We start from the raw sequence: 41,075 nt of genomic DNA, 5'->3' as shown, positions 1-41,075 counted from the left end.
TGGACCTGACAAGATTCGAACTTGTGACCTCCCGGTTATCAGCCGGACGCTCTAACCAACTGAGCTACAGGTCCATCATGGTGGAGGTTAGGGGGATCGAACCCCTGACCTCAGGCTTGCAAAGCCCGCGCTCTCCCAGCTGAGCTAAACCCCCACGGAGAAAGTAATAAACACCCCAGCGGCGACTCGGCTCTCGCTGGGGTGTTTATTGCGAAAGAAAGTGGTGGACCTGACAAGATTCGAACTTGTGACCTCCCGGTTATCAGCCGGACGCTCTAACCAACTGAGCTACAGGTCCATCGCGCAAGGGATATATTAGACGAGTCGTTACGCGCGCGTCAACAACTTTTTTGAAAAACTTTGGAGTGTGCCCGCCGAGCGGGCGAGATGGGTTAGGTTTGCTGCTCGGACAGTCCTGCGCAAGACGAAGGCCACATTAAGTGGCCTTCTTTGCGTGCGGAACTCGCGACAAACCTAACCCATCTCGCCCGCTCGGCGGGCACGGGGTCCAAGGTTGTCAAAAAAGCGGTCGGCGCGCAGTGCGCCGACCGCCGATATATGGGGTCTGATATTTTCTACCAGCTAGTTCCTCTTACTCGTCGAGGAGATCTTCTGGCATGTCGTTGCCGTCGCCTAGGTCGACTGGGGCCTCTTCGGCGTCGGCTGCGGCCTCGGCACCTTCGCCTTCGGGCTTCTCTTTGGCGGCCGTCATGCGCGCTACGGCGCAGATGCGGTCGTTGTCGTCGACAGTCATCATCTTGACGCCCTGAGTGGCGCGACCGGTTTGGCTGATCTCGTCGGTCTTGACGCGAATGACCGTCGCGCCCTCCGTCACGATGAACAGCTCATGCTGCGGGCCCACCGTCTTCATGGCTGCGAGGTTACCCTTGCGCTCGGTCATCTGGATGGTGTAGACACCCTGACCGCCGCGGTTCTGCTCCGGATAATCCGAGACCGGCGTGCGTTTGCCGTAGCCGCGCTCGGTAATGACGAACAGGTCGCCGTTACCGTTGGTAATCTCCATACCAAGAACGCTCACGCCATCCTTCATGCTAATGCCGCGGACGCCGCTGGTATCGCGACCGGTAGCGCGCACCTGGTCCTCGGGGAACATAATCGCCTTGCCCGCGGTGGTTGCCATGATGATCTTGTCACCCTCACGCACGCGGCGTACAGCGAGCAGCGCGTCGTCGTCCCTCAGGTTGATGGCGATCAGGCCGTCGCGGCGGCTACGGTCGTAGGCGCTCATCACGGTCTTCTTGACCATGCCGCTCTTGGTGGCAAACATCAGATACTCGTCGGCGGGGAACTCGCGGCAGCTGATGACGCTCGCGATCTTCTCGCCCTCCTCGAAAGGCAGCAGGTTGACGATCGCGGTACCGCGCGCCTGGCGCGTACCCACCGGCAGCTCGTGCACCTTCAGGCGATAGACCTTGCCCTTGCTCGAGAAGAACAGCACGTACTCGTGCGTGGACGCGATAAACATCTCGTCGATAACGTCGTCCTCTTTAAGGTTGACGCCCGACACGCCCTTGCCGCCGCGCTTCTGGGCGCGATAGGCGGCCACCGGGATGCGCTTGACGTAGCCGGTGTGGGTGATGGTCACGACCATGTCCTCGTCGGCAATCAGATCTTCGACGTCCAGATCCTTCTCGACGTGGCTGATCTCGGTGCGGCGCTTGTCGCCGAACTTCTTGGAAATCTCGCGCATCTCTTCCTTGATGACGCCCAGAATCTTCTCCTCGTGCGCCAAGAGGTCCTCGTAGTAGGCGATGGCGCGGCGCAAGCCGTCCAGCTCTTCCTGAATCTTGTCGCGCTCGAGGCCGGTCAGGCGGCGCAGCTTCATCTCGAGGATGGCCGTAGTCTGCTCGGGCGTAAAGCCAAAGCGCTCGATCAGGCGACTGCTGGCCTCGGAATCGGTCTGCGAGGAGCGGATGATGCTGATGACCTCGTCGATATGGTCGAGAGCCATCAGGTAGCCCTCGAGGATATGGGCACGCGCCTGGGCCTTCTTGAGGTCAAAGCGGGTGCGGCGGGTGACGACGTCGACCTGGTGGTCGATGTAGTGCTGCAGCATCTCGCGCAGGCTCAGGCATTTGGGCACGCCGTTGACGAGTGCCAGGTTGTTGGCGCCAAAGGTCGTCTGCAGCGAGGTGTACTTATACAGATTGTTGAGCACGACCTGCGGAATGACGCCCTTCTTGAGCTCGATGACCAGACGGATGCCCTTCTGGTTTGACTCATCACGCATATCCGAGATGCCCTCGATGCGCTTGTCGTTGACGAGTTGGGCGATCTTCTCCTGCAGGGTGCCCTTGTTGACCATGTAGGGAATCTCGGTAAAGACCAGGCGGCTGCGGCCGGTCTTGGTGGACTCCACATGTGCCTTGGCACGCACGGTAATGGAGCCGCGGCCGGTCTCGTAGCCCTGCTTAATGCCGGCGCTGCCCATGATGATGGCGCCGGTGGGGAAGTCCGGACCGGGCATGATCTGCATGAGCTCGTCGACGGTGGCGTCGGGGTTGTCGATCAGGTAGCAGGTGGCCTCGATCGCCTCGGTGAGGTTATGCGGGGCGATGTTGGTGGCCATGCCGACGGCGATGCCCTGGCTGCCGTTGACCAGCAGGTTGGGGAAGCGCGCAGGCAGCGCCACGGGCTCGGCGAGCGATTCGTCGTAGTTGGGCTGCCAGTCGACGGTATCCTTCTGCAAGTCACGCAACAGTTCCATGGCGGGCTTTGCCAGGCGGCTCTCGGTGTAACGCATGGCCGCCGCGCCGTCGCCGTCGATGTTGCCGAAGTTGCCGTGACCGTCGATGAGCGGCGTGCGCATGGAGAACCACTGCGCCAGGCGGACCATGGCCTCATAGACCGCGAAGTCGCCATGCGGGTGGTACTTACCGATAACTTCGCCGACCGTCCAAGCTGACTTCTTGTGCGGGCGGTTGGGGTAGATGCCGCTCTCGTTCATCGCGTACAGGATGCGGCGGTGCACCGGCTTTAAGCCGTCGCGCACGTCCGGCAGGGCGCGCGCCGTGATGACCGACATCGAATACTCGATGAACGACTGCTTCATCTCGCGGCCGAACTCCGAAATCTGGAGCTGACCGCCGTTGATATCCTCGCCGGCCGAGGCGCCACGGTCGACTTCGCCAAAGCTCTCCTCGAGCTCGGCGTCGTCTTCTTCCTCATCATCATCATCGGCATCGGGGTTATAGGCGTCCGGGTCGCCGTCCTCGCCCTGCTCAGCACGGGCAAGCAGGCGCTTCAGATCATCGGGCATACCGGCATCGCCGGCCTCGTCCATACCCTCGTTATTGTTGATATCGTCTGCCACGTTACCTCCTCTTAAGCGTCAAGGAAGCGCGCATCATGGGCGTGCTTCTCGATGTACTCGCGGCGATAGCCGACCTCGGAACCCATCAGCTCGCGCACGGCGCGGTCCGCCACCACGGCGTCCTCGATCGACACACGCTGCAGAATGCGGGTCTTTGGGTCCATCGTCGTCGAGGCAAGCTGTTTGGGGTCCATCTCGCCCAGGCCCTTGTAGCGCTGGACGGTATAGCCCTTGCGCTTTTTGGTGATCTTGCCGTCCTTGGCCTTGCCGTCCTCGTCGTTATCGTCGGGGTTCAGGCCCAGGCTCTGGATGGTGTCGCGCAAAATCTCGTCTTCGGGCTGGCGGCCGTTGGGATACACGTAGTGGATCTTGTTGCGCACCTTAATGCCAAAGATGGGCGGGCAGGCAACATAGACGTAGCCGGCATCGATCAGCGGACGCATGTACTTGTAGAAGAACGTCAGCAGCAGGATGCGGATATGCGCACCGTCGACGTCTGCATCGGTCATGATGATGATCTTGTGGTAGCGCGCCTTGGTGATATCAAAGTCGCCGCCGTCGCCGGCACTCGTCGTGACGCCGCAGCCGATCGCGGTAATCAGCGACTGGATGGTGTCACTCGAGAATGCGCGATGGTCACCAACGCGTTCGACGTTCAAAATCTTGCCTCGCAGGGGCAGAATCGCCTGGATGTCTCGGCGACGGCCGTCCTTGGCCGAACCGCCTGCCGAGTCGCCCTCTACGATGAAGAGCTCGGTGAGCTCGGCATCGCGTACCGAGCAGTCGGCGAGCTTGCCGGGCAGAGACGCCGTCTCGAGCAGGCTCTTGCGACGCGTCGCCTCACGCGCCTTGCGGGCGGCGTTGCGGGCCTTGCAGGCTTGCTGGGCCTTCTTGACAATCTCGCGGGCGGGCTTAGGATGCTCCTCCAAGTAATCGGCGAGGCCGTCGGTCACGATCTTGAGCGTCAGCGCTCGCATATAGGAGCTACCGAGCTTGGCCTTGGTCTGGCCCTCAAACTGCGGGTCGGGCAGTTTGACCGAGATGACAGCCGAAAGGCCCTCTCGCACATCGTCGCCGGTCAGGTTGGCGTCCTTTTCCTTGAGCAGGTTCTGCTTGCGAGCGTAATCGTTGATCACGCGGGTGAGCGCCGTGCGGAAGCCCTCGAGGTGCATGCCGCCCTCGGGGGTGTAGATGTCGTTGGCAAACGACATGACGTTCTCGCCGTAGCCGCTATTCCACTGCAGGGAAACCTCGACCTCGCCCATCTTGGTCACAGGCGCGTCCGGGTCCGATTTGCCCTCGATGTAGATGGGCTCCTTAAAGGCCTCGGGGACGTCCTTGCCCTCGTTGAGGAACTTGACGAAGTCGATGATGCCGCCCTCGTAGCAAAACTCCTCCACATGGGGAGTCGTCTCGCGCTCGTCGGTCAACACGATCTTGAGGTTCTTATTGAGGAACGCCGTCTCCTGCAGACGGTTATGCAGCGTATCGAAATCGTAGATGCAGGTCTCGAAGATCTCATCGTCGGGCCAGAAGGTGACGGTGGTGCCCGTCGAATCCGAGGTGCCCACGACCTCCATCTTCTTGACGGTCTTGCCGCGCGAGAACTCCATCTCGTAGGTGTTGCCATCGCGACGAACCTGAACGACCACGCGCTTGGACAGTGCGTTGACGACGGAGATGCCCACGCCGTGCAGGCCGCCCGAGACCTTATAGGCCGAGTTATCGAACTTACCGCCGGCGTGCAAGATCGTCATGACGACCTCGAGCGTCGGGATCTTTTTAACAGGGTGCTCGTCGACGGGGATACCGCGCCCGTTGTCGACGACCGTGATGGAGTTGTCGGCGTGGACCGTCACCTGGATCTCGGTGCAGAAACCGGCCATGGCCTCGTCGACGGAGTTGTCAACGATCTCCCACACCAGGTGATGCAGACCGCTGGCGCTCGTCGAGCCGATATACATGCCCGGGCGCTTACGAACGGCCTCGAGACCTTCGAGAATCTTAATCTCGCCGCCATCGTAATCGTTTTCGTTTGCCACACGTCCTCCTTCAGTCAAGAAAATGTGTACAGCCTTACTAGTTTATCGTAAAAAAATACCCTCGGGAACGAGGGTATTTGGCTCTACAAGGCCACCAGATGCGATTTAAGGCTCTTTTTTGCTTTGCACGCCCTTGGCCCACTCGGCACTGGCTCTCATGGCATTCTCGAGGGCCTCGCGCAGTTTTTGGTCTTCGATGGGCGCCACTTGGCGCTCAATCTCGGTGCGCTCGGCCTCACTTAGGTCGGCGTGCGGGGCCGGCGGGCGCTCGGTCGTCGCCGGGCGCAGGCGCTCCTTGGCGGCGGGCGGCATGTGGCCGGGTGCGGTGGTTTTGAACACCAGGCCGTCCACATGCGCACCGGCGCGCTCCATGCGCGCGCGGATGATCTCGCGCAACAGCGTCATTTCCTGCGTCCACGAGGGCGAATCGAGATATACCAGCAGCTCATTGGACTCGGGCAGGTAGCGCAGCCCCGTCACATGCCGTCCCTCGCGCGTGCCCGAGCACACCGCGTTCCACGCGCGATAGACCGCGCGCGACTCCTCGGCAGCCTCCATCTGCGCACGGCGCTCAGGCGTCGCCGACGCCAGGATGCGCTGGCGCTCTGCGTTCAAAAACCCACTGAAGGCGACCGTCTCGCTCTCGCGCTCGTAATTAGCACGCCTCACCCATGCTCACCACCTTGGCTCGATCAAGCAGGTCATCGGTAAAGTATCCCAGGTTGGTCGTGGTTATGACCGTTTGGATATCATCGCCGATCAGCCGCAGAAAAGCACCGCGGCGCTCGCCGTCGAGCTCGCTCATCACGTCGTCCAGAAGCAACAGCGGAGCAGTACCCAGAACATCGCGAGCCACGGCCACCTCGGCCACCTTCCAGGACAGTACCAACGTTCGCTGCTGTCCTTGGCTGGCAAATGAACGAGCGGAGCGACCCGCCACGGTAAATTCAATCTCGTCGCGATGCGGTCCCACCAACGTCACGCCGCGGCGAATTTCCTCGTCGGCGTGCTCATCAAGGGCGGCCAGCATGCGCTCGTACGCCCAGCCCTTCAGCTCTTCGCGATCCTCGACCTGGGGCAAATCCCCCAGCGTGGACGCATAGGACACGTTGGCGGCTTCACCGGACGCCACTTGCCCGTAGGCAGTACGCACATGGCCCGCCAGCCGGTCGAGCAGGGCCAACCGGTGCACGAGCAGAGCCGCGCCCGCGCGGGCAATCGAATCGTTCCACGCGCCGAGCATCTCACGGCAGCACCAGGTCTCCTTGAGCAAGGCGTTACGCTGGGTCACGCAGCGCCCATAGGTGCTCGCAAGATCGGCATAGCGTGCGCTCAGTTGCATGCCAAAGTCATCGAGGGCGGCGCGGCGCACGCTGGCGCCTCGCTTAACCATGTCCAGATGGTCAGGGCAAAACAGCACGCTCGGCAGAACCCCGCGCACACCGGCGGCAGAGCATCTCTTGCCGTTGCGGCTAAACGAGCGCTTACCGTCCTCCGCGCTCAATCCCATATCAAGCACGCGGCCGTCGCCCTCGAGCCTCAGCTCGACCTTGCACGAGCCCACGCCGTCATGGACGAGCTCGGCTGCGGTCGGATGCCTAAACGAGGCGCCGCTCGTCAGCAGCTGCAGCGCCTCTATGAGATTGGTCTTTCCCGCCGCGTTGGGTCCCGCAAGTATCGTCACGCCCTCGTCCAGGGCAAGACGATAGTTATCGAAGCTGCGGTAGTGCGCGACGGAAAGATCGCGGGCGAACATGGTCATGGCGCAACGCTAGATGCGGACCGGCATGACCAGGTACAGGTAGTTGATCTTGTCGTAGGACTTGAAGATGCCCGCCTGCGAGTAGCTCTTGAGCTCCAGCGTGATCTCCTTCTCCTTGGACAGGGCATTGAGGCAGCCGAAGATGTAGTGGTAGTTGAAGGCGATGGTACCCGACTCGCCCTCGGCCTCGACATCGATCGTCTCCTGTGCAAGGTCCTGGTCATTGGAAATGGAGGACAGGCCCATCTGCCCGTTCTCGACATCGATCTCGAACTTGACGGCGGGATTGGCGCTCGCGATAACGGCCACGCGCTTGAGGGCGGCGTTAAAGGCGGCGACGTCGATCTTGACGCTCGTCACGCACGAATCGGGGATGAGCTGCTTGTAGTTGGGGTACACGCCCTCGATGCGGCGCGACACGTAGGTGGTGTTGCCGGCCTCGAAGACGACCTGGGTGTCGGTAGCCCCGATCATGATGGTCGCCTGGCTGGCCATGATGTTCAGTGCGTCGTTAAAGGCGTCAGCCGGAACGTTGAGTTCAAAGGAACCCTCGAGGGTCGAGGTCTCGACCTGCGTATCGCACACGGCCAAGCGGAAGGAATCGGTCGCCACCAGGCGTACGGTGTTGTTCTCGACCTTCATGTGCACGCCGCCCAGGATGGGACGAGCCTTGTCAGTCGAGGTTACGCGCCATACGCGGCCGACCATTTCGGACAAGATATCGGTCGGCAGCTCCACGGCACTCTCGATGGCGTATGCCGGAAACTCGGGGAAGTCATTGGCATCGAGCGTGTTCAGGCGGAAAGAGCTCTTCTCGCAACCAATCAGCACCTGGCGCTCGGACAGCTCAAAGGTGACCGGGGCATCGGGGAGGGTCTTGGTGATATTGGAGAGCATCTTACAGGGGATAACCATCTCGCCCTCTTCTTCGACATGCGCCGCGATGCGATGACGGATCGAGATGGTGTAGTTAGAGGTCTGGAATTCCAAGATGCCGTCTTGCGCCTTGACGAGCACGCCCGACAGGATGGGAAGGGTGGATGCCGAAGCGACGCCCTTCATAACGACGCCGATGGCTTGTGTAAGCGAGCTCTGGCTGACGGTGAACTTCATCTTTTAATACCTTTCTATAGATATAAATATCTTAATAATAGTAATAGCACTGACGAAACTGTTGATTACTCCCAAAGACGCAGGTCAGACCCAAAAAGAGAATCGACAGCAACCTGTGTGCAACAGGGGTGGTTTTCCACGTTCAAAACCTGCGCAAAACTTTTCATCACCGCGGGTTGGGTTTTAGACACCTTATGCCCGTGGTTTCGACAAGTTTTCAACAGGTGTCTCTATTTCCCTACGAGCGCAGTGTAATTTTATCGCGCAGCGACTTGAGGTCTTCGGTGACGGTGCGGTCTTCCTGGATCATCTTCTGGACCTTTTTGTAGCTCGTACTGACGGTCGAGTGGTTGCGGTTGCCAAATTCGGCGCCCACCGCCGTGGTCGTCATCTCGCACATCTCGATGGCCAGGTAGATAGCGATATGGCGTGCTTTTGCGATATTGGCGTTGCGACGCGGGCCGATGAGCTCCTCGTGCGTCACGCCGTACTGCTCTTCGATGACGGACTGAACCGTCTGGACGTTGATCTTTTTGGCCGATGTGTCGAAGTACTGGCTGGCGATGGCGTCGATATCGTCAAAGGTGAGCTCCCCGCCCTCGCGCTCGCGGTCGCCCGCCTCGCCGGCGCAGCGCTCGCAGAAGCTCTCGAGTTCGCGGATGTTGGTGCCCGACACCTCTGCCATGTGCTTAAAGTGCTCATCGGTCAGGTGCCCGCCGTCGCCCCCATAGGCCGCCAGCAGTGAGTCGTCGCCTGCCTCGGGAGCGGCGACGATGGTGTTCTCGTAATAGCGCTGCAAGATCTTGTATTTCATCTCGTAGCTGGGCTCTGCGACCAGGCAGAGCATGCCGGCGTTAAAGCGGCTGGTCAGACGCTCGTCCATGCTCAGGTCCTTGGGGGCGCGGTCTGCCGCGATGACGACCTTCTTGTTGTTGCGGATGAACTCGTCCATGAGCTGGAAAAAGTAGTCCACGCTCGCGCGCTTGCCGATGATGTTTTGGATGTCATCGATGATGAGCACGTCCACGCCGTGGTACGCCTGCATGATGGGGGCGTTGCTCTTCTTTTGGCGGTCGAACTCAGTCATCAGGTCGTCCAGATATGCCTGGGAGTTGGCATACTTGACCTTGATCTCGGGCGACTTCTCGGCGAGCTCGTTTTTGATGGCAAGCAGCAGGTGCGTCTTGCCCAGGCCCGATTTGCCGTAGATGAACAGTGAAGTGCATGTGCCGCGCTCGTCCGCGAGGGCGGCAAACTTGAGTGCCGAGCGATAGGCATGGCTGTTCTCGGGGCCGTAGACAAAGTTTTCAAAGGTAAATTTTGAGTTCGCGGCGAGCGGGGCTCCATCCGTATTCTGCTCGGCCGGCACGGTCGGTGCTGGCATGGGCGAAGTGGGGGTCGCAGCTTGCGTGGATTTAGTCGGCGCTCCGCCCTTCATCTGGTTCATCATGCGACGAAAATCATCGGCCGAGAGCGTGTTCTTGATTGCAATGCCCGAATCCGCGCCCGCCGCTGCGTCGTGAGCGATGGGCATGTGCGTGACGGGTGCGTTCGTTGACGTCGCCGCCGCGGTCGGCAACGGTGTCATGGTTTCACGGGAAACATCGCCGTGCTGGTGCTCGATTGTCGGCACGTCGCCTGCGGAGGCCGGCACCGCCGGGGAAGCAGCAGGAGCCGTGGCGGGCGCCGTCGCGGCAGCGGATTCCGTCGCGGCGCCTTGCGGTGCCACGATGTCGAGCGCAATCGGTGCAAAGGCGATTTCTTCCAGATAGGCCTCAATAGTCGGCTGATGCTTTTTGAGCTGCGCGATGGCAAAGCGCGAGGGGGCCTCGATCGTGAGCGTATCTTCGGTCAGGCTTATGGCGCGCGATTGCCCCAGCATGTTGATGAGGCGTGCATCTTGGCCGTCGCGCTGGCAAAAGGCGATGGCATCCCCCAGGATGATGCTTGCTTCCTCGTCCACTGTCTCTCCCGTTCTTTAGCTCTGAGCTCGCACGCGAGCGGCGCCGAGTTCGGTCAGATGGTATTTCTGGCCATGCTTGATGACCAAGCCGGCCTGCGCCAAGTCATTGAGCGTGCGTGACCAAGTGGGGGCCGAGTTTCCAAACGCCCTCGCCAGATCGGTTGCACCGCACGCTTGATTTTGCGCCAGATAGCCCAGCGCGGCGTTGCCGCGATCGCTTACGAACACGTCCGGTTGTGGCTGCGCATACTGATTTGCTGCATTAGGATACATCATTTGAGCTGCTGGTTGTTGAGAACTCTGCACCGGCGGCATTTGCTGTTGAAAACTTTGAGGCCACTGTTGGTAAGGCTGCGGAGGCACCTGCTGAGCCCAGGGGTTGTACTGCTGCTGCGGCATCTGCTGGTACGGCTGCTGATATCCCTGCTGGTACTGCTGCAGGAACTGCTGGCCATACCCCAGTGGTGGCATCTGCTGATATGGATATCCCTGTTGGTACGGCTGATAGCCCATTTGCTGGCCACCCGGTGCCCCCGTCGCCTGCTGCATTGCTGCTGCTTCCTGATCCGCCAGCGGCATGGCCTCTGGCGTGTTTGGCGGCATCGACATCGATGCCGCCTGGGGCTCTTGTGTAGGAAACATTCCGGGCTGCTGCATCTGCCCCACGGGGGGCTGCATCTGCTGCGTTGCCATGGGCTGCTGTGCAAAAGCTCCCGGCAGGGGATATGTTGGCTGCTCCGTCTCGGGCCGCACGGCAGCACCGCGTCCGCCGGCACGCTCGATTTCCTGCACGCGCTTGGGGTTCAGACTTACCGTAACCACGGTGCCGTTGCCCATGTTGTCCTCGATGGATACGGCACCGCCGGCGTTTTCCAAATACTCCTGCACCATGGGAAACCCTGCTCCGGTTCCACGGATATAGCGCTTCATCTTGCTGTTTGCACTGGTAACGCCAAAGTCGAAAGCGCGTTCCTTGTCGTCGATGCCGGGTCCCTGATCGGCAAAGCGGATGGTGTCTCCGCCGTCCAGAATCGAGATGATGGGCTCGGCAAAGTGCGCGTGGATAAAGTTTTCGACAATCTCGCGGATGACCATGAGCGAGATATGGCCGCCTTGTTCTTTCATGCACTGGTAGACGGTGTTGGTCGTCTCTTCCAAATACGTGCGGACATCTTGCGGATCAATGACGATCACACGCGGTGTCGACAGCATGTCGTCATAGACGGCGATGCGCGCGGCGTACATGGCTTTTGGCGCCTGCGTTGTCGTCTGTTCACCTTCGTCACGCTCTTCGCGCACGCCGGTGATGTGCTCGTTGTCGGGTGCCGGGTCTCCGGAATCGACCATGGTGTAAAAGTCGTCAGACATGCCGCTCGCAATCTTCCAAAAGGTTTCGAACAAATAGTAGCTCACCGTGCAATGTTTCTCATCTTTCGACAAACTTTCAAAACCTGTTGAAAACTTTGGAAAACGGACGAAAAGTTCTCAACATTGCCAACATGACCTGTTGAAAACTCGATGAAATATCGTGAAAAGTTGCCATGCACCGCTAAATCGAACTCGGCTTATGGGGGAACCGTGTGAACTGCGCGACCTTTTACCTTTGATTTCTTGACATTTGAACATTGATTTCCCTACAATCTTCAAGCTCACGTGTCTATATCTGCGTCCGCGCTCCCGCGGACACTCGAAATGCAGCAGGAGGAACTTAAGATGAAGCGTACGTATCAGCCTAATAAGCGTAAGCGTGCCAAGACCCATGGCTTCCGTGCCCGTATGGCCACCAAGGGTGGTCGTGCCGTGCTCGCCCGTCGCCGCGCCAAGGGCCGCAAGCGTCTCACTGTCTAGCAGCGATACACACATCTCGCATGAAGACTATTAAGTCTCGGCAAGATTTCGAGCATGTGTTCAGTCAGGGGCGTCGTTTCAATCACCCTCTGATTCGAATGACCATATGTGAATCGGTTGGCGAAGGCGACTCCGGAAGGGTCGCCTTCGTTGGTGCTAAACGGCTCGGTTGTGCAGTTGTGCGCAACCGTTCTAAGCGTGTGATGCGCGAGGCCGCCCGCAGCTGCGGATTTCCCGTTGCGGGTTATGACATCATCTTGTTCGCAACTCCCAAGACGAGGGTTTCCTCGCCGCAGGAGATGGACAAGGCATTGCGTTCGCTTGTGAAACGCGCCGGCGTTGCCGGGGAGGAGCGATGAGCAATCACGTTTTGCGACGTGTTGCCATCGCTCCTATTCGCATATATCAACAGGTTATTTCGCCCTTATTGCCTGACGCCTGCATTTATTACCCAACGTGCTCGCAATACGCCGTCCAGGCGATTGAGAAGTACGGTGTTTTGAGAGGCTGCTGGCTTGCCGTGAGGCGCATCGCTCGCTGCAATCCCCTGCACGTCGGCGGTTATGACCCTGTGCCCTAGCGGGCACTCGCTATCGGAGGAAAACTTACATGTGGGATTGGATCGTTAACATCCTTTTCGAGCTGCTCAAGCTCATCCAGACCTTTGCGGTCGACTGGGGCCTGTCCATCATCATCCTGGTGGTCATCATCCGTCTGCTGCTGACGCCGCTTATGCTCAAGTCGACCAAGTCGACGGCTCGCATGCAGGTGCTGCAGCCCAAGATGCTCGAGATCCAGGAGCGCTATGCCGACGATCCTCAGCGTCAGGCCGAGGAGATGCAGAAGTTCTACAGCGAGAACAAGTTCAACCCCATGGCTGGTTGTCTGCCGCTGTTGATCCAGATGCCTGTCCTGTTTGCCCTGTTTACGCTGCTGCGTAACCTGCCGCAGTACTTTAACGACGGCACGTTCTCGTTCTTCAACATCCTGCCCGACCTGACCACCACGCCGAGCGCTTCCTTTGCCGATGGCTTTATGGTTGCGCTGCCTGCGCTGGTCTGCCTGATTCTGTTCGCCGTCCTGACCCTGATTCCGCAGCTCTATATGTCGCGCAACCAGACCGGCCAGCAGGCTCAGAGCATGCGTATGATGGCTGTTGTCATGACGGTCATGATGCTTTGGATGGGCTGGAGCCTTCCCGTTGGTGTTCTGCTGTACTACGACGTCTCGTCTGCTTGGCAGGTTATCCAGCAGATTTTTGTGACGCAGAAGGTTATCGAGAAGGCCAAGGCCGATGAGGAGGAGCGTCTTAAGAACGCGCCGCTGCAGGTTGAGGTCACTCGTCGAGAGAAGAAGCCGCGCCCGCACAAGAAGAAGTAGTGGGATATCAATCTTATTTAGGTACCTAACTTTTGGAGTACGTTATGTCTGAAGAGATCATCGAGGATATGCTTGAGGAGGTTGCCCCGCAGGTCGCGGGCGATTATCCCGAGATTGCACAGCGCTACAAGGCTGGTGAAGAGCTGACCGATGAGGAGCTCGACACCATTGCCGATGTTGCGATTTCCATCCTGCGTTCCATCCTTTCGCACTTCGATGCCGCCAACTCTCCTATCGATGAGTATGAGGGTGACGAGGATGAGCTGATTCTGGATGTTACGGCTCCCGATCTTGCTGTTCTCATTGGCCGTCATGGTCGCACCCTTGATGCCCTTCAGGTTATGTTCTCTTTGCTGGTGAGCCGCAAGCTTGGCTTTAGGTATCCGGTTGTAGTGGACGTCGAGGGATACAAGAGCCGCCGTCAGGACAAGGTTGCCTCCATGGCTCAGTCTGCTGCCGAGCGTGCTATTCGCACTCATAAGAGTGTTTCCCTGCCGCCCATGAATGCTTATGAGCGTCGACTGGTTCATATTGCTCTTCGTGGTAACGATGCTGTCGACACGCATTCTGAGGGCTCTGATCCTGATCGCCATGTTGTGATTGTTGCTCGATAAGATTTTCGAGCCTATGCTAAGGGGACGTGGTTTCCACGTCCCCTTTTTTTGTCAAAAGTTCTCGATACACTGATTTTTGTCAGAAAGGAGCTTCTGTTGTTTGTACTTACAGATCAGCAGGCTGACGAGATGCTGAGTCGTCTATCTTCCTATTGCAAAGAGTATTCCTTGAGCGTAACTGATACTGAGCTAAGGAAATGTATTCAGCATTTGGATTTGGTTCTGGAAACAAATAAGACAACCAATCTCACACGCATTCTTAACGTAGAAGATGCTGCCGTACTACATATCCTCGACTCACTTGTTTTGCTCCCTTATATCAATAAGGCTCCTGAGGGAGCTTTGCTCGATATGGGAACAGGCGCAGGCTTTCCTGGTATTCCATTATCGATAACCACGCATCGTAAAGCTACTTATATTGACTCTGTCGGCAAGAAGGTTGATGCTGTCAATTCTTTTGTTCATGCCCTTGGATTGAAATATGGACATGCAGTCCATGATCGCCTTGAAGAATATGCTCGAAGCCATAAGAAGCAGTTTTCTGTCGTAACCGCCCGTGCACTGGCTCCGCTACCTATTCTTGTTGAGTATGCGGCTCCGTTCCTCAAGGATGGAGGGTTATTTGTTATCACGAAGGGCAATCCATCGGATGAGGAGCTTGCTTCCGGCATGTCAGCAGCTAAGATTTGCGGCTTCACTTTGCTTCTGAATGACTCAATCGATTTGCCTGAGGGCCTGGGCCATAGGGAGTTCATTGTTCTTAAGAAGAGCCATCCAGCTTCCGTTTCACTGCCTCGTGCAAATGGCATGGCTAAGAAGAATCCGCTTGCCTAGATGTTTCACGTGAAACATAATGGATACTAACGACTTGCAGTGTTTCACGTGAAACATGGCGGTTGATATCGAATCGGAATGTTTCACGTGAAACATCCTCCGTTTGACAGCTTTAATATACACCAGGAGGGACCGTGGGATTTCGCGACGTTAAGCGTTCCAAGAGCGCAAAAGATACGCGTATCATTGCAATCATCAATCAAAAAGGCGGCGTCGGTAAGTCAACGACGGCTGTAAACCTTGCAGCAGCACTGGGAGAGCAGGGTCGTAAGACACTGATTGTCGATTTTGATCCGCAAGGAAACAGCACCAGTGGATTTGGAATTGAAAAAGAAGACCTCGATCACTGCATCTATGATGCGTTGCTGAATGATGTGCCGGCAGAATCACTTGTTCTTGATACAAATTGCAAAAAGGTATTCGTAATTCCGGCTACAATTCAGCTTGCAGGCGCGGAAATTGAACTCGTAAGCGCAATTGCTCGTGAAACACGTCTCAAAGATTTGCTTGAGCCGATTCAGGACGAGTTCGATTTTATATTCATTGACTGCCCTCCTTCGCTTGGCCTGCTTACTATCAACGCTTTGACCGCAGCAGACAGCGTTTTGATTCCCATCCAGTGCGAGTATTACGCACTCGAGGGCGTTACGAAGCTGCTTGAGTCAATGAAGATGGTCAAATCTCGTCTGAACAGGGGCTTAGACACCTACGGTGTGCTTATGACCATGTATGACTCGCGTACTTCTCTATCGAATCAGGTTGTTGAGGAGGTTCAATCGTACTTTGGTGATAAGGCATTTAAGACGTTGATCCCCCGTACGGTTAAAATCTCTGAAGCTCCGTCTTTTGGAGAACCGGTAATTACCTATGCACCTCAAAATAAGGGTGCAAAAGCATATATGAACCTTGCAAAAGAGGTGATCAAGCGTGCCTAGTGTAAAGAAACGTGGCGGATTGGGACGTGGACTCAATGCTTTGGTCTCAGAGGCCGAGTATGAGACCGGTGGTTCGGCTGCATCGGCTTCGAATGCCGCATCTGAAATAAAACTACCTATTGAGGATATTGTTCCCAACCCTAATCAGCCGCGAATTCACTTTAACGAAACTGAACTTCGTGAGCTGAGCGAGTCAATCCAAGAACATGGCGTTTTGCAGCCGCTATTGGTTCGCAAGCATGGAAACGGCTATGAGATCATTGCCGGTGAGCGTCGTTACCAAGCGTCAAAACTTGCTGGTCTTGAGGAACTGCCTGTCATCATTAAAGATGTTAATGATGAAGAGATGCTAGCTCTTGCTCTTATCGAAAACCTTCAGCGTTCTGATCTAAATCCCGTCGAAGAGGCTAAGGGCTACCGCCAGCTTATCGATGCCAGCGGTATGACCCAGGAGGCATTGTCAAAGGCTGTAAGCAAGTCACGCTCTGCAATTACAAACTCGCTGCGCCTTCTTGATCTTCCCGAAGTTGTTCAGCAGATGATTTTTGAGGGCAAACTTACTGCTGGTCATGCACGTGCAATTCTTGCAGTTCCCTATGAGGATGCACGAATTCGACTTGCTGAGAAGGTTGTTGCAGAGGGCCTTTCCGTAAGAGCGACAGAAAATCTTGCTCCGTTGTTTTCTGCCGGAGAGACACCTAAGACTCCGAGGCCTGCAACGCCTCAGTCTTTTAAAAAGGCTGCCCGTGTGCTTCGTCAGATTTTTAATACCAACGTGCGTGTGAAGAGCTCGCGAGGAAAGAATAAGATTGAGATTGAGTTTAAAGACGAGGAAGAGCTCTCTCGTATTCTTGGCGAAATGATTCAGTTTGATCAAGGAGACCAAGATGAGGAATAAGATTTTAACTGCGATTGCATTGGCGACAACCGTCGCAGCTGGTGCCTTTGCTGGCTATAAGATTGCGACAGACGATGAGCTTCGAGGTCGTTTGCTTCGTAGTGCGCAGGATATCGTCGATACTTCCAAGAAGAAAATGGATGTTATGACAGAAGATGTTGCTATGCGTACTGCTCAGGTAACGAAGAATCCAAAGATTAATCAAGGTTGGGTTAGCAACCAATGGGAAAATGTAGGCTATTAGGTACCTAACAATTACCCAGTATATTTTAAAGGGTCCTTGTCTGATTCACGAGACAAGGACCCCTTATTTTGCCCGTAAAAATGGGACCAGTAGCAGCAAAGCTAAAATTGTAGTCAATATATGAAACAGTCCCGGTTGCATATCCTGCAACCGGGACTGTTCGATGTTTCACATGAAACGTTTTGGAGTGCGACTCCCCTATGCGTTCTTATGAACTTTGAAGCGCTGCTTCAGCTGTCCGCAAGCGGCGTCAATATCGTTACCACGGGAGTTACGAATCGTGGTCTCGATGCCACGGGACTCAAGACGACGCTGAAGATCCTCAACCTTATGAATCGGCGATGGTTTGAGCGGGCTGCCCTCGATGTCGTTAAGCTGAATGAGGTTAACGTGGCACAGCGTTCCCTCGCAGAAGTCGCAGAGCGCCTGCATCTCGGGATTCGTATCGTTGACGCCTTCAATCATGGCATACTCATAGGTCGGGCGGCGGCCAGTCTTCTCGGTGTAGAGCTGAAGCGCCTCGTGAAGGCGAAGCAGCGTGTACTTCTTAACACCGGGCATAAGCTTGTTGCGCGTCGACTGGATGGCGGAATGCAGGGAAACGGCAAGCGTGAACTGCTCGGGGATGTCGGCAAATTTGCGAATACCGGGAATAACGCCGCTGGTAGAGACGGTGAGGTGTCGAGCGCCGATACCGATGCCATCGGGGTCGTTGAGGATTCGCAGTGCCTTGAGAACCTCGTCGTAGTTGGCAAACGGCTCACCCTGGCCCATAAAGACAACGCTCGTGGCGCGCTCGCCAAAGTCGTTGGATACATGAAGTACCTGGTCGACGATCTCTTGAGCGGTCAGAGAGCGCTTGAGGCCGTTGAGACCGGTAGCGCAAAAGGCGCAGCCCATGCCGCAGCCTGCCTGGGTGGAAACGCAGACGGAAAGCTTGTTGCGACGGGGCATGCCGACAGTCTCGACGGAAACGCCGTCGTGGTACTCGAGCAGATACTTGCGAGAGCCATCTTTGGAAACCTGCTTGGTTTGTTCAGTCGGCGTGTCAAAGGCAAAAGCCTCTTTAAGCTGTTCGCGGAAAGCCTTGGGAAGGTTGGTCATATCGTCAAACGAACAAACGTTCTTCTCAAAGACCCATTCAATGAGCTGCTTCGCGCGGAAGGCGGGCTGGCCAAGTTCGGCCACAAGGTCGCGAATATCGTTTTGGCTCAAGTCGCGAATGTCCTGAGATTTAGTCCTGGGATTCATGGAAGCCTTTCGATTTTGGGGAAACGTAGAGGGTATCGCTACAATATGGTATCAGCTGCAGAAATTATAGAGGAGGAGTCTGCCCATGCCGGGTAAAAGCCTAGAGAACATGCACGTAGCGGTCTTGGCGGGCGGTCATTCCGCTGAGCGCGAGATCTCGCTCAATTCGGGAAAGAACGTCGTGGTTGCCTTGAAGGAGGCCGGCTACACTTCGGTGGAGCTGCTCGACACGGCTGCCGATGATTTTATGGTAACCATGGCGACCGGCGGCTTTGACGTGGCGTTTATCGCCATGCACGGCGCCGGCGGTGAGGATGGCGCCATGCAGGGCGCCATGGAGACCCTGGGTATCCCCTACACGGCCTCGGGCGTGCTTGCCAGCGCCTGCGGTGCCGACAAGGAGGTCTCTAAGCTCCTGTACGCCAAGGCGGGCATTCCTGTTGCCCCCGGCCTCGCGCTCGAGGTGGGCGATGAAGTCGATATCGATCATATCGTCGAGGTTTGTGGCGAGCGCTGCTTTGTGAAGCCGGCCGTCAACGGTTCCAGCTATGGCATTTCCCTGGTCCATGAGCCCTCCGAACTGCCCGCGGCAATCGCCAAGGCGTTTGAGTACGGCGACAAAGTGCTGGTCGAGAAGTGCATCGAGGGTACCGAGATCACCGTCGGCGTATACGGCGAGGACGACGTGCGCGCTCTGCCGATTGTCGAGATTCGCAAGCCCGAGGACTGTGAGTTCTACGATCTGGACGTGAAGTATGTCGACCCTACGGACATCCATCGCATTCCGGCGCAGATTTCGCCCGAGAATTACGCTCGCGCTCAGGAGCTTGCCTGCGCCGCTCACAAGGCCCTCGGTTGCCTGAGTATCTCGCGCAGCGATTTTATCGTGAGCGAGGACGGCCCCGTTATCCTCGAGACCAATACCATTCCCGGCATGACCGATACGTCGCTGTATCCGGATGAGATCCGCCACACCGACGACATGACGTTCCCGCAGGTCTGTGACAGCCTGATCCGTATGGGTCTTCGTCGAGCGGGCATTGCATGCTAATCGAGGACGCGGTTTCGCCAGGAACGCCGCAGTTTGTCATCGACTCCTATGCCACGCTTGCCGAACGCGCCAAAACGCAGTCCTTCGGCCTCATCGAGGAAGATGTGATTGTCCTCGATACCGAGACCACAGGTCTTTCGGTGCAGGACAACGAGCTGATCGAGATCTCGGCGGCCCGTCTTTCGGGCCGCGAGATCGTCGGCCGTTTCGATACCTTCGTGCATCCCAAGCAGCTGATTCCCGCCGAGATTACCGAGCTCACGAGCATTACAAATGCCGATGTGGCAGATGCCCCGTCGGCCGTTGAGGCCGTCGCCGCTCTCGCCGATTTTGTCGGTGGTTGCCCGGTGATCGCACATAACGCCACGTTCGACCGCTCGTTTATCGAGTCGGTCAAAGGCGGCGTCAACGTGAGCGATATTTGGATCGATTCGCTGGCACTGTCGCGCATCGCGCTTCCGCGCCTGGCCTCGCACAAGCTGTCTTTTATGGCCGATCTGTTTGGCTGTGACTCGGTATCACACCGTGCCAATGCCGACGTCGACGCCCTGTGTGGCGTATGGCGCGTGTTGCTCGTGGCGCTCACCGACTTGCCCCAGGGCCTCATGGCGCGCCTAGCCGACATGCATCCGGATGTGCCTTGGTCCTATCGTCCTATCTTCTCATTCTTGGCGGGGCAGAACCCTGGTTCTATCTTCTCTCTCAGCGCCGCTCGTACTGACGTTCTCAAGGCCGATCGCGCCGACGATCGGGTGGACGCCGACGAACTGCCGGTCCTCAAGATGCCGAGTCGTGAGGAGATTGAGGCAGACTATGCGCCAGGTGGCCTGGTCAATCGCATGTACCCCACCTACGAGCCGCGTGATGAGCAGATCGCGATGGCGCTCGAGGTCCGCGATGCGCTGGTCACGGGCACTCATCGTGTAATTGAGGCGGGCACGGGCGTCGGCAAATCGATGGCCTATCTGGTGCCTTTTGCCGAGGCGGCACGCCGTAACAACATCACGGTTGGTATTGCGACCAAATCGAACAATCTTGCCGACCAGCTCATGTACCATGAGCTGCCAAAACTTGCCGAGCAACTGGAAGGTGGTCTGTCATTTTGCGCTCTCAAGGGGTATGACCACTATCCGTGCCTGCGCAAACTTGAGCGCATGAGCCGCGGCCAGGTCGAGATTACCACCAAGCGCGATCCGGCGGACACGCTCACGGCGGTCGCGGTCATTATGGCGTACGTTTGCCAATCAGCCGATGGCGACCTCGACTCACTTGGCATTCGGTGGCGCAGCGTCAACCGCCCCGACTTTACGACGGCCTCGCGCGAGTGTGCTCGTCGCCTCTGCCCGTTTTTCCCTGATAAATGTTTGGTCCACGGCGCTCGCCGTCGTGCGGCGCATGCCGATGTGGTGGTCACCAACCATTCCCTGCTGTTCCGCAATGTTGCGGCCGAGGGCAGGATTTTGCCTCCGATTCGTCATTGGGTAATCGACGAGGCCCATTCTATCGAGCGCGAGGCGCGCCGTCAGTGGGCGCGCGTGGTGTCGGCGGACGAATCACGCGTTCTGTTTGAGCGCCTGGGTGGCTCGAGCACCGGCGCGCTAAGCCAGGTCTCCCGTGATTTGGCAACCTCCGAGGGCTCTACGCTCTATCTGGGCCTTACTGCCAAGGCGACGTCGACGGTTGCGCGCGCGAGCATGGCAATCGCCGACGTGTTCGATGGCGTTCGCGAGCTCGGCCGCCGTGCCCGTGGGGGTTATGACAATGCCAATCTATGGATTGGCCCCGAGCTGCGCGAATCTGACGACTGGCATGATTTCTTACCGTCGGCCTACACTGCCATCGACGCATTGGAACAAGCTGACAAGAGCATCGACGCGCTGGTGCAAGCCGTCGCCGCCGACAAGCCCGAGGTTGTTGTCGACCTGGGTGATATCTCGCGCCGCCTGCACGAGCTGGCCGAGAACCTCAAACTCATCATTGATGGCACCGATGAACACTACGTGTATTCACTGCAGGTCAATCGCAGGTTGCGTGCCGGCGGAGAGTCAATGACCGCAGAGCGCATCGACATTGGCGAGGCCTTGGCAACCGAGTGGCTGCCCGAGGTTCACACGGCTATCTTTGCCTCGGCGACCATGACGGTGTCCAAAAGCTTTGAACACTTTAACCACGCGGTCGGCCTCGATCGCATCGGTGCTTCAACATCCTCATCGTTGCACTTGGACTCGAGCTACGACTTCGATTCGAACATGGCTGTAGTCGTTGCGGGCGATATCCCCGATCCGCGGGATCGTGAGAGCTATCTTACGGCGCTCGAGCGCGTGCTGGTCGACGCCCATCTTGCCATGGGCGGATCGGTGCTCACACTGTTCACCAATCGGCGCGACATGGAAGACCTGTACGCCCGCGTTGAGCCCAAGATGGCCCGTGCGGGTCTGGAGCTCAACTGCCAGCAGCGCAACTCATCTCCTCGTCGCCTGCGCGACCGGTTTATCAACGAGCCGACCTCGTCGCTTTTTGCTCTTAAGGCCTTTTGGGAGGGATTCGACGCCAGCGGCGAGACGCTGCGCTGCGTCATCATTCCCAAACTGCCGTTCTCGAGCCCTACGGACCCGCTCTCGTGCGAGCGCAACCTGCGCGAAGACCGCGCTTGGGCGCGCTATTCGCTGCCCGAGGCGGTGCTCGAGGTCAAGCAGGCGGCCGGCCGCCTTATCCGCTCGTCGACCGATTGCGGCGTGCTGATTCTGGCCGACCCGCGCCTGGTGACGAAGGGCTACGGAAAGAAGTTCTTAACGTCGCTGCCCACGAGCTCCTACCAGCGCATCGAATCGGCGCAGATCGGGCACTATCTGCAACTGTGGCGCGCACGCCACGAGCGGCGGCGCTAAAGCGGACAGACGAGGGTTTTTGCCATATCGCACAGACGCTTTGACAGGGCGGGGTCATCCAAGATGCGGATGGCTCCGCCCGCTGCAATTATCTGGCTCAGTAGCCAACGCTCGGAGCCGTAATGCACGGTTACCGTTGCCATGTCTGCTCCGCTGCGCTCGATTAGGGTGATGCCGGCCCAGTCCAGATGCTCCGCCATATCGAATGGCATCAAGAGCTTTGCGCTATGCTGCGTCCGGGCAAGGGAATCGTGGAGGGATGCGACGTCCGGTGCGTGAGGCACGACGGAGTCTTCCGTCAAGGCGAGTCCCTCGATTTTATCCATGCGATAGGTGCGCTGCTCATCGACTGCGATGTCCCAGGCAATCAGGTATGTTTGGTCGCCGTTTGCCGTAATGCGCAAGGGGTCGACCAGACGCTCGCGTGGCCGTGCATCGTCCATCGAGCGATACGAGATACGGCAGCGAACGCCGTCCTGAATGGCGCAGCTCAGCTGCTGCCAGTGCGACCCGTGGTTGACGGTGTCAAAGACGCGCTGGTTATAGCCAAGCTCTTCGGGTAGAAGGGCATGTCGAATCCGAGCTGCCGTCTGCGGCTCGATCCCCAACGATTCAAGTTCGTGGTTGAGCACAGCGCCCTCGGCGGCACTCAGGCGCAGCGGTAGCACACGCCCGGCGTCACCGGTGAGGACCACATGCTCGCCGTGGCATTCGCAGATGATGCGCGCGCCCGATTCTCGATCAGCGAGCGTCGAGACGATCTCGAGAATCTCGTCGAGCGATACCCCCGTGATGTCAAAGCGACTGCAAATATCGGTTCGTGTCATGCCGCTCTCGCCGGCGGCGTAGAGGGCCTCCATGATGTCGATGGCGCGCGAGAGTCTCTGCTCGCTGGTGAGTTTACGCACGGGCATGCTCGTGCACCGTCCTTTCAATGAGGTGGTTCCACGCCTGTTTGAGCGATTTGGGGGCCACGGGCCTCATGCCGTCCATGGCGTGGGCCATGCAAAATGAGGCGGCGGCTTCAAGGTCGCGCACGTCAACGGTCCAGGTCCATCCTGCATCGGTGTGTGCGAGCTTACCTCGCCCACGCGTGAGGCCGTTGATCATATCGATCTGCGTCTGAGGGGCGAACGAGAACGTAGCTGCAACGGGCGGTCGGTCGGCAAAATCGAATTCAAAGAACAGATAGTCGTTGAGATTGAAGTCCGCAGGGATGGCGTAGGCCTTCGAAGGACGCCAAGCGCGAACGATACGGTCACAGCGGAATGTCCTGATGTCGTCGGTGGCATTGTCGAGGCCGCAGAAATACGCCACGCCCTCGCGCTCGAACATGCCGTAGACGCGGACGGTACGCTCTTTCTGCTCGCCGCGTCCGTTCTGATATAAAAATCGCAGCGCACAACGCTCGGCAAAGGCGCTCCAAACCGCATCGACGGTGGGAGAGCGGCTGATCGGCGCCTCGTCTACCGTCGTCCTGCCGGTGAGATAGGCAATCTTGGAGCGAATATCGGCAAGCGGTGCGGCAAAGGTGGATGAGCCGGCCGCTAGTGTCTGGTCGATGGCGTTGAGCAGGATATCGGCGTCGTCTGCGGTAATGAGGCCGCCTGCCGCAAACGTGTGCTCGCGGTCGATTGTCCACGAGCTTTCCTCGGTCTCCTGCGCGCCGGTGGGGCGAACCTCCTTGATTAAGATGCCACGCTCGAGCAGTTTGTCACGATCGCGTCGAAACTTGCGCTTATCCGAGTCGATATTGTCCGAGCCATATCCCAGGTCAGAATCCAAGACGATCTGCTCGGTCGTCAGCGGTTCGGGGGAGCTATTGAGCACAAAGAAAAGATTGAGGATGCGCTGAGCCGTTTTATCGAAACTGGGCTCCGAATTTCCCTTTTTAATTGTCTCGGTCGTGTCGCTTGCCGTCATAGAGTCCTCGCATGAGAAAGTGGTTTGCTGCCATGATTTTAGTCCGATATGGAGATTAGGCTATATCCTTGTCCGCTCGGGGCGTTAAGATGGCCCGAATTCGGTCGTTTGCGCTCGCTCGGGGTATACTTTCGACTATATACGGTTCTAATGTGCATGCATTGGGCCTATTTGTCGGATTATGGATGTGGAGCGCACATGGCGAACACCCAGAACTATATTAACCACCTGCTGCAGAACACCGGCATTACGCCGGCATGCAGCGAAGAAGAGCGCTTGGCTGCCGAAGATATCGCTCAGATCTTCCGCAACCATGGCTTTGACCCCGAGGTTCAGGAGTTCAATGCCCCGGTGCCCAGTAGGTTGGCATTTGCCGTTACCGGTATTCTTGCGTTTGCCGGCGCCCTGCTGATGGGCATCGGCGGCGGTATCGGCTTGGTCGGCACCTTGCTGGCCATTGTCGGTGCCGTGCTCTACGTGCTCGAGCGCACAGGGCATCCCGTGGTTTCGCGCCTGGGCAAGACGGGCGTGAGCCAAAATGTCATCGCCTACCACAAGGCCTCGGGCCCGCTCGCGTCTCCGCGCAACCGCCCGGTGGTTGTTGTCGCACACTACGACTCTCCCCGTGCTGAGCTGCTCGCCCGCGAGCCCTATGCTTCGTATCGTGCGCTCATCGCCAAGCTGTTGCCCGTTGCCACGGTTGCCCCCGCTGCCGTTGCCATCCTGCGCATCCTGCCGCTCCCCGGCGCGCTCAAGGTTCTGCTGTGGATTGTCGCGATCCTCGCTTCCCTCGTTGCACTCGCCAACGCGGTAAACATCATCTCTAACCGCCACATTCTTCCCTATACGTCCGGCGCGGTGTGCAACAAGTCTTCTGTTGCCGCTATGCTCGGCGTTATGGACAACGTTGCTCCCTTCCAGGGCGAAAACGAGTTTCCCGACGATGTTCCGTTCGATACCTATTTTGGGGAGCAGAAACGTCGTGCCGAGGAAATGGCGCGCGCGGCGGCGGAGTATGCCGCGGCCCAGCAGCAAAACGACTACGGCAATACCATCGAGTACGAAGAGCCTACCTACGCCGAGGACGAGTTCGGTCAGCCGATTGCTCCCGACACTCAGATCGAGCCCGAACAGGGTGAGGCTTTCGACGAGCAGATCGAGGGCTTTGAGGGCGCGTCTGCCGATGAGACACTGATTGGCGCCATCGTGCCCGAGGATCAGAATCAGGCTGTCCAAGCCGAAGAGTTCAATGACGAGGTTCCCGCTGCCGAGTCGGCGGAGGAGTCTGCCGCGGCCGAGCCCGAGCCCAAGCTCTATCGCAACGCCGCCGGCAACATCCGCTTTGGTTCGGATGCCATCCGTGCGCTCGGAATGCTTCCCGAGTCCTGCACGCTCGATTACGAGGAGGGCGAGGAGCCGACGTTTGAGCCCGAGCCTGCCCCCGTCGTGGCTGCGTCTGCGCCCGTTGTCGCTGTGGATGATGAGTCTGCCGCGGTTACCACTGCCGAGCCCGAGGCGGTCTCCGCGATCGATCCCGCGGCAGGACTGGACATTTTGGCTCCCGCCGCGCCGGCGCAAGACGTTGCGGACGAGTCTGACGACGATTACGTTGAACAGCCGAGGCGCGTGTCTTACGAGAGCGATACTGATTTCTCGGCCGAGATTCCCGCGGCAACGCCCCATGCCGACATTGCATCCGCGTTCTCGTCGATTGGCGCCAGCGCTTCCAACTTCTTTAAGGGTGCGCTTGCAAGGGGCAAGAAATTTGTCGACGATTTCGAGGAGAAGCGCGCTGCCGCACGCGAGGCTGCCGAGCAGGAGGCTATCGCTCAGCAGCAGGCAGCCGAGGCGGCACGTGAGCACGCGGCGCAAGAGTTCGAGCAGAACGAGGCTATGCAGTCCGCGCCCGTCGACGCCGCCGAAGCTACAACGTCTTTCGAGGCTCAGCAGCACGTCGATAGCACCATGTCGTTTGATGCCGCGCAGTTCGATTCCACGATAACGTTTGAAAAGCAAGGTACCGCGATTGCCGAGCCCCTTCCTGCTTCCGATGAGCAGGACGACGCGGCAGACGATGGCGAGCCCATTGATGCTGCCGAAATTCAGGATGCGACCGAGGACGAGCCCGTCGAGGTCAACTCTGACGAAGAACAATACGCGACAGCCGAGCAAGATGATTCGACCGAGGTCGAGCAGGAGGAAGTGCCTGCGGTTTCCGAGGCTCCCGAGACAGATGAGTCGAGGCCTTATTCCACGCAGATTTTCACCATGCCGACCCCGAGTGGTTCAGGTGCCACGGTTGCCGATGCTGCTCCCACCCAGGACGAAACGGTCGATTCCCTTATGGCCCAGATTTCCTCCCAGGCGTCGCCGCGTCCGCAGATGAATGTTCCCGATCCGGCGTCGGCTCCGTCGCCTGCGCCTTCCTCGTCTCCGCTGGCTTCGGTTCCCGATCCGTCGCTGCCGTCGATGAAGCAGGCAAACGTTGCGTCTCGCACGTCGCTGTTCGACCTTCCCGACCCCTCCGCACAGGTCAACGACCCCTTTGCTACTGCCCAGGGTCCCGAACCCACATCGGCACCCGTTGCGCCTCCTATGCCCGTTGCGTCGGGCGCACAGCCGATCGAGACCATTTCGGCTCCCGCCCCGGCGGCACCCAAGTCTCGTAAGCGCGGCCTGGGTGGCCTGTTCGGTCGTAAAAAGAAAAACGAGCAGGACAGCATGAGTGACTGGCTGGGCGTCGAAGACGATTACGATGCCAAGAAGTCCGGTCGCGGTATCGGTTCGTGGGATAACTTCGAGGACGATAACGATGGCTGGAAGGGTGGCGCTACGTCTTCCGATGGCGCTTCTTCCGAAGATATGCTCTCGGCTGTCGCCTCTATGGGCGATGATGAGCTGCTCGGTCACGATATCTGGTTTGTGGCAACGGGCGCCTCGGATTGTGATGGCGCCGGTATGAAGGCCTTCTTGGCTTCGCATCGCGATAAGCTCCGCGGCGTATTTTTTATCAATCTTGAATCCGTCGGCGCCGGTAGGCTTTCGGTGGTGACGGTCGAGGGCGAACAGCAGCTGCTCAAGGGCGATCGCCGCATCATGAACCTGGTCAGCAAGGTGTGCAAGTCGTTCCATGTCGATTGTGGCGCGCTCGAGATGCCCTATGCCAAAACCGATGCCTATGCCGCGCTCGAGGCGAGCCGCCGAGCCCTCACCATCGCCGGCGTGGACGGCACGCGTCTGGCTTGCGCTCGTACCGAGGATGACCTGCCCCACAATGTCAACCCGACGAACATTGCCACGGTATCCGAGGTCGTGACCGAGGTTATCCGCCGTTCGTAGACGGAGCTCTAAGGAGTCAACGTGTTTTCGTATATTAAGCGCCATTGGCCTGTCTACGTGATTTTGACCTTGATTGCCATTGCTTTAGGATTTGGGGCTGCCTACATCGTGGGTGCAAAGGGCTCGACCCCCGCCTCCGCAATCAGCGAAGAGGTGGAGCAAGAACAGAGTACGGGTGCCGATGGGATTCCTGAGTCCGAGCAGGCAATCGTTGATGGTGGATCTTCGTCTGCAGAGTAGATACGGCGATTTACATGATTGAAAGCGGGCGAGCCAGGGGACTGGCTCGCCCGCTTTTTCATCGTGCTAGCGCTTCTTTGGGATCGACCTAAGGCGAGCGAACCATAAGGCTGCGGCACCCGAGGTCAGGAGCGCGGTGATGCAAGCGGCGATGGGAACTGATCCTGTTGCCGGTAGGTCCTGCGGTAGGGTACAGCGTTGAATGACGCTGTCCTCGTCATGTGACTCAAGTTTATCGCCGCCACCGTTGCGGCAAAGATCGACGCGCGCGCTGTTGGTGAGTGCGGTTTGGGGCGTATAAGCCGACGTTGCCTGCATGTGTACGACTGCGCCCCGAGCGTCTGTGCCAAGGATTGCTTTGGCATCGTCAAGGTCGTCGTGCTCATCTTTGAGATCATCGCGGGTCCAAGAATCCGCATCGCTTCGAGTCGTAAAGTCGGCGGCTACCGCACCGTATTCAATTCGAATGCCCGTTACGACGGTATTGGACGCAAGGTCGAGTTCTTTCGCCTCGAGTGTGGTGGATTCCGTGGTCGAGATATCCGCCTTCCAGAGGTGCCAGCCGTCGTAATCGACGAGGCGGCAATCCTCACCCAGACTCTCCCTTACTTCGTCGGACTCAAGCCAAGGATTTTCGTGCCCATCGTCAAGTGTCGCGTTTGCCGGCTCATCGACGTCTGTCGAGCCCAACGGTGTCGTGCGATACCACACGTTGCACAGACCATTGAGGTCGCCGATGGCGACGGGGGTTTCGATTGAGATGAATCTCGCTGTGCCGTCTTTGGCGCACGCAAGATCATCGGTAATCGTAAACTCATCAACCCAAGTAGCGGAATCGTTTCGAGCATCGATGGTATAGGAGAAAAGCCCATCACTATTGGTTTGCGTCGTGGCGCGGTTTTTACCATCGCCGTTAGCCAACAGGCCCTTTTCGATAGGTTGGACAAGTTCCTGACGCTTGTCGACCTGTCCCTTGATCTCGATGGGCGCATCCTTCATCGCGACGGGTTGGACTTCTCCCGTATCCTTTATTTCAAACGTTATCTCCTCGGCAAGCTCGTAGGTCCGCGGAGACATCATTTCGCGCAACGAGTAGGTGCCGGGTGCAAGATGTTCGACGCGGTGCGGCTTGTCGGATGAGGTCCAGGAGTCTATTTCGGTTTTATCGGGACCATATAAGGTGAGTTGTGCGCCTTCCACTTCCTGCTCACCGCTTGCATCGACCTTGGAGATATCAACCTTGGTGTAATCGTCGGATACGTTAAGCCGTGCTTCTACAACGGGTGTTTTCTGGTCGGCATAAGCGAGGTCTACGATATGGGGCGTCCGGTCGAGTAAGAAGCCGGTCGGCGCTTGAGTCTCGACGACCTCGTAGCGTGCGGTGCCAGATCCCAGCGGGAGGTTGTCCGCGCGTGCTTCTCCAGTTTCATCCGACGTGACGGTCGCGACGGTCTCACCGTCGAGCGCGGCAATGCTACCGTCGGGGCGCACGATATCACCCGAGGCACGGATCTCAAAGACGGCGCCCGCGAGGCTGCTGCCGTCTACGGCATCGGTTTTAACGATCCTGATGTTTCCGGTCGCGGCGTGGTCATAATACGAGGCGATTGCAACGGGCGTTAGGTTCATGTCGGCGGGTATGTTTACCTCGATCTCCTCGCCGACAAGATAGGGCTCTTTGGCCGAGGTTTCGCGTACATAATAGGTGCCCGGCACGAGCGATTCGGGCAGTGTGACGGTCCCGGTCGCGTCAGTCGTAAAGGTGTCCATTACGTTATGTGTTGGATACCAGCAAGTTTGTGAGACAGATTCGTGATTGCTGTCGAGGAGTTGGAAGGTGAATCCGGCTAGTGGAACAGAAGCGCCTGTTTGGGCATCGCGTTTTACAATCTGGAGATGCGTCGACAGAGCGTGGTTGTCCACGATATATTGAAGCTCGGCGCCGTTGGAAATCTGATTGGCCCCGACGGTCCATTCCCCTGCACATTTAAAACCCTCGGGGACGGTTTCCGGAACCTCGCGAACCGTGTAGCCGGCACGGTCGTATGGGACGGCTCCGTGGACACCGGCGGGTCGCTTACCTGTGCCGAACCATGCTTCGGGCTGGTCTTTGGTGGAGGCAAAGCCATAGATGTTTGTGGTCAGTGTGCCAACAACCTGCTGAGAGCTGTTGCTGACAACCTCAAAGACAACACCACCCGCCGGCTGCTCCAGGCCGGATTGGTCGCTATTGCCGTAATCCTTGAATTTGGAAATCTCAAGGTCAAACGCAATGGGGATATCGGAAATGCGAGATTCGATCTCGACCACGCCTGAATCGCCGAGCTGGTCGGCTCCGACGGTATAGGTCCAGCTGTCGTTGGATGGCAGGTAGCCCTCGGGGGCTTTTGATTCGTAGATGGTAAAGGTTCCTAAGGGGACATCGGCGAGGGTGGCTCGACCGCTTTCGTCGGTCGTGAGGATTTGCGCCCATCCAGGGGTTGATTGTGACACACACGTGAACTCTGCTCCTGCGAGTGAAGAACCCACCTGGGGGCCGGCATTCGTCGCGGCATCGAGTTTTACGATATGCAGGTTGATGATGCCGGGCTGTTCATCAATGGTGACCTGTCCACCGTCATTCCCCGTGGTAAAGGCGATGCGATCACGACGGGGGACATAGCCGGCCGGCGCCTTCGTTTCAACTAGGTAGTATGCAGTGTTGGGCAGAAGAGTTGCTTGCGCCCGACCGTTGCTGTCCATCTGGATGGTGCCGACACGCGCGCCGCTGGCGCTCTCAAAAATATCGAATGTTGCCCCGTCAAACTGATAAGTATTGTTTCCGCTGGTAATGGCAGCGTTTGCAGACTGCTTTTGGAAGGAAACAGAGACCGCCGGCAGTACATAGAGCATGTCTTGACGTCTGCTGCCGCCCGATACGGTTCCTAGATAGCGCCGCGCGCGGTGCGGTGCGGCTTTGATGCTTCCTGATTTTGCGCTGTCGTGGAGCCACCGCGCCGCCGCCACGACTTCATTGTCAGCGGTAAAGTGCCCACTCTTGGTTTTGCCCTGAGCGGTCGTGTAGGAGTAGGTACCGTCGACATGGGTAGTGCCGTTGAGCATCCATACGGCAAGCTGGGTTGCGGCGCGGGCGCGATCGGGTGAAAGATGGTAACCGCCAAACGACGTGGCGGTAGGATATCCGTGACAAACGATTGCCGCGAACTCGTCGTCGAGCCACACCCAGCCTTGATCAAAGTTGAGCCATGGGCCGCCCGGCTTGGTGGGGCCGGGGCGCTCCTGGTTCATGCAGTAGGCAATCGAGGCGTCTTGAGCTTCATACTTGCCGATGAAGAAGGGCCCACAATCATCGCTAATAGTGCGGAAGCCGAGCTGGTCGTAGCCATCGACGGCAAATGCGGCTCCCGGTGCCAGGCAGCCGAAAAGCAGAAAGAGGAGCAGGAGCAGCGGACCTGTTGCGATTGCGCTGTGGACAGAGTGCGTGGGTGCGTTGGACATGGCTGCTCCTTATCCCTCGTGCGCCGCATGGGGAGGTTGCGACGCGTAGGATGAGGCTACCCCCGAGGTTCATGCGGGTAAGTACCGGAGCCTGACCAAAAGCTTGCCCATTTCCTGACAAATTGAGCTCAAATACAACAATCAAGCAAAAGTGCAGGTAGAAGATAGGGAAAACAGGAGGTCAAAGGTCCTTATCTCCACAATTGACGCGATTTTCAAACGAATCTCCACAGCTAAAACAAGCATCGCCACCCTTGTATCGAACAAGACAACCGCGTTATACTATCCCCCACATATGCGGGCATCGCCAAGTGGTAAGGCATCAGCTTCCCAAGCTGACACTCGCGGGTTCGAGTCCCGTTGCCCGCTCCAGCTAGAAGCACAAGCACGGCACCATTACGGTGCCGTGCTTTTTTCAATAAAGCGCCGGGACTCGAACCCGACAGGGTGCGAGCGTAAAGCAAACGCAAAGCGTTTGTAGCGAGCAGGCGAAGGCGCCGACAGGCGCCTGAAGCCGGTGCGGATTTGCGAAGCAAATACGCGGATGTCCCGTTGCCCGCTCCATCGAGTGCGGGAGACATGGGGACGGCCAATTCAACAAAGTCTTCCCCCGCGGCTTCGTGAGGCTGAGGGGCTCGCCTGAAGCCGGTGCGGATTTGCGAAGCAAATACGCAGACGTCCCGTTGCTCGCTCCAATTCCAAAATGTTAGGTTAATGCCTACTGCCCATACTTGCACCTGCGCACGGTACAATGGTTGGGTTACGACCAACGTGCCAATAACCAAAAAGGAGCCGCTATGATCGATCGCTATACCCGCCCGGAGATGGGACACATCTTCTCCCTCGAGAACAAGTACGCCATTTGGCAGGAGATCGAGGTTCTGGCCTGCGAGGCCCAGGCGGAGCTCGGCAAGATCGGTATTTCCAAAGACGAGGCCCAGTGGATCCGCGACCATGCCAACTTTGAGAAGGCGAAGGTCGATGAGATCGAGGAAGTCACGCGCCACGACGTCATTGCCTTCCTGACCAACATGAAGGAATACATCGATGCCGATGTTCCCGAGGGCGACCCCAAGCCCAGCCGCTGGGTTCACTATGGCATGACCAGCTCCGATCTGGGCGACACGGCCCTGTGCTACCAGCTCACCCAGGCCTGCGACCTGATCATCGAGGATGTCAAGAAGCTCGGCGAGATTTGCAAGCGTCGCGCCTTTGAGGAGCGCAACACGCTCTGTGCCGGCCGCACTCATGGCATCCACGCCGAGCCGATGACCTTCGGCATGAAGTTTGGCTCTTGGGCCTGGGAGCTCAAGCGCGATTTGGATCGTCTTGAGGACGCCCGCAAGAATGTTGCCTTCGGTGCTATCTCGGGCGCTGTCGGCACGTACAGCTCCATCGAGCCGTTTGTCGAGGAGTACGTCTGCGAGCACCTGGGCCTGGTTCACGACCCGCTGTCCACGCAGGTTATCAGCCGCGACCATCACGCCTATCTCGCCGGCGTTCTCGCCACCACCGCAGCCACCTGCGAGCGCATCGCTACCGAGGTCCGCAATCTGCAGAAGACTGATACGCTCGAGGCGGAGGAGCCGTTCCGTAAGGGTCAAAAGGGCAGCTCCGCCATGCCGCACAAGCGCAATCCCATCACCATGGAGAAGGTCTGCGGTCTGTCGCGCGTCGTGAAGTCCAACGCCCAGGTCGCCTTCGATAACGTCGCCCTGTGGCACGAGCGCGATATTTCGCACTCCTCTGCCGAGCGTGTTGCCCAGGCCGATAGCTTCATCGCACTCGACCACATGTTCCAGTGCCTCATCCGCGTTATCGACGGCCTGCAGCTGTATCCCGCTCGCATGATGGCCAACCTCAACAAGACACGCGGCCTCATCTTCTCCTCCAAGGTCCTACTGGCCCTCGTCGATACGGGCATCACCCGCGAGGACGCCTATGCTATCGTGCAGGAAAACGCCATGGCCACCTGGCACGAGGTGCAGGATTGTGTCTCTGGCCCCACCTTTAAGGAACGTCTCGAGGCCGACCCGCGCTGCACCGTCAGCCAGGAGAAACTCGACGAGATCTTTGATCCGTGGGACTTCCTCACCCGCATCGACACGGTCTTTGATCGTCTGGAGCAGTTGAGCTTCGAGTAGGTTCGGGCATAACGTTAGCTTTTTAGGGCGCTTTGCTGGTAATGTGTGTTGCCGGCAAAGCGCCTCGTTGCATTTAGGGAAAGACGGGGATAATAGTCATCTCGAATAACATTCTGAGAGAGGATCGCATGATTTCGTTTGATTACAAACCTCAGGGCGTGTGTGCTCGCAATATTCACCTTGACCTTTCCGATGACGGCAACAAGGTGATGGGCGTTGAGTTTACCGGCGGCTGCGACGGCAATCTCAAGGCTATCTCCAAGCTGGTCGAGGGCGCTCCTGCCGATCGCGTAATCGAGGTTCTTGCCGGTAATACCTGCGGTATGAAAAAGACCTCCTGCGCCGACCAGCTTACACGCGCTATCGAGGCCGCTCGCGCCGAGATCGCCTAATGGGTATCGCCGATCACATCAAGAACGGAATATCGCGTCGCAGCTTTGTGCTCGGTGGGGTTGCTGCGGGCGCTGCCACGGTGCTTGCCGGATGCTCGAAAAAAACGGGTACCAGCGATGATGCCGCCGGCGAGCCGCAGGTTATCAAGGATGATTCCAAAATCATCTCGATTACGGATGAGTACGAGGCAGTCGACATCGATCTTGAGCCGGCGGCGTCGTGGACGCTGCCTCTGGGTACGCTGCTGTACTACTGCGACGGCGATTACGCCGCGGCAATGATGGCGCCCGCATCGGCACTGCACGCCAACACACTCGGTGTGCTCAACCTGGGCGATGGCTCGCTTACCACATTAATCGAGGATCCTATCGAGGGCACGGGATATGCATTCTACGATGTCCGTGCCGGCGACGGCGTATTCGCGTGGGTTGAGATGAACTTTGCCAATTCATCGTGGAAGCTCTACGCTCAAAATCTGTCGGGCGCTTCGCTCTCTGGCGACGTGGTTGAGCTCGATCGAGGTGGCAAGGACTACGATCCGCCGCTGTTTACGGCGTTCGGGTCATCAGTCATCTGGTATAAAATGCCCTCGGCAGGTGGCAATAAAACGAGTAGCGATTCGTTTTGCTATCGTCGCTCGCTTGATGAATCCAAGGCCGAGATAATTTGGAAATCGACGGGTCGCTTTGCATCGGCCCCGCGCGCGAGCGACGGCATTTTGACCATCTCGCCGCGTGTCCGCAACGACGAGGGCGTCTACTACGGCATAACGGCAATCGATCTGACCGACGGCAACAACACCAAGCGTGCCCAGTTGGTCCTTCCTTCGTCAGTTTCGCCTTTCGAGGCCGTATATATGGGCGATACCTTCGTGTTTTCTATCGAGGCGGCCTATAGTGGCGTGGGCAGCCTGGGCAATATGGGCACGTATATCGGTAATGAGGGAGGGCCGTACCTCTTCCTGTCACGCGAGCCGCTCGCATGTGCGGCTGGCAAGAAGAATAAATACCTTGTTAAGGTACAGGCGTCGCATTTCCTGATCGACACCTCTGCCAAGACCTATGGCTCGCTGCTGTCGCCCGACCGCGCTTTGGAGTATGGCGATTATCCAGCTACGGCGGGAAAATCGGACTCATTCCTTACGTACGCCACGGTGCGCAACAGCCAGGGTATACCAGAGACGGTCACTGCACGCCTATTCTCTCTTTAAGCTTAGAGGGGTTAAAAAGGCGCCAACAGGGGAATAAACGCGTTGTAATTGTGAGTACCGCCCGCCGAGCTGCCGCGTCATAGCGGCATCTGGCGGGATCAGGTGCGTTAAAATGGGCTTGTTCTTAGCTAATTGAGACAGGGGGGCCGTGTTATGGCTTCAGATGCAAAAAAGATTCTGCTGGTCGAGGATGAGAAGGCAATCCGTGACGCCGTCGCTGCCTATCTCGAGCGCGAAGGCTACTGGGTTGTGGGCGTCGGCGACGGCCAGTCCGCGATCGAGGAGTTCGAGAAGCATCAGTTCGACCTGGTCGTGCTCGACCTTATGCTCCCCAAGATCCCCGGCGAGCGCGTTTGCCGCACCATTCGCGATACCTCGGATGTCCCCATCATCATGCTGACGGCTAAGGGCGAGATCGAGGACCGTATTATCGGTCTTGAGCTCGGCGCCGACGACTATCTGATTAAGCCGTTCTCGCCGCGCGAGCTCGTCGCCCGCGTTCGCGCTCTGTTCCGCCGTGCCCATCAGGCCGACGAGCCCGCCGTCGAGGTACTCGACTTTGGCGATCTGGTCATTGATATCTCGGGCCACAAGATCTTGGTCGAGGGCAAGGAAGTCGATCTGACGGCTTCCGAGTTCAAGCTGCTCACCACGCTTGCCCGCCATCCCGGCCGTGTGTATAACCGCATGGAGCTGGTCGAGAAAGTGCTCGGGTATGACTTTGAGGGCTATGAGCGCACCATCGATAGCCACGTGAAGAATCTTCGCGCCAAGCTGGGCGATGATCCCAAGAAGCCCAAGTGGCTCTACACCGTCCATGGTGTCGGCTATCGCTTCGAGGCTCCGGCCAAGACCGATAAGTCGGACGAGAAATAGGGAAATCACATATGACACCTGCGCGCTTTGAAATCGGACAAAAGCACAAGCAGGAGAGCGAGGCGGGTTCCAAGGCTAGTTGGAACACGCCTCGTTCCGATTCACGGCCAACGATGAGCTATCCCTCGCGCATGGCACTTGCTTTTGCTCTGACATCGCTCATGACGGTATTGGTGCTGGTGGGCGTTGTCTCTGTTGTGTGGGGCACGGTCTTTTCGGATTACACACGCTCCAATATCGTCGAAATCGCAAATTCCGCTGCCGAGAAGTTGGCAACCTCATATGAGGAAAACGGCTCTTGGACCGCGGGAGAACTGCGCACGGTCGCAACGTCGAGTTTGGTTTCCGACGATCTGGGTATGCAGGTCGTCAATAAAAAGGGCGTGATCGTTTATGACGATTCCTGGCCCTCGGCAAGCGCCACCGCCGATGTACGCGAAAACCAGGCTACGACCGACGACACGAGCGGCAAGAGGGCATCGCATAGCCCGGTCTCGTCTGCTCCAACCGACTCCGATAGCGTTGCTAACGTCGAGATTGTAACGTCTTCCGGCGAGCATGTCGGACAGGTAAAGCTGTGGGCCATCGGCTCCGACGCTCTGCTCACCAAGGCGGACTCTGCGTTTAGGGAGAAGACCTTTAACGCCATGGCCCTCGCCGCGGTTGTTGCAATCTGCATTTCGGTCGTTATCGGATCGCTCGTGTCGCGCATGCTCACCAAGCCGATTCATCGCATCACCAGTACCGCAAAGCAAATCCGTGACGGCGACCTGTCGGCTCGCACGGGACTGCGCGGTGATGACGAGATCGATCAGCTGGGTGAGACCTTCGATGAGATGGCCACTTCGCTCGAGAAGGATATGAAACACGAGAAGCGCCTGACCTCAGACGTTGCACACGAGCTTCGCACGCCGCTTATGGCCATGCTCGCAACGGTCGAGGCCATGCAGGATGGCGTGTATCCCACCGACGATGAGCATTTGGAAACCGTTGCTTCCGAGACGCGTCGCCTGGCTCGTCTGGTGCAGCAGATGCTCGACCTGTCGCGCATGGAAAACAGCACGGCTCCGCTCAACCTTGAGCCGGTGGACATGGTTCCTTTCGTGCGTTCCATCGTTAATGCCCAGGAGCGCCTGTTTGTCGACCGCGATCTGCGCCTGCGTTTTGCGGACGAGACCCAGGGTCACGACGATGTCGTCGAGGCCGATCCCGACATGATCACGCAATGTGTTATCAACCTCATGAGCAACGCCATGCGCTACACCCCCGAGGGCGGTTGGGTCGTGGTGTCGGTGCTCAGTGACCGCAGGCACGTCAGCATTGCCGTTTCTGATACCGGCATCGGTATTGCCAAGGACGATTTGTCGCGCATCTTCGGGCGGTTTTGGCGCGCCGATGCCAGCCGCGCCCGCGAAGCTGGCGGCCTGGGCGTTGGCCTCGCCGTGACTAAGCAGATCGTCGAGCGTCACCATGGCTACATATCCGTGGAGTCGGAGCTTGGAAAGGGTACGACTTTTACAATTCATCTGCCCCGCGAGCACACGGCAGACGCGGCATCTACTACAATGGAGCACTAGCTTTTCGCTATTCGGTGAAGGAGGGGCCGCGTCCCTGCCGCTCCGAGTTTGCGAAAACATGCGGGAAAGAACCCGCATTTCTGTCGTATTTAGGTAAGGAGTGACTCACGTGACAACGATGGAGCGTCGTCCGGATTCCCGTGGCAAGGTTCGTGATATTTACGATGCCGGTGAAAACCTGCTGATGGTCGCCACCGACCGCATTTCTGCGTTCGACTTCATTCTTCCCGACGAGATTCCGTTTAAGGGAGAGGTACTCAATCGCATCTCGGCATTCTGGTTCGATAAGTTTGCCGACATCGTCCCCAACCATCTCGTTTCCATCGACCCGGCGGATTTCCCCGAGGAGTTTGCTGAGTATCGTGACTACCTCGCTGGCCGCGCCATGCTGGTTAAGAAGGCCCAGACGATTCCTATCGAGTGCATCGTCCGCGGCTATCTGACCGGTTCGGGCAAGAAGACCTACGACGAGAACGGCACCGTCTGCGGCATCCAGCTGCCTGAGGGCCTGACCGAGGCTTCCAAGCTTCCTGAGCCGCTGTTCACGCCGTCCACGAAGGCCGAGATCGGTGACCACGACGAGAACATCTCGTTCGAGCGTTGCTGCGAGATCGTGGGCGAGGACATCGCCACGCAGATTCGTGACCTTTCCCTCAAGATCTACAAGGCTGCCGCCGAGTACGCCGCGACCCGTGGCATCATCATTGCCGACACCAAGTTCGAGTTTGGTGTTATTGATGGCAAGGTCACGCTGATCGACGAGTGCCTCACGCCCGACTCCAGCCGTTTCTGGCCTGCTGCCAGCTACGAGGAGGGCAAGATCCAGCCTAGCTACGACAAGCAATTCGTCCGCAATTGGCTCAAGGCCAACTGGGATATGACGGGGGAGACCCCGCACCTGCCCGCCGAGGTCATCGATGGCACGTCCGAGCGCTATCGCGAGGCCTTCCAGATCATCACGGGCTCCCAGTTCACAAGCATGAAGGAGAACGCATAAGTGAGTACCCGTAGCGCCACGAACAAGCGCACGCAATCCCACGAAGTTACCGGGGTTGCGCGCAAGTCTGCCGCATCTGCTAAGCCCGCCCGCCAAGCAGCGAGCTCCGTTCGCGTCGTGCCGGCTTCGTCTAAGGCACGCCGCAAAGAGCTCGAGAAGGGCGAGAACCTCGAGGGCCTCTCTAAAGAGGAGAAGCGCGCCCGTAAGGCTAAGCAGCGCGCCAAGGAGGACCGCATCTATACGGTGTCGAATATCCTCCTCAAGCAGGACGAGGACTACACCAAGCGCCGTCGCATCTGGTGGATTGTGCTCGCCATTGGCATGGTGCTCGTCGTGGCAATTTGGGCCTCGCTGTACTTCGCTCCCGCTGGCATGGTGTCCAGCCCTGTCCAGATGGTCGGCATTGTTTTGTCCTACGTCATCATTTTGGGCGACTTTATCTATGACTTCGCTCGTATTCGTCCCTTGCGCAACATGTACCGCGCGCAGGCCGAGGGCATGTCCGAGAACAAGCTCAACGCTCTTATTGAGCGCGCGGCTGCCGAGGAGGACAAGAAGGACTCCAAGAAGAAGTAGCGTTTGCATACATACTTATCGCTAAGATATAAGGCGCGTCGTTTTTGCGGCGCGCCTTTTTACTGTTCTATAGATAGATGGAGTGGCACATGATTCGAGCTGCCCTGACGGTCGAAGAGGCTCTGGAGGGCATGAAGGCCCTGGAGCCCAAGATTAAAAACTACGCGCGTCTGGTCGTCCGCAAGGGCGTAAACGTCAAGCCCGGCCAGGAGGTCGTCGTTCAGTCTCCGGTCGAGTGCGCGCCGTTTGCGCGCGTGGTGGTCGCGGAGGCCTATGCTGCCGGCGCCGGCCACGTGACGGTCATTTGGGCCGATGATGCCGTGACGAGGCTCACGTACGAGCATGTCGAGAAAAGCTATTTTGAGCAGACGCCCGAGTGGAAGCGCATGCAGCTGGATTCCTTGGCCCAGGATGGTGCCTGCTTTGTCTTTATCGAGGGTGCGGATCCTGCGGCCCTCAAGGGCATCGATCCAGCCAAGCCGGCCGCGGCATCAAAGGCGAGGAATACGCAGTGCAAAGTTTTCCGCCGTGGACTGGATTACAACATCAATCCGTGGTGCATCGCCGGCGCTCCGGTCGTGGCTTGGGCGCACGAGGTGTTCCCAGGAGACGCCGATGAGGTTGCAATCTATAAGCTGTGGAATGCGATTCTGCACACCGCGCGCGCCGATGGCCAGGACCCAGAGAGCGACTGGGAACTCCATGACGCCGCATTCGAAAAGAACCTGCGTTTCCTGAACGACAATCGTTTCGACTACCTGCATTACAACGCGGCAAATGGAACCGATCTGACGATTGGCATGACGAAAGGTCACGAGTGGGCCGGCGGCAAGGGCAAGACGCCCGATGGGCACCCCTTCTTCCCCAACATTCCCACCGAGGAAGTCTTCACTTCGCCCGATCGCATGCGCGCCGACGGTATCGTGTACTCGGCCATGCCGCTCATCCATCACGGCAATAAGGTCGAAGATTTTTGGATTAAGTTCGAGGGCGGCCGCGTGGTGGACTACGACGCCCGCGTGGGCAAGGCAACGCTCGCAAGTATCATCGATACTGACGAGGGCGCTGCTCACCTGGGAGAGGTCGCGCTCATTTCCAAGAACACGCCGATCCGCGAAAGTGGTGTTCTGTTCTACGATACGCTCTATGACGAGAATGCTAGCTGCCATCTCGCGCTAGGTGTCGGTTTCCCCGAATGCATCGAGGGTGGGTATGACATGTCCAAGGAGGAGCTCCTGGAGCATGGCGTTAACGTCTCGAGCACACACGTCGATTTTATGATCGGCACGGACGACATCGATATTACGGGCATTACGCCTGATGGACGTGAAGTTGTGATTTTCCAGAACGGCCAATGGAGTTGGGAATAGTCCCAGACCGTGGTACAATGCCACCCGCGGGCCGTTAGCTCAGCTGGCAGAGCAGGGGACTTTTAATCCCAAGGTCCAGGGTTCGAACCCCTGACGGCCCACCATAGAAAAGAAAGCGATCGACTCCGGTTGGTCGCTTTTTTGTTGCCACGACATGGGTTCAAACCCGTCGGGGCGCGGAGCTGAGTAAACGCGTGAGCGTTTGCCAGCGCAGCGCGCAAGGCGAGAAAGCGCCGCAGCGGCCGCCTGCGAAGCAGGCTGAACCCCTGACGGCCCACCCAAAGATTGCCGAGACGGTCAACTTCGGTTGGCCGTCTTTTTTGTCGCCGTTTCATGGGTTCGAACCCGTATCTGTCTATATATAAGAACGCTTGGCGAACAAAACCTGCCTTTTACCGATGGGAAACAAATGGCTGATGCCTTTGGAGTAAAGTAGCGCTCCAGAGATGACCGATGTCTCAATACTCATAAAACAGCTGGTCATCGCCAATATCAGAAGCCAATGCTTCAGTTTTAACCTCAGTGATGCGACTGAGGGACCTATTCATTTGTGAACAAAATATGGAGTGCGCGATTCCCGCCCACGGGGCCCCTCCGGTCTGGCAATATATCTCCTTGCCGCGCGGCCCGGTGCAACCGGATCAGCCGCGGGGCGTGCACCTTGAGAACCGGATACTGCGAGGATGGACACTTACTTCAGTGTCGCATCCGGGCAGACATCGAACCATTTGAAATGGTCTAACTTGGATTTGTTTTTCGCAAGGCCGCCGAGAGG

Annotated in this window: 32 protein-coding genes and 5 tRNA genes; 23 read left to right on the top strand and 14 right to left on the bottom strand. The window is 58.0% G+C overall.

Annotation, left to right across the window (positions count from 1 at the left end; all coding sequences use genetic code 11):
* From ABCN01_RS07525 to ABCN01_RS07480, 10 genes are all read right to left on the bottom strand, one after another.
* Positions 1 to 74: transfer RNA gene (locus tag ABCN01_RS07525), tRNA-Ile, on the bottom strand.
* Between the two features lie 4 nt (positions 75 to 78).
* A tRNA-Ala gene (locus ABCN01_RS07520) sits at positions 79 to 154 on the bottom strand.
* A gap of 67 nt (positions 155 to 221) precedes the next feature.
* Positions 222 to 298: transfer RNA gene (locus ABCN01_RS07515), tRNA-Ile, on the bottom strand.
* Positions 299 to 592: 294 nt separating this feature from the next.
* Positions 593 to 3,304 (bottom strand): DNA gyrase subunit A, encoded by a 2,712-nt coding sequence (gyrA, locus tag ABCN01_RS07510; protein WP_342996783.1) that lies wholly within the window; start codon positions 3,302 to 3,304, stop codon positions 593 to 595.
* A gap of 41 nt (positions 3,305 to 3,345) precedes the next feature.
* Entirely contained in the window at positions 3,346 to 5,376 is a 2,031-nt protein-coding gene (gyrB, locus tag ABCN01_RS07505; RefSeq protein ID WP_342996774.1) for a DNA topoisomerase (ATP-hydrolyzing) subunit B, read from the bottom strand.
* Between the two features lie 105 nt (positions 5,377 to 5,481).
* On the bottom strand, positions 5,482 to 6,045 hold the full coding sequence (locus ABCN01_RS07500) for a DciA family protein (protein WP_342996773.1): 564 nt from the start codon (positions 6,043 to 6,045) through the stop codon (positions 5,482 to 5,484).
* Positions 6,032 to 7,138, bottom strand: coding sequence for a DNA replication/repair protein RecF (gene recF, locus ABCN01_RS07495; protein WP_342996772.1), 1,107 nt, complete (start codon positions 7,136 to 7,138; stop codon positions 6,032 to 6,034). Before recF ends, ABCN01_RS07500 begins: the two co-directional genes overlap by 14 nt.
* 9 nt (positions 7,139 to 7,147) lie before the next feature.
* A complete protein-coding gene (gene dnaN / locus ABCN01_RS07490; RefSeq protein WP_022094338.1) occupies positions 7,148 to 8,251 on the bottom strand; it encodes a DNA polymerase III subunit beta in 1,104 nt (367 codons plus the stop codon).
* 238 nt (positions 8,252 to 8,489) lie between these two features.
* Positions 8,490 to 10,214, bottom strand: a complete 1,725-nt coding sequence (locus ABCN01_RS07485) for a DnaA ATPase domain-containing protein (protein ID WP_342996771.1) — start codon at positions 10,212 to 10,214, stop codon at positions 8,490 to 8,492.
* Between the two features lie 15 nt (positions 10,215 to 10,229).
* Entirely contained in the window at positions 10,230 to 11,582 is a 1,353-nt protein-coding gene (locus ABCN01_RS07480) for an ATP-binding protein (protein WP_342996770.1), read from the bottom strand.
* Between the two features lie 345 nt (positions 11,583 to 11,927).
* On the opposite strand from ABCN01_RS07480, the gene rpmH reads away from it, so the two are divergent.
* The 9 genes from rpmH to ABCN01_RS07435 all read left to right on the top strand — a co-directional run bounded on the left by rpmH (position 11,928) and on the right by ABCN01_RS07435 (position 16,967).
* On the top strand, positions 11,928 to 12,062 hold the full coding sequence (gene rpmH, locus ABCN01_RS07475) for a 50S ribosomal protein L34 (protein ID WP_019127408.1): 135 nt from the start codon (positions 11,928 to 11,930) through the stop codon (positions 12,060 to 12,062).
* A 20-nt stretch (positions 12,063 to 12,082) separates the two neighbouring features.
* Positions 12,083 to 12,421, top strand: coding sequence for a ribonuclease P protein component (gene rnpA / locus ABCN01_RS07470; RefSeq protein WP_195444047.1), 339 nt, complete (start codon positions 12,083 to 12,085; stop codon positions 12,419 to 12,421).
* Positions 12,418 to 12,642 carry a membrane protein insertion efficiency factor YidD gene (gene yidD, locus ABCN01_RS07465; protein WP_022093804.1) on the top strand — a complete coding sequence of 75 codons (225 nt, stop codon included), beginning with the start codon at positions 12,418 to 12,420 and terminating at the stop codon, positions 12,640 to 12,642. Before rnpA ends, yidD begins: the two co-directional genes overlap by 4 nt.
* Positions 12,643 to 12,671: 29 nt before the next feature.
* Positions 12,672 to 13,442 (top strand): YidC/Oxa1 family membrane protein insertase, encoded by a 771-nt coding sequence (locus ABCN01_RS07460; protein WP_195444049.1) that lies wholly within the window; start codon positions 12,672 to 12,674, stop codon positions 13,440 to 13,442.
* A gap of 44 nt (positions 13,443 to 13,486) precedes the next feature.
* Positions 13,487 to 14,056: a Jag family protein gene (locus tag ABCN01_RS07455; protein ID WP_342996769.1), complete on the top strand. Its 570-nt coding sequence runs from the start codon at positions 13,487 to 13,489 to the stop codon at positions 14,054 to 14,056.
* 96 nt (positions 14,057 to 14,152) lie between these two features.
* Entirely contained in the window at positions 14,153 to 14,890 is a 738-nt protein-coding gene (rsmG, locus tag ABCN01_RS07450) for a 16S rRNA (guanine(527)-N(7))-methyltransferase RsmG (protein ID WP_342996768.1), read from the top strand.
* 134 nt (positions 14,891 to 15,024) lie between these two features.
* Positions 15,025 to 15,825: a ParA family protein gene (locus tag ABCN01_RS07445; protein ID WP_342996767.1), complete on the top strand. Its 801-nt coding sequence runs from the start codon at positions 15,025 to 15,027 to the stop codon at positions 15,823 to 15,825.
* Positions 15,818 to 16,723, top strand: coding sequence for a ParB/RepB/Spo0J family partition protein (locus ABCN01_RS07440; RefSeq protein ID WP_342996766.1), 906 nt, complete (start codon positions 15,818 to 15,820; stop codon positions 16,721 to 16,723). The genes ABCN01_RS07445 and ABCN01_RS07440 overlap by 8 nt, the downstream gene beginning before the upstream one ends.
* Entirely contained in the window at positions 16,713 to 16,967 is a 255-nt protein-coding gene (locus ABCN01_RS07435; RefSeq protein WP_342996765.1) for a hypothetical protein, read from the top strand. Before ABCN01_RS07440 ends, ABCN01_RS07435 begins: the two co-directional genes overlap by 11 nt.
* Before the next feature lie 198 nt (positions 16,968 to 17,165).
* Here ABCN01_RS07435 and rlmN read toward each other — a convergent pair whose 3' ends face one another.
* Positions 17,166 to 18,218: a dual-specificity RNA methyltransferase RlmN gene (rlmN, locus tag ABCN01_RS07430; RefSeq protein ID WP_342996764.1), complete on the bottom strand. Its 1,053-nt coding sequence runs from the start codon at positions 18,216 to 18,218 to the stop codon at positions 17,166 to 17,168.
* An 85-nt stretch (positions 18,219 to 18,303) separates the two neighbouring features.
* On the opposite strand from rlmN, the gene ABCN01_RS07425 reads away from it, so the two are divergent.
* On the top strand, positions 18,304 to 19,269 hold the full coding sequence (locus tag ABCN01_RS07425) for a D-alanine--D-alanine ligase family protein (RefSeq protein WP_342996763.1): 966 nt from the start codon (positions 18,304 to 18,306) through the stop codon (positions 19,267 to 19,269).
* Positions 19,263 to 22,157: a helicase C-terminal domain-containing protein gene (locus ABCN01_RS07420; protein ID WP_342996762.1), complete on the top strand. Its 2,895-nt coding sequence runs from the start codon at positions 19,263 to 19,265 to the stop codon at positions 22,155 to 22,157. The genes ABCN01_RS07425 and ABCN01_RS07420 overlap by 7 nt, the downstream gene beginning before the upstream one ends.
* Here the strand turns inward: ABCN01_RS07420 and ABCN01_RS07415 are convergent.
* Entirely contained in the window at positions 22,154 to 23,071 is a 918-nt protein-coding gene (locus ABCN01_RS07415) for a helix-turn-helix transcriptional regulator (protein ID WP_342996761.1), read from the bottom strand. The genes ABCN01_RS07420 and ABCN01_RS07415 overlap by 4 nt on opposite strands.
* Positions 23,058 to 24,080, bottom strand: a complete 1,023-nt coding sequence (locus ABCN01_RS07410; RefSeq protein ID WP_342996760.1) for a helix-turn-helix transcriptional regulator — start codon at positions 24,078 to 24,080, stop codon at positions 23,058 to 23,060. Before ABCN01_RS07410 ends, ABCN01_RS07415 begins: the two co-directional genes overlap by 14 nt.
* A 198-nt stretch (positions 24,081 to 24,278) precedes the next feature.
* On the opposite strand from ABCN01_RS07410, the gene ABCN01_RS07405 reads away from it, so the two are divergent.
* Both ABCN01_RS07405 and ABCN01_RS07400 read left to right on the top strand, forming a co-directional pair.
* Positions 24,279 to 27,419: a hypothetical protein gene (locus tag ABCN01_RS07405; RefSeq protein ID WP_342996759.1), complete on the top strand. Its 3,141-nt coding sequence runs from the start codon at positions 24,279 to 24,281 to the stop codon at positions 27,417 to 27,419.
* A gap of 21 nt (positions 27,420 to 27,440) precedes the next feature.
* Complete coding sequence (locus tag ABCN01_RS07400) at positions 27,441 to 27,659, top strand: hypothetical protein (protein ID WP_022094153.1); 219 nt, start codon at positions 27,441 to 27,443, stop codon at positions 27,657 to 27,659.
* Between the two features lie 66 nt (positions 27,660 to 27,725).
* On the opposite strand, the gene ABCN01_RS07395 is transcribed toward ABCN01_RS07400, so the two are convergent.
* Positions 27,726 to 31,157 carry a SpaA isopeptide-forming pilin-related protein gene (locus tag ABCN01_RS07395; protein WP_342996758.1) on the bottom strand — a complete coding sequence of 1,144 codons (3,432 nt, stop codon included), beginning with the start codon at positions 31,155 to 31,157 and terminating at the stop codon, positions 27,726 to 27,728.
* 297 nt (positions 31,158 to 31,454) lie between these two features.
* Here ABCN01_RS07395 and ABCN01_RS07390 point away from each other — a divergent pair.
* The 10 genes from ABCN01_RS07390 to ABCN01_RS07345 all read left to right on the top strand — a co-directional run bounded on the left by ABCN01_RS07390 (position 31,455) and on the right by ABCN01_RS07345 (position 40,404).
* Positions 31,455 to 31,529, top strand: a tRNA-Gly gene (locus ABCN01_RS07390).
* Between the two features lie 425 nt (positions 31,530 to 31,954).
* The gene (purB, locus tag ABCN01_RS07385; RefSeq protein ID WP_055251306.1) at positions 31,955 to 33,301 is read left to right on the top strand and encodes an adenylosuccinate lyase; all 1,347 of its coding nucleotides are present in this window, start codon (positions 31,955 to 31,957) and stop codon (positions 33,299 to 33,301) included.
* A gap of 128 nt (positions 33,302 to 33,429) precedes the next feature.
* Positions 33,430 to 33,693, top strand: a complete 264-nt coding sequence (locus ABCN01_RS07380) for a TIGR03905 family TSCPD domain-containing protein (RefSeq protein WP_117848466.1) — start codon at positions 33,430 to 33,432, stop codon at positions 33,691 to 33,693.
* A complete protein-coding gene (locus ABCN01_RS07375) occupies positions 33,693 to 34,904 on the top strand; it encodes a twin-arginine translocation signal domain-containing protein (protein WP_342996757.1) in 1,212 nt (403 codons plus the stop codon). Before ABCN01_RS07380 ends, ABCN01_RS07375 begins: the two co-directional genes overlap by 1 nt.
* A 153-nt stretch (positions 34,905 to 35,057) precedes the next feature.
* Positions 35,058 to 35,780 (top strand): response regulator transcription factor, encoded by a 723-nt coding sequence (locus ABCN01_RS07370; protein WP_006236208.1) that lies wholly within the window; start codon positions 35,058 to 35,060, stop codon positions 35,778 to 35,780.
* Between the two features lie 11 nt (positions 35,781 to 35,791).
* Positions 35,792 to 37,357, top strand: a complete 1,566-nt coding sequence (locus ABCN01_RS07365) for a sensor histidine kinase (protein WP_195361595.1) — start codon at positions 35,792 to 35,794, stop codon at positions 37,355 to 37,357.
* A gap of 118 nt (positions 37,358 to 37,475) precedes the next feature.
* A complete protein-coding gene (locus ABCN01_RS07360; protein ID WP_035136481.1) occupies positions 37,476 to 38,354 on the top strand; it encodes a phosphoribosylaminoimidazolesuccinocarboxamide synthase in 879 nt (292 codons plus the stop codon).
* On the top strand, positions 38,355 to 38,930 hold the full coding sequence (locus ABCN01_RS07355) for an ABC-2 transporter permease (protein WP_022093792.1): 576 nt from the start codon (positions 38,355 to 38,357) through the stop codon (positions 38,928 to 38,930).
* Positions 38,931 to 39,019: 89 nt separating this feature from the next.
* Positions 39,020 to 40,300 carry an aminopeptidase gene (locus tag ABCN01_RS07350; protein ID WP_161155894.1) on the top strand — a complete coding sequence of 427 codons (1,281 nt, stop codon included), beginning with the start codon at positions 39,020 to 39,022 and terminating at the stop codon, positions 40,298 to 40,300.
* A 28-nt stretch (positions 40,301 to 40,328) separates the two neighbouring features.
* Positions 40,329 to 40,404 (top strand) — tRNA-Lys (locus tag ABCN01_RS07345).
* Positions 40,405 to 41,075 lie beyond the last annotated feature (671 nt).

The organism is Collinsella aerofaciens (assembly GCF_039062365.1).
Lineage (GTDB): Bacteria > Actinomycetota > Coriobacteriia > Coriobacteriales > Coriobacteriaceae > Collinsella.
This window is presented reverse-complemented; position numbering and strand designations above follow the sequence as displayed.

Excerpts from the sequence above, each read along its gene's own strand:
- gyrA (WP_342996783.1), bottom strand. The coding sequence starts at position 3,304 with ATGGACGAGGCCGGCGATGCCGGTATGCCCGATGATCTGAAGCGCCTG.
- recF (WP_342996772.1), bottom strand. The coding sequence starts at position 7,138 with ATGACCATGTTCGCCCGCGATCTTTCCGTCGCGCACTACCGCAGCTTC.
- dnaN (WP_022094338.1), bottom strand. The coding sequence starts at position 8,251 with ATGAAGTTCACCGTCAGCCAGAGCTCGCTTACACAAGCCATCGGCGTC.
- ABCN01_RS07480 (WP_342996770.1), bottom strand. The coding sequence starts at position 11,582 with ATGTCTGACGACTTTTACACCATGGTCGATTCCGGAGACCCGGCACCC.
- rpmH (WP_019127408.1), top strand. The coding sequence starts at position 11,928 with ATGAAGCGTACGTATCAGCCTAATAAGCGTAAGCGTGCCAAGACCCAT.
- rnpA (WP_195444047.1), top strand. The coding sequence starts at position 12,083 with ATGAAGACTATTAAGTCTCGGCAAGATTTCGAGCATGTGTTCAGTCAG.
- yidD (WP_022093804.1), top strand. The coding sequence starts at position 12,418 with ATGAGCAATCACGTTTTGCGACGTGTTGCCATCGCTCCTATTCGCATA.
- ABCN01_RS07460 (WP_195444049.1), top strand. The coding sequence starts at position 12,672 with ATGTGGGATTGGATCGTTAACATCCTTTTCGAGCTGCTCAAGCTCATC.
- ABCN01_RS07455 (WP_342996769.1), top strand. The coding sequence starts at position 13,487 with ATGTCTGAAGAGATCATCGAGGATATGCTTGAGGAGGTTGCCCCGCAG.
- ABCN01_RS07435 (WP_342996765.1), top strand. The coding sequence starts at position 16,713 with ATGAGGAATAAGATTTTAACTGCGATTGCATTGGCGACAACCGTCGCA.
- rlmN (WP_342996764.1), bottom strand. The coding sequence starts at position 18,218 with ATGAATCCCAGGACTAAATCTCAGGACATTCGCGACTTGAGCCAAAAC.
- ABCN01_RS07425 (WP_342996763.1), top strand. The coding sequence starts at position 18,304 with ATGCCGGGTAAAAGCCTAGAGAACATGCACGTAGCGGTCTTGGCGGGC.
- ABCN01_RS07420 (WP_342996762.1), top strand. The coding sequence starts at position 19,263 with ATGCTAATCGAGGACGCGGTTTCGCCAGGAACGCCGCAGTTTGTCATC.
- ABCN01_RS07415 (WP_342996761.1), bottom strand. The coding sequence starts at position 23,071 with ATGCCCGTGCGTAAACTCACCAGCGAGCAGAGACTCTCGCGCGCCATC.
- ABCN01_RS07410 (WP_342996760.1), bottom strand. The coding sequence starts at position 24,080 with ATGACGGCAAGCGACACGACCGAGACAATTAAAAAGGGAAATTCGGAG.
- ABCN01_RS07405 (WP_342996759.1), top strand. The coding sequence starts at position 24,279 with ATGGCGAACACCCAGAACTATATTAACCACCTGCTGCAGAACACCGGC.
- ABCN01_RS07395 (WP_342996758.1), bottom strand. The coding sequence starts at position 31,157 with ATGTCCAACGCACCCACGCACTCTGTCCACAGCGCAATCGCAACAGGT.
- purB (WP_055251306.1), top strand. The coding sequence starts at position 31,955 with ATGATCGATCGCTATACCCGCCCGGAGATGGGACACATCTTCTCCCTC.
- ABCN01_RS07380 (WP_117848466.1), top strand. The coding sequence starts at position 33,430 with ATGATTTCGTTTGATTACAAACCTCAGGGCGTGTGTGCTCGCAATATT.
- ABCN01_RS07375 (WP_342996757.1), top strand. The coding sequence starts at position 33,693 with ATGGGTATCGCCGATCACATCAAGAACGGAATATCGCGTCGCAGCTTT.
- ABCN01_RS07370 (WP_006236208.1), top strand. The coding sequence starts at position 35,058 with ATGGCTTCAGATGCAAAAAAGATTCTGCTGGTCGAGGATGAGAAGGCA.
- ABCN01_RS07365 (WP_195361595.1), top strand. The coding sequence starts at position 35,792 with ATGACACCTGCGCGCTTTGAAATCGGACAAAAGCACAAGCAGGAGAGC.
- ABCN01_RS07360 (WP_035136481.1), top strand. The coding sequence starts at position 37,476 with ATGGAGCGTCGTCCGGATTCCCGTGGCAAGGTTCGTGATATTTACGAT.
- ABCN01_RS07350 (WP_161155894.1), top strand. The coding sequence starts at position 39,020 with ATGATTCGAGCTGCCCTGACGGTCGAAGAGGCTCTGGAGGGCATGAAG.